This window comes from Streptomyces sp. NRRL B-1347 (genome assembly GCF_000720325.1).
GTDB lineage: Bacteria > Actinomycetota > Actinomycetes > Streptomycetales > Streptomycetaceae > Streptomyces.
In genome coordinates, this window is record NZ_JOJM01000069.1 from 1 (window position 1) to 41868 (window position 41868).

Here is a 41868-nt window from a genome sequence, read left to right on the forward strand (position 1 = left end):
CCCGCCCACCCGTACCACCCCGGTGACCCGGCCCGGCCCCGGCCTAGCGGCTTGCACGTCGTCGTCCGGCTGCTTCGCCGCTTCGCGGCGAAACCCGCCTGCCCGCCCCCAAAAGGGGGCGGGCAGGCGGGAAAACGGCGGGCGGGCGGTTGGCGACGGCGCCCGGCCGGAGCCGTTCAGCCCGTCCGGCGATTGAGGACAAGCGCGTCAGCGCGGTGTTTGGAGGGGCGGGGATCGGGAGAGGGCGCTGCCGTCAGGTGGTGTAGTGGTGGCGGAGGCGGGCGTACGACTCCGGTGGGGCGGTGGTGGCGTCGAGGGCGAGGAGCGCGGCGCCCAGGACGGGGCGTTCGGAGACCACGCGGGGGACGGCCTTGGGCGCCCGCTCGGCGAGGCGGCCGCGGACGCCGTCGTCGAGGCGGCGGTGGCGCGCGGCCAGGACGCTGCCGCCCAGGAGCACCGGAGCCTCCTCCTCCAGGAGGCCGAGGCGGTCGAGGGCCACCGTCGCCATGGCGACGACCTCCTCCGCCATCCGGTCCACAAGCGCCCCCGCGACCGCGTCGCCCGCGGCGGCCGTGGCGAAGAGGACGGGCGTCAGCTCGTGCTGGCGCGCCGCCTCGATGTGCCCCAGGTGCAGCGCCTCGATGAGCGCGTACATGGAGTCGAGCCCGAAGTGCGCGGGCAGGTCGCGCATCAGCGCGGTGGGCCCGCCGCGCCCGTCCTCGGCGCGGGCCGCGTGCCACAGCGCCTCCTGGGCGAGCCCGCCGCCCCCGCCCCAGTCGCCGGAGATCTTGCCGATGGCGGGGAAGCGGGCGGTGCGCCCGTCGGGCAGCATGCCCACGCAGTTGACGCCCGCGCCGCACACCACGGCGACGCCGCGCGGCTCCGCGTCCTCGACGAGGCCCGCCCGCAGCACCGCGAAGGTGTCGTTGCGCACGTCGACGCTCGCGCCCCAGGCGCGGCGGCGCAGCGCGTCGGCCAACTCCCGCTCCTCCACGGGCAGATCGGCGTTGGCGAGGCAGGCCGACACGTACCCGACGGACGTCAGGCCCGCTTCGTCGAGGGCCCGGCCCACCGCGTCCGCGAGGACGTCCACGGCCGGTTCGACGCCGACCTGCGGGGGCCGGAATCCGCCGCCGCGGGCCGTGCCGACGACGCTGCCGTCGGCCGCGACCACCGCGACGTCGGTCTTGCTGTTGCCCGCGTCGATGGCGAGCACGGAACTCAGGCCCACGCGAGGTGCTCCCGGTTGTGCGCGATCAGCTTGTCGGTGAGCTGCTCCGCGTATGCGTACTGGCCGATCAGCGGGTGTGCGAGGAGGGCCTTGAAGACGCGGTCGCGGCCGCCGTGCAGGGCCGCGTGCAGCGCCAGGTCCTCGTACGCGGTGACGTTGGCGATCAGGCCGGAGAAGAGCGGGTCGAGGGCGGGCACGGCGAGCGGAGTGGCGCCCTCCTTGCCGACGGACGCCTGGACCTCGATGACCGCGTCGTCGGGGAGGAAGGGGAGCGTGCCGTTGTTGTAGGTGTTGACCACCTGGTACGGGCTGCCGCCGCCACCGAGGAGGGACGCCGCGAGGTCCACGGCCGCCTCCGAGTAGAAGGCGCCGCCGCGCTTGGCGAGGAGCTCCGGCTTCTCGTCGAGCGTCGGGTCGCCGTACATCGTCAGCAACTGCCGTTCCATCTCGGCGACCTCGGCCGCCCGCGAGGGCTTCGTGGCCAGCTCCCGTACGACCTCGTCGTGCTGGTAGTAGTAGCGCAGGTAGTAGGAGGGGACGACGCCCAGGCGGTCCACCAGGGTCTGCGGCATGTGCAGGTCGGCGGCGATGGCCTCGCCGTGCTCGGCGAGGAGCCCGGGCAGGACGTTCTCGCCCTCGGGGCCGCCGAGCCGGGCGCCCAGCTCCCAGGTCAGGTGGTTCAGGCCCACGTGGTCCAGGTGCACTCGCGCCGGGTCCACGCCCAGGTGCGCGGCGAACTTCCGCTGGAAGCCGATCGCCACGTTGCACAGGCCGACGGCCTTGTGCCCGGCCTGGAGCAGCGCGCGGGTGACGATGCCGACGGGGTTGGTGAAGTCGATGATCCAGGCGTCGGGGTTGGTGCGGCGGACGCGTTCGGCGATGTCGAGGACGACGGGGACCGTGCGCAGCGCCTTGGCGAGGCCGCCCGCTCCCGTCGTCTCCTGGCCGACGCAGCCGCACTCCAGGGGCCACGTCTCGTCCTGCTGGCGGGCGGCCTGGCCGCCGACGCGCAGCTGGAGCAGGACCGCGTCGGCGTCGGCGACGCCCGCGTCCACGTCGGACGTGGTGACGATGCGTCCCGGGTGGCCCTGCTTGGCGAAGATGCGCCGGGCGAGGCCGCCGACGAGTTCGAGGCGCTCCGCCGCGGGGTCGACGAGGACGAGCTCCTCGATCGGCAGGGTGTCCCTCAACCGTGCGAAGCCGTCGATGAGTTCGGGTGTGTAGGTCGAGCCTCCGCCGACCACTGCGAGCTTCATTGCTGAATCAGCCCTTTACTCCGGTGAGGGTGACGCCTTCCACGAAGGCCTTTTGTGCGAAGAAGAAGATGACGATGACCGGAGCCATGACCAGGAGGGTCGCCGCCATGGTCATGTTCCAGTTCACCATGTGGGCGCTCTTGAAGGACTCGAGGCCGTAGGACAGGGTCCACGAGCCCGGGTCCTGCGCCGCGTAGATCTGCGGACCGAAGTAGTCGTTCCAGCAGTAGAAGAACTGGAAGAGGGCGATCGCCGCGATGCCGGGCTTGGCCATCGGCACGATGATCGTGAGGAGCGTCCTGAACTCGCCGCAGCCGTCGACGCGCGCCGACTCGATGTACTCCTTGGGGATGGTGAGGAGGAACTGCCGGAGCAGGAAGATCGAGTACGCGTCGCCGAACGCCATCGGGATGATCAGCGGCCACAGCGTGCCGGACAGGTGGAACTGCTGCGCCCACACCAGGTACATCGGGATCACGATGACCTGCGGCGGCAGCATCATCGTGGAGATGACGAGCAGCATCGCGGTGCGGCGGCCGCGGAAGCGGAACTTGGCGAGCGCGTAGGCGACGGGGATCGCCGAGCACACGGTGAAGAGGGTGCCGAGCCCCGCGTACATCAGGGAGTTGCGCCACCAGGTGAGGAAGCCGTCGGTCTCGAAGACGGCCTTGTAGTTCTCCCAGTGCCAGGAGGACGGCCACAGGTCGCCGCTCATCGCCTGCGAGTCGCTCATCACGGACGTCAGGAAGACGAAGACGAACGGGAGGACGAAGAGCAGCGCGACGGCGATCGCCACGCTGTGCACGGCTATCCAGTGGAGCGTCCGCTTGCGGCGGGCGCGGGCGGTCGCCGGGTCGCGCCGCCCCGCGGGCGCGGAGGCCTTCGAGGACGCGGGCGCGCTGAGTGTCGTGGAAGTCATGGGGATCAGTCCTCCGCCGAGAGCAGGCCCGAGCGCTTGCGCATGAGCAGCAGGGTCGCGGCCATGGCGATGGCGAAGAGCACGAGCGAGAGCACGCACGCCGCACCGGTGTTGAAGTTCTGGAAGCCCATCTGGTAGACGAGCTGGGGGACCGTGAGGGTCGAGTGGTCGGGATAGCCGGGCTGGACCACCGAGCCGGGCCCGATGTTGACGCCGGAGGCGACCTTTCCGGCGACCAGGGCCTGGGTGTAGTACTGCATGGTCTGCACGATCCCGGTGACCACGGCGAACATCACGATCGGCGTGATCGACGGCCAGGTGACGTACCGGAACTTCGCCCAGGCGCCCGCGCCGTCGAGCTCCGCCGCCTCGTACTGCTCCTTGGGCACGTCGAGCAGCGCCGCCATGAAGATCACCATCAGGTCGCCGATGCCCCACAGGGACAGCATCACGAGTGATGGTTTGGCCCAGTTCGGGTCGTTGAACCAGGTGGGCGCGTCGATGCCGACCTTGGCCAGGATCTCGTTGACCGGCCCCGAGCCCGGGTTCAGGAGGAAGACGAAGGCGACGGTGGCCGCCACCGGCGGGGCGAGGTAGGGGATGTAGAAGGCGGTGCGGAAGAAGCCGACGCCGCTCTTCAGCTTCGTCACGAGCAGCCCGAGCGAGAGCCCGAAGAGCACGCGCAGGGCCACCATCACCACGACCAGCCACAGCGTGTTCCACAGGGCCGGGCCGAAGAGCGGCATCTGCTCGAACACGTACCGCCAGTTCTTGAGGCCCACGAACGTGGGCTCCTTGATCTGGTTGTAGTGCATGAACGAGAAGTAGACGGTGGCGATCAGCGGGTACGCGAAGAAGACGCTGAAGCCGATCAGCCAGGGGGAGAGGAAGCCGAGCGTGCGCAGTCTGCGGCGCGTCGGGGGTGAGAGTGTTGCCATGGCGGGGCCCTCCTCAGTTCTCTGACTGGAGGTTGTCGGCGTCGATCTGGTCGTCGAGCTTCTTCAGGCCCTCGCGCAGGTTCTTCTCGTGGCCGGCCTCGACGGAGTACGCGAAGTCCCCGAACGAGACGATGTAGGCGCCGCCGTTGACGGACGGGGGCATGGCCTGGCTGTGCTCGCTCTGCAGGATCTTGAAGAAGGTGCGGAATTTCGGATCGGCGTCCAGCTTCGGTGACTTGAGGGCCGCGAAGGTCGACGGCACGTTGTGGATGGCGTTGGCGAAGTTCACGACCTGGTCGGTGTCGGCGGTCAGGAACCGCACCAGCTCCCACGCCGCGTTCTGGTGCTTGCTGCTGTGGGCGATGCCCGCGACGGTGCCGGTGATGAAGCCGCGGCCGTACGCCTCCGCCTGGTCGTCGGGCACCGGCAGCGGCGCCACGTCCCAGTCGAACTTGGCCTTGGCGTCCTTGAGCATCAGGCCGCGCCACTCGCCGTCGAGGAGCATGGCGACCTTCTGGGTGAGGAAGGCGTTCTGGCTGGACATCTCGTCGCCGAAGGTCGAGCGGAACTTCTCCAGGTCCTTGAAGCCGCCCTGCGCGTCGAGCAGTTCGTTCGTCGTCTTGAAGTAGTCGTACGAGGCGGGTTCCCGCGCGAGCCGGGACTTGCCGTCGGCGTCGAAGTACCGCGGGCCCCACTGCGCGAAGAGGCGGTCGGCGCTGCCCTGGTAGAGGCGGAAGTTGGGCATGTAGCCGACCCGCTCGTACGAGTCCTTGCCGCTGCGCACGGTCAGCTTCTTCGCCGCGGCCTTCAGCTCCGACACGGTGCGCGGCGGGCGCGGGATGCCCGCGTCGGCGAAGGCGTCCTTGTTGTAGTACATGCCGTACGCGTCCGCGAGGAGCGGAAGCGCGCACTGGGTGCCCTGGTAGCTCGTGTAGTCGAGCAGGGTCTTGGGGAACGTCTTCTTCTTGTTGAGTCCGGTCTTCTTCATGAACGGGTCGAGGTCGACCCACATCCCGGAGTCGCAGTACTGGCCGACGTTGTTGGTGGTGAAGGAGACCACCACGTCGGGGGCCTCGCCGCCGCCCGCCCTGAGGGCCTGGTTGATGGTGGAGTCGGGGACGTTGCCGGTCGCCTTCACATCGATGTTCGGGTGCAGCTTCTCGAACCGCTCGATGCTCTCGTTGATGGCCTTGACCTCGCCGGGCGCCGACCAGCCGTGCCAGAACTTCAGCGTCACGGGCTTGGTCGGGTCGTCGTCGGCGCTGCCCGTGCTCGGGTTGGCGCAGCCGGACAGGAGCAGTCCGGCGGCGGCGAGCGCGACCGGCACGCGCGTGCGTATTCGCCATCGCGGCATGGCGGACTTCCTTTGCGGGAGGGGAGGTGGGGAGGGAAGCGGTGGCCGGGCCCGGGGCGGGCCCCGAGGCGGGGGCCTCAGGCCGTGTCGAAGAGCGTGTCGCGGGCCTGGGTGAGGGCGGTGCGCAGGGCGCCGGTGAGGATCGGGTCGCCGTCGAGCTCGCTGACGCGCAGGAGCGGGCGCGGCAGGGCGAGGCCGGTCAGCTCCTCCTTGACGCGCAGCAGCAGCTCCTCGCCGCCGGCCTGCGGGACCTGGCCGGACAGCACGACGAGTTCGGGGTCGACCACCGCCACCACCGCGGCGAGGCCGGTGGCGATGTGCCGGGCGAGCTCGTCGCGCGCGTCGGTGTCGGCGAGCGCGTCGGTGAGCGACGCGCCGCCCGCGCGCTTGCGGATCGCGTAGGCGGAGACGAGGCTCTCGAACCCGCCCCGGTAGGACTCGGGCGTCGGCTCGGGGCCGCGCAGCAGCGGGGCGCCGGGCACCGGCATGTAGCCGATCTCGCCCGCGCCGCCGGTCGCGCCGCGCAGCAGGGTGCCGCCGAGCACGATCGCGGCGCCCACGCCCTCGTCGAGCCAGGCGAGCACGAAGTCGTCGTGGTCCTGCGCGGCGCCCTCGTACTGCTCGGCGATGGCGGCGAGGTTCACGTCGTTCTCGATGGTGACCGGGGTGCCGAGGACCTCGGCGAGCTCGGCGCGCAGGGTGCGCGAGTGCCAGCCGGGCAGGTGCGGGGCGTAGCGGAGCCGGCCGTCGTGCGGGTCGATGGCGCCGGGCGTGCCGATGACGGTGGCGCGCAGGTCGTCGTGGTCGAGCCCGGCCTGGGTGAGCGCGCCGTCCACGGCCTCGACGACGAGCTGGGCGGTGCGGTGGCGCACGTCCTCGGAGACGGCGTCGGCCTCGATGCGGAAGCGGCCCACCTCGCGCCCGGTGACGTCGGCGACCAGGGCGGTCAGTCCGGTGGGGTCGGCGGACAGGGCGGCGACGCCGCCGACGCCGGGGTCGATCTCGTACAGGACGGCGTTCGGTCCGGGCCGTCCGCTCTGCCGGCCCGTGGTGCGGACCAGGCCCGCGCTCTCCAGGCGGCTGAGCAGCTGTGAGGTGGTGGGCTTGGACAGGCCGGTGAGCTCGCCGATGCGGGTGCGGGTGAGCGGCCCGTGGGCGGCGAGCAGATCGAGCGCGGCGCGGTCGTTCATGGCGCGGAGCACGCGGGGCGTGCCCGGAACGCCGGGCGACCCGTTGGACGGGGTGGTTCCGGCCATTGCTGACGACACCTGCCCTTCGGCGGCCCGCCTCCCCACTTCACTGTTAGGAAGGCTTCCTATTGGTTGCGAGGAACGTAAGCCGCCGTGAAGAGCCCGTCAAGAGTGGGCGCCGCGGGGGCAACCAAGTCGTTATCTGTGGGTGATCCACGGGGGCGCCCGCGCGGCCCTGAGACGCCGATGGGGGCGCCCGGACGGTGCCGGGCGCCCCCACGGGCGGAGAAACGACGCTGCGGAAGGTGTCCGAAAACAGCCTGAGGGCTGCCCCCGAGGGCCGCCCCGACGGCTGCTTCGGCAGCTGCCCCGACGGCTACTTCGACAGGTTCGGCGGCGGTATCGGCGACGCCGTCAGGGACTGCGGGGACGTCGTCGACGCGTACGCGGACGGTGCCGCCATGCCCGCCGTCGGGTCCGCCGCGGGGCCCTCCTCCAGCGGCAGCGGCAGACCGCCCACGATGCGGATGCCCGCCGCGTCGAAGGCCCGCTTGATGCGCCAGCGCAGCTCGCGCTCCACACCGAGCGACTTGCCCGGCATCGTCTTCGCCGAGACCCGCACCACCATCTGGTCGAGCAGCACGCTGTCCAGGCCGAGCACCTCGACCGGGCCCCACAGCTGCTCGTTCCAGGGCTCGTCCTTGCCGATCCGCTCGCCGACCTCGCCGAGCACCCGCTTGACCTTGTCCAGGTCCTCGTCCGGGCGCACGGTCACGTCGACGCCCGCGGTCGACCAGCCCTGGGAGAGGTTGCCGATGCGCTTGACCTCGCCGTTGCGCACGTACCAGATCTCGCCGTCGTCGCCGCGCAGCTTGGTGACGCGCAGGCCCACCTCGATGACCTCGCCGGAGGCCACCCCGGCGTCGATGGAGTCACCCACGCCGTACTGGTCCTCCAGGATCATGAAGACGCCGGAGAGGAAGTCGGTGACCAGGTTGCGCGCGCCGAAGCCGATCGCGACGCCCGCGACACCGGCGGAGGCGAGCAGCGGCGCCAGATTGATCTCGAAGGTGCCGAGGATCATCAGCGCGGCCGTGCCCAGGATCAGGAACGACGCCACGGAGCGCAGCACGGAGCCGATGGCCTGCGAGCGCTGCCGCCGCCGCTCCACGTTCACCAGGAGGCCGCCGAGCGCGGTGCCGTCCACGGCCTGCGCCGTGCGGTTCATCCGGTCTATCAGCTTGGTGATGGCGCGCCGCACGAGCACTCTCAGGACCATCGCGATCACGACGATCAGCAGGATGCGCAGGCCGATGGCGAGCCAGGTGGACCAGTTCTCCTCGACCCAGCTCGCGGCGTTCTGAGCGCTCTCGTGCGCGTCGTCGAGCGTGGGCGCGACGGGCTTCGGCGTCTTCGTCGGGTCCGGGTCCGTCCCGGCGGCCGAGAGCACGGACAGGAACACGGCGGGTACCTCCAGGCATAGCGGTCTGCCCAGGAGATGCACCGGGCAGACCCACCACACTAACGGGGCATTGTGTGGGGATCGTTGTCATGTTCGAAGGCCATCGGGTGATCACCCGGTGACCAGCGGCTGGTCACGCCTGGGGAAACGTGTCATCAGTGCTTCCGGCGGGGTGTGGTTGAAAACACTTCAAGGCCGTTACCGGGACATGGTGGCGCTACGACCAGGCATGAGGGGAAACTGGTCCACAGATCGTCCCGGCGCGAGCCACGCGCCGCCGGCGTACAAGGAGGCCTCCGTGCCGCATGTCCTGGTCCTCAACGCGTCGTACGAGCCCCTTGGCGTCGTACCGCTCCGCCGCGCGCTCGTCCTCGTCCTGGAGAACAAGGCACTCTGCCTCGAGGAGTCCGGCGCCTTCATGCACAGCGCGACCCGCACCATCCCCGCACCCAGCGTGGTCCGGCTCAAGCGGTTCGTGCGGGTCCCCTACCGGGGGCCCGTTCCTCTGACGCGACGTGCTCTGTTCGCCCGTGACGGCGGCCGGTGCATGTACTGCGGTGGCGTCGCAACCAGCGTCGACCACGTCATTCCGCGCAGCCGCGGCGGCCAGCACGTCTGGGACAACGTGGTGGCGTCCTGCCGCCGCTGCAACCACGTGAAGGCCGACCGGCACCTGCTCGAGCTCGGCTGGCGCCTGCGCCACAAGCCCGCTCCACCGACGGGGCTCGCCTGGCGCATCATCGGCACCGGGCATAGGGACCCGCGCTGGCTGCCGTACCTGCAGCCGTTCGGCGCGGACGACGCGATGGCCCGGATCGACGGCATCTCCGCCTAGGAGATCGATCGGTTCGGGCCTTTGTCGTGGTCGTCGTGGCCCCGACCGTCGTGTCCGCGACGCCGCACGGCCAGGATGTGCGGCGTCGCGGATACGACAAGGAACAAGGCGCGAAGAAGTGACGAAGCAAGGCGCGAAGAAGCAAGGAGCGAGGCGTCACGGGCGGGGGCCCGGGGCCGCCGCCCCCTGCCCCGCCGCCGCTCCGGCCACGGCGTAGGCCTCCACCGACCACAGCGAGTAGCCGAAGCGCGTCGCCCGCCGGTCGCCCTGCACCCGGACGAAGCGCGTGCCCGGCGCGTCCATGCGCACCGACTCGCGCCCGCCGCGCCCGTCCCGCACGGTGGCGGCCGTGCGCCAGGTCCTGCCGTCCGCCGACGTCTGGATGCGGTACGCGGACGCGTACGCGTCCTGCCAGCGCAGCACCACCTGGCCGAGCCGCGCGGGCTCGGCCAGCTCCAGCTGCCACCAGGCGCCGTCCTCCGCCGGTGAGGACCAGCGGGTGGCGGCGTCGCCGTCGACGGCGGCCGCGGCCGGGAAGGCCGCCGTCTCGTCGCCCGACGACGAAGCCCGCGCGCCGCGCGCCAGGTCCGGGCCGCCGGTGCGGGGGTAGGCCCGCACGGCCACCGTCCGCGTCTCACCCGCGAAGGACACCGGGATCTCGTACGTCCCCGCGCGCGTGCCCGCGGGGACGGTCACGTCGAGCGGCACCGCGACCACCGTGCCGCGCGGCAGCGCCGTCGTCTCCGGGACGCGCACCCGGAGGGCCCCGGGCGCCCGTGCCTCAAGGCGCCCGTACACGGTGCCGGGGCGGCGCGGGAGCAGCCTCGCCGTCACCCGCGCGGGGGCGCCGCCGATCTCCGCGTCGGCCTCGGCGCGGGCCAGCGTCAGCCGGGTCGCGGGCCCGTCGGCGAACCAGGGCGCCAGGTGCCGGACCGTTCCGCCGGACGCGGTGACCCGTACGGCGTCCGCGCGCGGCTCCCGCTCCGGGCGGACCTCGGTGAACCCGGACGCGGAGAGCCCGGTGAGGCGGCGCCAGCCCGCGCCCGGCACGTGTGCCTCCACCGCGCCCCGGGCGCCGGGGTCCGTCAGGACCGTCACGGCGGCCAGCGGCCTGGCCCGCCCCCAGCGGGCGTCAGGACCGTCGGCCGCGTGCTCGCCGTCGAGCCCCGCCCACCGTCCGTACGCCCGCTCGGCGCGGTCGAGGAACGGGTCCAGGACGCCCTCGCCGACCGTCACGCCGCCGGTCCGCAGCGCGCCGCGGAGGCCGCGCAGCGCGCGGGCCGCGCGCCAGGCGGCGGCGCCGTCGCCGCGGGCGGCCGCGCCCAGCATGTCGACGACCGTCCCGCCCGCATCGCCGTAGCGCGCCAACTGGGCTGCCCAGGGCGCCACTTCGCGGCCCACGTCCGTCCCGGCGAGGTGTTCGGGCGCCGCCCGCATCACGTCGAAGGCGGACCGCAGCTCGCCGGCCGCGGCGTCGGCGCGGGCCGGGTCGGGCTCCGCGCGGGCCGCCCAGAAGGCGCGCAGCAGGGGCCGCAGATAGGCCGACTCCTCGGCGCCGAGGACCGACGAGGCGTCGTTGCCCGCGAGGGCCCGCAGCGCGCGGCGTGCCCGCGGGTCGCCGCCCGCCAGGTCGTCGATCGCGGCGAGCCAGGACGCGTGGGGCCGGTAGCCGCGCGGGTTCCAGGCGTAGTCGGCGGCCGTGAACAGCGGGATGCGGGACGCGACGGGCTGTTCCATGGCGTTGCCGAGCAGGCCCGCGGAGCCCTGTGCGACGGCGGGCTCGCGGCCCGTGTAGGGGCCGAGGAAGATGCGGTCCCGCGCGAAGTCGTTCACCGGGTAGTTGTCCATCGTGACGAGCGGGTGCGCGCCGAACGCCTCGCGCGCGCCCGCCAGTTCACGGCCCGTGATGGTGCGCGGCACGACACCCACGCCCGTCCACGCCACCTCCACCCCGCCGTCGAGACGCCGCGCGAGCGCGTCGCGGTACGCGGTCGAGCCGTCCTGGAAGTACTCGGTCGGCATCAGGGACAGCGGCCGCGCCCCGGGATGCCGGTCGGCGAGGTGCCGCGCCAGGGCGTTGGCGACCCGGGCCTGGGCCCGTGCCGCCGCCCGGGGGCCCGAGCCGAAGGCCTCCGCGTCCTGCTCGCAGTGCCACTCGCTGTAGCTCACGTCCTGGAACTGGAGCTGGAAGGCGCGGAAGCCGAGCGCCCACATGGCGTCCACCTTGCGGGCGAGGTCCCGCACGTCCTGCCCGGACGACAGGCACATGCCCTGGCCCGGGGCGACCGCCCAGGCGAGCGTCACGTGGTTGCGTGCGGCCCGCTCGGCGAGCGCGCGGAACTCGGCGCGCTGCGCCGCCGGGTACGGCTCGCGCCAGCGGGCCTGGCGGTACAGGTCGCCGCCCGGCGCGTACAGGTACCGGTTCTGCTTCGTGCGGCCCATGAAGTCCAGCTGGGCCAGGCGCTGTCGGTGCGTCCACGGCGTGCCGTAGAAGCCCTCCGTGAGGCCGCGCACCGGGGCCGCGGGCCAGTCCCGGACGCGCACGCCGGGGATCAGCCGGGTCCGGGGGTCCGTCAGCTGCCGCAGTGTCTGCGCCGCGTGGAAGAGGCCGTCCGGGCCGACGCCGTCGAGCGCCACCGTGTCGCGGCCCGCGACCTCGCCCACCGCGAGGCGGTAGCCGCCCGGCGGCAGGTCGGCGCGCGGCCGGGCGCCGAGGAGGCGCAGCGCGTCGGCCGCGCCGGTGCCTCCGGCGCGGACCACCAGGTGCGTGCCGGGCGGGGGCGGGGTGCCGTCGGGCACCTCGGTGATCTCCCGCGCGCCCGCGGCCCGCAGGAGCGCGCGCAGGGCGTCGAGGGCGTGCGGGTCCGCGTTCGCGCCGTTCTCTGTGTTCTCTGTGTTCCCGATGGTCCCTGTGTTCCCGATGGTCCCGGCGATCAGTACGACCGTGTCGCCGACGGTGATCGGGGCGGTGGCCGTGCGCTCCATGTGGTGGGGGCGGGGCCACACCTGGAGGGGCTCGGCGGTGGTCCGCTCGCTCTCCGTACGGGGGTCTCCCGGGGGTGTCGGGGTGGCGAGCGCGGGTTCCGTCAGGGCGGTGATGGTGCCCAGGGTGCCCGCGATGACGGCTGCGGCGATGGCGGCCGCGCCCTTTCTGCCCCGCAGTTGCACGGCCCCCTCCTCGTCACTGTCGACACACGCGCGGTCACGTAGCGCACTGAGCCCACCATTGGGGCGGGGTGGGTGTCAACGCCGGGCCCGGCCCTCGCGGGGCGCTCCTGACCCGCCCCTTCCCGATCCTGGGGGCTCCGCCCCCAGACCCCCGCTCCTCGAACGCCGGAGGGGCTGGATCCTTCAGCCCGCCCAGTCGGCGGGGTCGCTGTGACCAGCGTCACCTTCGCGGGTCGTTTGCGTCTGCGGTCCGCCGCAGTGGGTATGCCCCCGGGAACCGAAGCCCGCGAAATCCCTCGCGCATCCGCGCCCACCCGCGAAACAAGGAGCGTCCCGTGCCCCCTTCGGCGAATCTTCTCCCGTCCGGCTTCCCCCTGGAGGTCTCGCACCCGGACTCCGGCCTCGACGGCTCCTGCTCCTGCGGCTGCCTGGAGCCGCCCCTGACCAGCGAGCCCCCGCTCGCCGACGCCGCGCCGCTGACCAGTGAGCCGCCGCTCACCGACGCCGCGCCCCTGACCAGCGAGCCGACCTCCACGGGCACGGCCGCGGGCCTGGACCCGGCCGGGATCTAGGGCGCGGGGTGACCCTGGCCCGGCTCGCCGCCCTGCACGGCGTGGCCACCTCCTACTCCCCGTCCCCGGGCCGCACGGTCCAGGCCTCCGACGCGGCGGTCGTCGCCGCGCTCGCCGCCCTCGACGTCGACGCGAGTACGCCGGACGCGGTGGGAGCCGCCCTCGCGGAGCGCGAACGGGCCCTGCGGGAGCAACTGTTGCCCCCGACCGTGGTGCGCTGGCGCGAACCGGAGGGCGGACAGGGGGAGTTACCGGAGCGCGAGGCCGCCCCCGACCCGCTCCGCGCGCTGCCCGACCGCACCCGCCTCCACCTCCGCACCGAGCAGGGCGGGACGCTCACCTGGGACGCCCCGGCGCCGCCCCCGCAACTGCCGCTGGGCGCCCACCGGCTGCGCGCCACCACCCCGGACGGGGCCGTCGCCGAGGCCCACCTCCTGGTCGCCCCGAGCCGCGCGCCCGGGCCGCGCGCGCGGGCGTACGGGTTCCTCGTCCAGCTGTACTCGCTGCTGAGCCGCCGCTCCTGGGGCATGGGCGACCTGGGGGACCTGGCGGAGCTCGCGGCGTGGGCGGGGCGCTCGGCGGGCGCGGGGTTCGTCCAGGTGAACCCGTTGCACGCGGCGGTGCCCGCGCCGCCCGGCGGCAGCAGCGACCCCTCGCCGTACCGGCCGTCGTCGCGCCGCTTCCCCGACCCCGTGCACGTACGGGTGGAGGACGTACCGGAGTTCGCACGCCTTCGCGGCGCGGCGCGGCAGCGGGCGGGCGCCCTGCTCGAACGGGCCGACGGGCTGCGGAGGTCGGTGCTGCGGGACGGGCAGCTGATCGACCGCGACGCCGTGTGGGCGGCGAAGGCCGAGGCCCTCGAACTGGCCGCGCGGGTGCCGCTCGGCCCCGGCCGCTGCGCCGCGTACAGCGACTTCCTCGCCGAGCGCGGCGAGGCCCTGGAGGCGCACGCCACCTGGTACGCGCTCGCCGAGCGGCACGGACCCGACTGGCGCGCCTGGCCCGCGCCGCTGCGCGACCCGGACAGCCGCGAAACGGCCCGCGCCCGCTGCGAGTTGATGGACCGCGTCGACTTCTACGAACGGCTCGCCTGGTACGCCGACGAGCAACTGGCCGCGGCGCAGCGGGCCGCGCGGGACGCGGGCATGGGCATCGGGCTCGTCCACGACCTGGCGGTGGGCGTGCATCCGGACGGCGCCGACGCCTGGGCGCAGCGGCACCACTTCGCGACGGGCATGTCGGCGGGCGCGCCCCCCGACGCCTTCAACGCGCACGGCCAGGACTGGAACCTGCCCCCGTGGCGGCCCGACCGGCTCGCCGAGTCCGGGTACGCGCCGTTCCGCGAGGTCCTGCGCGCGACGCTGCGGCACGCGGGCGCGGTGCGCGTCGACCACGTGATGGGCCTGTTCCGCCTGTGGTGGGTGCCCGCGGGCCGCCCGCCCACGGAGGGCACGTACGTGCGGTACGACGCCGACGCGATGCTCGCCGCCCTCGTCCTGGAGGCGCACCGCGCGGACGCGCTCGTGATCGGCGAGGACCTCGGCACCGTCGAGCCGGGCGTGCGCGACGCGCTGCGCGAGCGGGGGGTGCTCGGCACGTCGGTGCTCTGGTTCGAGCGGGACTGGGCGACCGAAGGGCCCGGCCCCGGCGGGTCGGGACAGGTGCTGCCGCCCGCACGGTGGCGTGCCGACTGCCTCGCCACCGCCACCACCCACGACCTGCCGTCCACGGCCGCCCGCGTCACCGGCGAGCACGTCGCGCTCCGCCACGACCTCGGCCTGCTGACCCGGCCGCCGGCCGCCGAGCGCGCCGAGGCCGCCGCCGACGTGCGCGAGTGGCTGGCGCTCGCCTCCCGGCTCGGCCTGCTGCCCGGCGGCGCCGGGCACGAGGAGGACGAGGTGCGCGCGGTGCACCGGCTGCTGCTCGCCACCCCGGCCCGGCTCGTCGGGGTCTGGCTCCCGGACACGGTCGGCGACCGCCGCCCGCAGAACGTGCCGGGCACCCTGGACGCGTACCCGAACTGGCGGCTGCCCATCGCCGGTGCCGACGGCCGCCCGGTGTCCCTGGAGGACCTGACGGCGTCGCCGCGGCTGCACGCACTGCTCGACGTCTTCCGGGAGTTCCGCACCGGCCGGTCCCGCGGGGCCTGTCGCGGCCCCGGCACCGTCCCCTGATGGCACCCCGGGCGCGCGGCCCGCGGAGCCGTTCGCTAGTTTGGCATCGTGGACAAGAAGAACGCTCTGCGCGCCGGTGCCGTTGCCGCCGGTACGACGCTGATGATGCTGCTCATGTCGTCCCCCGCGCTCGCGCTCACCCGCGACGACGGCGACGACCCGGCTCCCAAGCTGAGCGTCGCCGAGACGCTCGGCCTGTATGTCGTGGCGCCGATCGTCCTCTTCCTGGTGATCGCGGGTCTGGTCATGGTGGGTGACAAGTCCCGCAAGCAGCAGAAGCAGGGCTGACCCGCCCCCTTTCAGTGACGCCGAGGGCGCCCCTCGGCGACGTACACGAAGAGATCCCTCTTTCTGTGTGTACGCCGCCGAGGGGCGCCCTCGCGCGTGTTCAGGCGGGTGCGGCGCCCGCGAGCAGCTTCCTGAGCAGATCGGCGAGCTGAGCGGTCTCCTTCTCGTCGAGACCGGAGGCGCCGAGCGCCGCGCGCTGCGCCTCGAGCCCGGCCACGACGGCCCGGTCGACGAGTTCGCGCCCCGCGTCGGTCAGCGTGACCTGGAGCCCGCGCCGGTCGTTCGGATCGGGCGAGCGGCGCAGCAGGCCCGCCCGCTCCAGCTTGTCGAGGCGCCCCGTCATGCCGCCGGTGGTCAGCATCAGGGTGGCGGAGAGCTGCCGGGGCGAGAGCGTGTACGGCTCGCCGTGCCGGCGCAGCGTGGCGATGACGTCGAACTCGCCCCGGGTGGTGCCGACTTCGCGGTAGGCCTTCTCGACGCGGTCCCCGACCGCGTGCGCCACGCGGTACACGCGGCCGTAGATCTCCATGGGGGTCGTCTCCAGTTCGGGCCTGACGGAGGCCCACTGCTCGATGATCGCGTCGACGGCGTCGGCGTGCGGAGTGTCCTGGGAGTGCATGGGGGAAGTATCGGCCCCGCTTCAGATGCTTGCAAGTAAGCAGATTCGGCCTAAGTGAATTTTCGCTAAGTGGGTTGACGTTAAGTAGCTTGCGGCTAAGCTAATCACCATCAAGCTTCCACTCCGGCCTGTCGGGCCGCCGAGAGAGGTGTGCCATGAACCGCGCCGCCACGATCCTGCTCACCGCCTACGCACCCATCACCTGGGGCTCCACCTACGCCGTCACCACGGAGTTCCTGCCGGCGGACCGGCCCCTGTTCACGGCCATGATGCGGGCGCTGCCCGCGGGTCTCCTGCTGCTGCTCCTGGCCAGACGGCTGCCGAAGGGAGTGTGGTGGGGCAAGGCCGCGGTCCTCGGCGCGCTGAACATCGGAGCCTTCTTCCCGCTCCTGTTCCTGTCCGCCTACCGGCTGCCCGGCGGCATGGCCGCCGTCGTCGGCTCCGTCGGGCCGCTGTTCGTCGCCGGGCTCTCGGCCCTCGTCCTGAGCGAGCGCCCGACCACCCGCACGCTGCTCACCGGGATCGCGGCCGCGCTCGGCGTCAGCCTCGTCGTCCTCAAGGCCACCGGGAGCCTGGACGCGATCGGCGTGCTCGCGGCCGTGGCGTCCACCGCGTCGATGTCCACGGGCACCGTGCTCACCAAGCGCTGGGGCCGCCCCGAAGGCGTGGGCCCGCTGGCCCTGACCGGTTGGCAGCTGACCATGGGCGGTCTGCTCATCGCGCCGATCGCCTTCCTGGTCGAGGGCGCCCCGCCGGCGCTCGACGGCCGGAACATCGCGGGCTACGTGTACCTGTCCATCGCCGGTACGGCCGTCGCCTACTGGCTCTGGTTCCGCGGCTTCGGCCGCCTCAGCGCCACCCAGGTCAGCCTGCTCGGACCGCTCTCACCGCTGACGGCGGCGGTCATCGGCTGGGCGGCGCTCGGCCAGTCGCTGACGGCGGTGCAGGTGGCGGGCATGGCGATCGCCTTCGGCGCGACGCTGTTCGGCCAGCTCAAGCCGCGGGAGAAGGCGGAGCGGGCGGGGACGCGGACGGTGGCGGGCGCGCCCGCGGCCACCGAATCGTTCAGCTCGGCTACAAAGAACGGTCGGAAAGTTTCGATGGACCTGAGCGGTGAGCCGGTGCGACGGTAGTCCGGCAAGCGAACGCACCCACCGCCCCGGACCCCGGGGAGAGAGCCGAGGGACACCCGTGGCGACCGCCCTGGACCGGACCACCGAGTCGAGCGCGAAGGGCGCGGGGGGCGGGAAGGAAGCGGAGAGCGGGAAGAGCGGGAAGAGTGTGGAGGACGCGGCGGCCGCCGCCCGGGACACCCGGGCGGCGGCCGCCGTCGGTGGTCCGGTCGTCGGGCTCGGCCTCGCGCTGCTCGCGACCGTCGTCTGGTCGGGCAGCTTCGTCACGTCCCGCGCCCTCGCCGACAGCGTGCCGCCCGTCCAGCACGCCTTCTGGCGCTGGCTGATCGCCATCGCGGCGGTCGCGCCCTTCGCGGTCCGCGCGACCTGGCGCGCGCGGGCGGTCCTGCGCCGCCACCTCGGCTACCTCCTCGCCGCCTCCTTCCTCGGCGTCACCCTCTACAACACCCTGGTGAACCAGGCGGGCGTGACCACCACCGCGGGCAACATGGGCATGATCATGGCCGCGTCGCCGGTCCTGATGGCCGGCTACGAACGCCTCGGCGGGGCCCGGCTCGGCGCCCGCCGCACCACCGGCATGCTGATCGCCTGCGCCGGAGTGCTGCTCCTGGTCAGCAAGGGCTCCCTCGCCCTCGACCTCGCCGCCGGCGACCTGTGGGTGATCGGCGGCGCGTTCGCCTTCGGCTCCTACAGCGCGCTGCTGCGGCGCAGGCCCCCGGAGCTCGGCGGACTGCCCTTCCTCTTCGCGACGTTCGTGCTCGGCGCGCTGATGCTGCTGCCCGCGTACGCCGTCAGCCTCACGGTCCAGGGCGGCTTCGCGCCCACGGCGGGCACCGTGACGCCGCTGCTCTACGTCGGCGTCGTCTCGTCGGCCGTCGCCTTCTTCGCCTGGAACAAGGCCATCGCCCTGATCGGCGCGGCCCGCGCCGGAGTCGTCTACTACCTCCAGCCCGTGTGCGTGGCGCTGCTGTCCTTCGCCCTGCTCGGTGAGGACATGAGCCGGCCGCGGGCGGCGTGCATGGGCCTGATCCTCGGCGGCGTCGTGCTCGGCTCGACGGCGGGCCGCGGGCGGGGTGCCGCGGCCGTGGCGGGGAGGGGCGCGCCCGCCTGACTGAACGGGCGCGCCCGGCCGACGGGACGGGGCCCGCCCGGTCGGCCTGCTCCGATCCTTCCGGGCGGCCGGGCCCGGGGCATCGGCCCCTGGGTCGGTACCGCCTCCGCCGCACGGGGGAGACCGGCGGGGACCGCAGGGGGCGCGGGTACGTTGGCGGCATGAGTGAGTGGGACATCAAGAAGCTGCGGATCCTGCGCGCGCTGCGGGACCACGGCACGGTGACGGCGGCCGCAGGGGCGCTCAGCATGACGCCGTCCGCCGTGTCCCAGCAGCTGTCCAACCTCGCCAGGCAGTTGGACGTCCCGCTGCTCGAAGCGCAGGGGCGGCGGGTGCGGCTCACCGACGCGGCGCACCTCGTGCTGCGGCACGCGGAGGCGGTCTTCGCGCAACTGGAGCGGGCCGACGCGGAGTTGGCCGCCCACGCGCGGGGCGACGAGGGGGAGGTGCGGGTCGGGGCGTTCTCCACGGCGGTGCCCGCGCTCGTGGTGCCCGCCGTACGGGCCCTGCGGACCACCAGGCCCGGGGTGTTCGTACGGGTGCGGGAGGCCGAGGCGGCGCAGGCGTACGAGCTGCTCGCGGCGGGCGAGGTGGACCTGGCCGTGTCGCTCGCCGCGCAGGCCCCGGCGCGGCGCGACCCCCGCTTCACCGGAGTGACCCTCTTCGCCGATCCGCTGGACGTCGCCCTGCCCGAAGGGCATCCGCTCGCCCGCAAGCGGGGGCTCAGGCTCGCCGACCTCGCCGACGAGCCGTGGATCTTCGGGGGGTCCGGGCCCTGGTCGGACATCACGCGGGCCGCGTGCGAGGCGGCGGGGTTCGTGCCGGAGCAGGCGCACAGTGCCGCCGGGTGGACGGCGATCCTGGCGATGGTGGAGGCGGGGATGGGGGTGGCGCTGGTGCCGCGGATGGCTGGTGCCGCGGGGCACGGGGGCGTGCTGATGCGGGGGCTCGGGGCGGGGCGGCCCCACCGTCATGTCCTGGCGGCGACCCGGCGCGGGGCGGGCCCCGCGGTGGCCCACGTCCTGGCGGCCCTCCGCGCGGCGGCGCCGGGGGCCTGAGCCCCAGCGCGAACGGCTGGGCGGCACCTGGGCGCTGTGCCCACCCCTCCCCAAGCTCTCGGCTTCGCTCGAGCAGGGGATGCCCCACTCGCCCTGCGGGACGATTGCCCACAGCAATGGTGGGTGGGCGGGTATCCGCCCACCCACCGGCAGGATCAGGCCCGGTCGGCCGTCTGGGCTCGGAGGGCCCGGTCGACTCCCGCGCGGGACTCCGTGATCAGGCGGCGCAGAGCCGGGGTCGGCTCCGCGGCGGAGAGCCACGCGTCGGTGGTGTCGAGGGTCGCCGCGGACACCTGGACCGACGGGTAGAGGCCCACCGCGACCTGCTGCGCCATCTCGTGCGAGCGGGACTCCCACACCGCCTTGACGGCATCGAAGTACTTCTCGGTGTACGGCGCGAGCAGCTCCCGCTGCTCGGTCTGCACGAAGCCGGAGATCACGGCCTCCTGCACGGCGTTGGGCAGCGCGTCGGACTCCACCACGGACGCCCACGCGGCCGCCTTGGCCTCGGGGGTCGGCCGCGCGGCCCGCGCGGCGGCGGCGTGCCGCTCGCCCGCCGCCGTCCGGTCGCGCTCGGCCTCGGCCGCGATGCCCGCCTCGTCGAGGCGGCCCATGGCCGCGAGCCGCCCCACGAACGCCCACCGCAGCTCGGTGTCCACGGCCAGGCCCTCGATGGTCTCGGAGCCGTCGAGCAGCCCTTCGAGCAGCGCGAGGTCGGACTCCGTGCGGGCGGTCGCCGCGAACGCCCGCGCCCAGGCGAGCTGGTGGTCACTGCCGGGCTCGGCCGCGCGCAGGTGCTCCAGGGCCGCCTCGGTCCACCGCGCGAGCAGGGCATCGCGCCCGGCCGGGTCGGCGTACAGGTCGAGGGCGAGCTTCACCTGCCGGTGCAGGGACTGCACCACGCCGATGTCGGACTCCTTGGCGATGCCGGAGAGCACGAGCGCCAGGTAGTCGCGCGTCGGCAGCTCCGCGTCGCGCGTCATGTCCCAGGCGGACGCCCAGCACAGCGCGCGCGGAAGCGAGGCCTCGAAGTCGCCGAGGTGCTCGGTGACGAAGGCGAGGGACTCGGTGTCCAGGCGGACCTTCGCGTACGACAGGTCGTCGTCGTTGAGCAGGACGACCGCCGGGCGGGCCCGGCCGACCAGGGCCTCCACGGCCGTCAGCTCGCCGTCGACGTCGAGCTCCACGCGGTCGGTGCGCACCAGCTTGCCCGACTCGTCGTCCAGGTCGTACAGGCCGATGGCGATGCGGTGCGGCCGCAGCGTCGGCTCGCCGGTGGCCCCCGCGGGCAGCGCGGGCGCCTCCTGCTTGACGGCGAAGGACGTGATGACGCCCGCGGAGTCCACGTCCACGACCGGGCGCAGCACGTTGATGCCCGCCGTCTCCAGCCATTTCTTCGACCAGGTCTTCAGATCGCGGCCGCTGGTCTCCTCCAGGGCGCCGAGCAGGTCGCTCAGGCGGGTGTTGCCGAACGCGTGGCGCTTGAAGTACGCCTGCACGCCCTGGAAGAACTCGTCCATGCCGACGTAGGCCACCAGCTGCTTGAGGACCGAGGCCCCCTTCGCGTAGGTGATCCCGTCGAAGTTGACGAGCACGTCGTCGAGGTCGCGGATGTCCGCCATGATCGGGTGCGTGGACGGCAGCTGGTCCTGCCGGTACGCCCAGGTCTTCATGGAGTTCGCGAACGTCGTCCACGAGTGCGGCCAGCGCGAGCCCGGCGCGTACGCCTGGCAGGCGATGGAGGTGTACGTGGCGAACGACTCGTTCAGCCACAGGTCGTTCCACCACTCCATGGTCACGAGGTCGCCGAACCACATGTGGGCCAGCTCGTGCAGGATGGTCTCGGCGCGCACCTCGTACGCGGCGTCCGTCACCTTGGAGCGGAAGACGTACTGGTCGCGGATCGTCACCGCGCCCGCGTTCTCCATCGCGCCCGCGTTGAACTCCGGCACGAAGAGCTGGTCGTACTTCTTGAAGGGGTACGCGTAGTCGAACTTCTCCTGGAACCAGTCGAAGCCCTGCCGCGTCACCTCGAAGATCGCGTCGGCGTCGAGGAACTCGGCGAGCGAGGGCCGGCAGTAGATGCCGAGCGGCACGCTCTGCCCGTCCTTCTCGTACGAGGAGTGCACCGCGTGGTACGGGCCGACGATCAGGGCCGTGATGTACGTGGAGATGCGGGGGGTCGGCTCGAAGGACCAGACGTCGTCCTTGGGCTCGGGCGTCGGCGAGTTGGAGATCACCGTCCAGCCGCTCGGCGCCTTCACGGTGAACTGGAAGGTGGCCTTCAGGTCCGGCTGCTCGAAGGAGGCGAACACGCGGCGCGCGTCCGGCACCTCGAACTGCGTGTACAGGTACGCCTGCTGGTCCACAGGGTCGACGAAGCGGTGCAGGCCCTCGCCGGTGTTCGTGTACTCGCAGTCGGCGACGACCCGCAGCTCGTTGCGCCCCTCGCGCAGGTGCCGCAGGGCGATGCGCGAGTCGCGGAAGACCGCGCCGACCTCCAGGGCGTGGTCGTTGAGCACCACCTCGTGGACGGCCGGGGCGATCAGGTCGATGAACGTCTCGGCGTTCGCCTCGGCGCTGTCGAAGCGCACGGTGGTCACCGACCGGTAGGTGCCGCCCTCCTGCGCTCCGGAGAGGTCGAGATCGATCTCGTACGAGTCAACGGTGAGCAGCTTCGCCCGCTGCTGCGCCTCTTCACGGGTCAGATTGGTGCCGGGCACGCGGTCATCTCCTCAGTGCGACATGCGAAGTTTCTGTGATGTTTCCGGCCATCCTTCCATGCGGCGCGGCGGCGTGCCCCGGCCCATTGTTCTCGGCTCGCCCTGCGGTTAGCATCCGCGCGTCGGCTCAGGCCCCGGAGGCCTCTGCGGGCCCCAGCGGTGGCGGACACGGGCGGAAGCAGGTGTATATGGCACGGGGAGTACGGGGCCGGTTACGCGGGACGTCACCGCGCGCGGTCCTGGCCCCGGCGGCGGCCCTGGCCCTGCTGCTCGCCACGGCGGGCTGCGGCGGCTCCGGAGGCGACGACGGCGGCGGCACGGCGGACGGCGACGGCCTGGAGAAGGCCACGATCACCGTCGGCACGATGCCCGTGGCGGACACCGCTCCGCTGCAGCTCGCGATGGCCAAGGGCTTCTTCAAGGCGGAGGGGCTCACGGTCCGCACGACCACGCTCCAAGGCGGCGCCGAGTCGGTCAGCAGGCTCCGCGCGGGCGCCCTCGACATCTCCTTCGGCAACTACGTCTCGTACTTCCTCGCACACGCCAACAAGGCCCTGGACGTGCGGATCGTCGCCGACGCCTTCGCCTCCGCGCCCAAGACCCACGCCGTGCTGGTGCGCAAGGGTTCGTCGGTCAAGAGCCTGAAGGACCTCGAAGGCAAGAAGATCGGCGTCAACACCAAGCGGAACATCAGCTCCCTGCTCGTCCAGAAGGCCGCCAAGGCCGAGGGCGCCGAGTTCGACGAGGACGCGGACTTCGCCGAGGTCGACATGCCGAACATGGAGACCGCCCTGAAGTCGGGCAGCGTCGACGCCGTGCAGGCCGCGGAGCCGTTCGTCAGCGCGATCGAGGAGTCCGGCACCGGCCGCGTCGTCGCCGACCTCGGCAGGCCGCCGACCGCGGGCTTCCCGATCGCGGGGTACGCGACCACCGCGCGGTTCGCCGCGAAGCACCCGAAGACCGTCGAGGCCTTCCAGCGGGCCATGGCCCGCGCCCAGAAGCAGGCCGCCAACCGCGCGACGGTCGTCCGCACGCTCCCCGGCTACACCAAGATCACGCCCGATCAGGCCGCCCAGCTCCACCTGGGCGGCTATCCGGTGGCCCTGGACCCGGCACGCCTTCGCCGGGTGGTGGAGCTGATGCGGGAGTTCGGCTATCTGCGGCGGACCATCGACGTCGAGCCGCTCCTCGTGCGCACGGGGCCGTGAGGGCGATGCGGTGAAGAGCGCGGCGCGCTTCGGTCCCGGGACAGGCCGGGGGACGCTCGTCTCCCGGCGGTGGGGGCGGGCCCTGCTCGGCGCGCTCGGCGCGGGCGGGGCCGTGCTCGTCCTCGAACTCCTCGCCCGTACCGGCGTCTTCGACGGCGAGGCGCTGCCGCCCGCCACCTCCGTGCTCGCCCGCGCCGCCGAGATGGCCGTCGACGACGGCTTCCTCGGCCATCTGGGCACCACCGTCTCCGCCTGGCTCGGCGGGCTCGCCCTCGCCGTCGCCCTCGCGGTGCCCGCCGGGCTGCTCCTCGGCTCGCTGCCCCGGCTGGACGCCGCGAGCCTCGCCGTCGTCGAGCTGGCCAGGCCCGTGCCGTCCGTCGCGCTCATCCCGCTCGCGATCCTCGTGTTCGCCGAGCCGGTACGGGTCGAGCGGTCCCTCGTGTGCTACGCCGCGCTGTGGCCCATCCTCCTCAACACCCTGTACGGGCTGCGGGACGTCGACCCCGTCGCCAAGGAGACCCTGCGGTCCTTCGGCTTCGGGCCGCTGTCCGTCCTCTTGCGGGTGTCCCTGCCCAGCGCGGGCCCCTTCGTGCTCACCGGGGTGCGGATCGCCGCGTCCGTGGGGCTGATCGTGGCGGTCAGCGCGGAGCTTCGGGCCGGGGGCGACTCGGGGCTCGGGGTGTATCTGCTCCAGTCGCAGTCCGGGGGCGGGCGGCCCGATCTGATGGTGGCGGGGGCGGTGTGGGCGGGGGCCCTGGGGGTGGTGACCAACGGGGTGCTCGTGGCTTTGGGGCAGCTGGCCTTTCCCCACAGTGCCTATGTGGCGCGCTCGTCCTCGAACGCCGGACGGGCTGAATGATGGCCGGCCGCCGCGTTCGGCGAACCGTGCGCTTCCTCGTGCTGCGCGGCTGGCTGCTCGTGCTGCTGGTGCTCGTCTGGGAAGTGGCCGCTCGGCGGGCCGAGGACCTCTACTTTCCGCCGCCCGGTCGCATCGTGCGGGTCATGGCGAGCGAACCGGGGCTCGGTGAGCTCGGGCGGAGCCTTGAGCTGTTGCTGCTGGGGTGGGCCGTCGCCGGGGTGGTGGGGGTGGCCTTGGGGGTGGGGGTCGGGCTCTCGCGGGTGGCGCGTCATCTGCTCGAACCCGTGCTCCAGTTCGGCCGGGCCGTGCCGCCGCCCACGCTCATCCCGCTCTTCATGGTCGTCTTCGGGCTCGGCACGTCCATGCAGCTGGCGACCGTCGTGTTCGGCGTCGTGTGGCCGGTGCTCCTCAACACCGTCGACGGCGTGCGGTCCGTGGAGCCGGTGCAGCTGGACTCGGCCCGGGTCTTCGGCCTGGGCCGGGCCGCGCGGCTGCGGTACGTGGTGCTGCCCGCCGCCGCGCCGAAGATCTTCGCGGGGCTGCGCGTCGCGCTCGGCTTCGCGCTGATCCTGATGGTCATCGCCGAGCTGATGGGATCGGGCGACGGGGTCGGCGCCCGGCTCAACGCGGCCGAGCGGGAGTTCCGCCCCGACCGGATGTGGGCGGTGATCCTGCAGCTCGGGGCCGTCGGCTGCGTACTGAACGGACTCTTCCTCCTGGTCGAGCGGAGAGCGCTCGCCTGGCACCGGGGCGCCAGGCGCGGGCACACCTAGGGCATGGGGGCGCCCGCCGTTCCCCGTGCAACCGGTTCACCCGGCGCGGAGGGAACGACCGAAGCACGTGAGCACTCAATTCACATAGACCACGCGGTAGTTGGCTCCACGGGCACAGGGGGACAGGGGATGTTGGACATCACGGGGCTCAGTCATCGCTACGACGACGGGCAGCAGGCGGTCGACGGCGTCGAACTCTTCGTGGACCGGGGCGAACTGGTGAGCATCGTCGGCCCCTCGGGGTGCGGCAAGTCCACGCTGCTGCGGTGCGTCGCGGGCCTCCAACGGCCGAGCGCGGGCCGGATCACGGTCGGCGGCCGGGCCGTCGAGGGCGCCGTACCGGACGACCTGGCGGTCGTCTTCCAGGACTACACGCGCTCGCTCTTCCCCTGGCTGACCGTCCGCGACAACGTGGCGCTTCCGCTGCGCCGCCGCGGCCTCGACCGCACGGCCCGCCGCGCCCGCGCGCGGGACGCGCTCGCCCAGGTCGGCCTCGCGGACACGGCGGCCAAGTACCCCTGGCAGCTGTCCGGCGGCATGCAGCAGCGCGTCGCCATCGCCCGGGCCCTGGCGTACCGGCCCGCGCTGCTGCTCATGGACGAGCCGTTCGGCTCGGTGGACGCGCAGACCAGGGAGGACCTGGAGGACCTGCTCCTCGCCGTGCGGGGCGGCCGGACGGAGGGCGGCGGGGCGGCACCCGGGCGCATGACCATCCTCCTGGTCACCCACGACATCGACGAGAGCGTGTACGTCGGCGACCGCGTCGTCGTCCTCACCGGCGCCCCGGGCCGCGTCCACAGCGAGCTGCGGGTCGAACTGCCCGCGCCGCGGGACCAGATCGGCACCCGCGGCCTGCCCGAGTTCGTGAAGCTGCGGGCCGAGGTCGGACGGGCGGTGCGGCGGCCATGACCGTGGACGTACTGATCGCGGGCGCGGGCATCGGCGGCCTCACCGCCGCGCTGAGCCTGCACGCGGCGGGCATCGACGTGCGCGTCGTCGAGCCGGTCGACGTGCTGCGGCCCGTCGGCGTCGGCATCAACCTCCTCCCGCACGCCGTACGGGAGCTGACCGAGCTGGGCCTCGGCGACATGCTCGCCGCGACCGGCGTGCAGACGGCCGAGATGGTCCACTACGACCGGCACGGCAACCGCATCTGGGGCGAGCCGCGCGGGCTCGCGGTCGGCTACCACTGGCCGCAGTACTCCATCCACCGCGGCTCCCTCCAGATGCTGCTGCTCGACGCGGTGCGGCAGCGGCTCGGCGACCGGGCCGTGGTCACCGGCACGGCGTTCGTCCGCTTCATGGAGGACGGGAACGCGCTGCGGGTCGTGCTGCGGGACGTGGCGCGCGGGCGCGAGCACGCGGTGCGGGTGCGGGCCCTCGTCGGCGCCGACGGCCTCTACTCGGCGGTCCGCTCCCGGCTGCACCCCGGCGAGGGCCCGCCGCGCTGGAACGGCATACGCATGTGGCGCGGCGTCACGGAGTGGCACCCGGTCCTCGGCGGCCGCACGGTCGCCGTCGCGGGCAGCAACGCCCAGGCGAAGCTGGTGGTCTACCCCATCGCGCGGGAGGCCGAGCTGCGCGGCCGGGCCCTGCTCAACTGGGTGGCGGAGGTCCGCTTCCCGCCGGAGCCCGGCGGCGGACCGGGATCGGCCGACTGGAACCGGGGCGGCCGCCTCTCCGACGTCCTGCCGCACTACGCGGGCTGGCGCATCGGCGACCTGGACGTGCCCGCCCTGTTCGCCGCGACCCGCCGCATCCTGGAGTACCCGATGGTCGACCGGGAGCCGCTGCCGTGGTGGGGCAAGGGGCCCGTCACGCTCCTCGGCGACGCCGCGCACCCCATGTACCCCGTCGGCTCCAACGGCGGCTCCCAGGCCATCCTGGACGCCCGCGTCCTGGCCCGCTGTCTGGCCCTGACGGGCCCCGACCGGGTCGCGGGCCTGAGGGCGTACGAGGAGATCCGCCGCGAGGCCACCGCCGCCCTGGTCCTCGCCAACCGCGAGATGCCCGCCGACCGCTTCCTCGCGGCGGTCGCCGAGCGCGCCCCCGACGGCTTCGAGCGGGTGGAGGACGTCCTGACCCCGGCGGAGCTCGGCGAACTGGAGGCCGCGTACCGCTGGACGACGGGCACGGACGTGGCGGAGCTCAACGGGAGGGGGTCGTGGGGTGTGGGCTAGGTCCTGCCCGGCGGGTCGACGCGGCCCTTGAGGTCGCGGATCAAGGCGGCCAACGCGGCCCGGCTCGTGGTGAGTTCGACGCCGGGCTCGTCGCTCTCCCGGATCCTGATCGCGCCGGGGGCGGCGGCCACCTCCACACAGGCGTCGCCGTCGCTGCCGTCGGAGAAGCCGGACTTCTGCCAGCTCGTCGCCTCGGTCATGTCGCTGCCTCACACTTCCTTCGCCACGCGGTGGATGAACTCCCGCGACTGCGTCGGGGCGAGCGACGCCGTCTCCACCATCCGGAGCAGGGTCCGCAGCCGCCGCAGCTGGGCGTCGGCGTCGATCTGCCGCTTGTTCACGGGTGCGTCGCGGATCGCGGTGTCCAGCTTGGGCACCGGACCGCCGCAGTACATCATCGAGGCCCCGGCACCGGCGAAGCCGTCCTGGTCGACCGGGATCACCCGCACGCTGACGCCGTGCAGCTCGGACAGGTCGAGCAGTTGCAGGAGCTGGGCGCGGGCGACCCGGCGGTCGGCCACCCGGACGCGCAGCGCGAACTCGTGGACCACGGCCTCGTACGGAGTGGGGGCGTCGCCCTCGACGGCCCCGCGCCGCCGCATCCGGTGCTCCACCCGCGGTTCGAGGGCGCTCACCGGCAGTTCGGGGTTCATGTACGAGAAGACCGCGCGGGCGTAGTCCGGGGTCTGGAACAGGCCCGGCACGTGGGTGATGACGACCTCGCGCAGGAACCTGGCGTGGTGCTCCAGCTCGGCGAGGTCAAGGAACGTCTGCGGCAGCACGCCCTGGTACTCCTCCCACCAGCCCTGGGTCCGGTCCGTGGCCATGGCGACGAGGGCTTCGACCAAACCGCCGTCCGTGCAGGCGTAGTTGGCCGCGAGGCGGCGGACCCGCTCCTCGCTCACACCCGCGACCCCGGCCTCGATCTGGCTCATCTGGACGGAGCTCACCCCCAGCAGGGCCGCGGCCTCGGTGGCCTTGAGCCCGGCCGCGTCCCGCATCCTGCGCAGCTCGACCCCCAGGCGCACCTGCCGCGCGGTGGGGTTACGCCTCGTCGCCATCATCGGCTCCTTGGTCCAACTCGCCCTGCGGGGTTCCTCGTTCGGGTGTCAGATTACGCGAACGGCTTGCGAGGTCATAATTTTCAGGCCTACCGTCAGTGATGTGTCGCTCACGCTGCGAGACGATGGGAGTTCCGGAGGCGGGTCGTCCCCTCACGCCACGACGGGGTGATCCGCAACCGCCCGGAGTCCGTTGCGTGATGCAACTCCTCAGACCCTAAAGGGAGTTCGCGTATGTCCGAGGACGGCAGCAAACCTGAACCCTTTCCCGGGGCCGAGCCCTGGGAGTACACCCTCCATATTCCGCGCGAGCTCTGCGCGGTCACTGTGTGTCGCCATACGCTCCGCGTGATCCTCTCCGTGCACGGCCTCGGCGGCGTCGTCGACGTGGCGGAACTCCTGGCGACCGAGCTGGTCTCCAACGCCGTGCGCCACACCAAGGGCCCCGTCTCCTTCCGCCTCCTGTGGGCCGACGGGGTCCTGCGCATCGGCGCCTGGGACGCCGACCCCACGCCGCCCGCCCCGACCCCGCGCCCGGCCCCCCTCGAACTCGAGGACGGCCGGGGCCTCGACCTGATCCGCTGCTGCTCCGACACCTGGGGCTGGCACCCGCTGCCGAAGGAGGGCGACGCCGGCAAATACGTGTGGTGCGAACTCGGCGCGGCCGCCTAGGTCCTGCTCCGCCCCGCCGTCGCCACCACCCCCAGGGCCAGCACCGCGAGGCCGCCGCCGAGCCACAGGACGTCCGTCGCGCCCAGGCCGTCGGCGACCCGGCCGCCGAGCAGGGCGCCCAGGGCGATCGCCACGTTGAAGATCCCGGCGAAGAGCGCGGACGCGGCCTCGCGGGCCTGGGGGGCGGCGGCCATCACCCAGTTCTGGGAGGAGACGGAGACACCGCCGTACGCGAGGCCCCAGGCGACGAGCAGGGCGACGGTCACCGGCAGGGACGAGCCCGCCGGGACCAGGAGCAGCACCACGGCCGCAAGGGCGGCGGAGATCAGCAGCAGCGCGCGGCGCGGGTCGCGGGCCGCGAACGTGCCGCCCAGGAAGTTGCCCGCGATGCCCGCGACGCCGTAGCACAGGAGCAGACCGCTGATCAGGCCCGCGCCCACGTCCGGCACCCGCTCCAGGACCGGACGGACGTACGTGTACGCGGCGAAGTGGCCGACGACCAGGAGCGCCACCGCGATCAGGCCGACGCGCAGCCGGGGCAGGCGCAGCAGGCCGGGGAAGACGCCGAGGCGCACCGGCTCGCTCGGCGGCAGCGCCGGGAGCACCACGGCCAGCAGCGCGGCCACGCCCAGGCCGAGCGCGGCCACCGCGCCGAACGCCCAGCGCCAGCTGGCGAGCTCCCCGAGGAAGGTGCCCGCGGGCACGCCGAGGACCGACGCCACGGCTATGCCGCTGAAGATCACGGCGGTGGCCCGGCCGACGGACTCGGCCCGCACCAGGCGCACCGCGAGCGAGGCGGCGACGGCCCACACCCCGCCGATGCAGAGGCCGACCACGATCCGCGCGGCGAGCAGCACCTCGAAGGACGGCGCCAGGGCCGACAGCAGGTTCGCGGCGCCCAGGAGGAGCATCAGGCCGCACAGCACGGCCCGGCGGTCCGCGCCGCGCACCGCGACCGGGAGCAGCAGCGCGGCGAGCGCCGCGACGACGCCGGGCAGGGTGACGGTCAGGCCCGCCGTGCCGTCGGAGACGCCGAGGCCCGCGCCGAGCGAGGTGAGCAGGCCAACGGGCAGCATCTCCGTCGTCACGACGGAGAAGGTGGCGGCCGCGACGGCGACGACGGACAGCGGCAGGGCCCGCCGCCGCGCGTCCAGGTGGGGGGTCTGGGTCGGGGTTTCAGTGGGCGTTTCCACGGGCGTTTCCATGGGCACCAGCCAACGCCCGGCCGACGGCCGGGAACAACGCCGAAGATCTCATCCTTGAATGAGCGGGACTGATCGATCCCGGGACGAACGAGCGTGGGCGGGAGCTGGCGGCGGTGGGCGGAGTGGAGATACGGGAACTCGAGTGCTTCCTCGTACTGGCCGACGAGCTGCACTTCGGGCGGGCGGGGGAACGGCTGTACGTCTCGCAGAGCCGGGTCAGCCAGCTGCTCGCCGCGCTGGAGCAGCGGATCGGGGCCCGGCTCGTGGAGCGTACTAGCCGCCGGGTGCGGCTGACCCCGCTCGGCGAGCGTTTCCGTGCGGAACTGCGTCCCGCCTACGGGGAGTTGGCCGCCGTCGTCGACCGGGCGAAGGAGGCCGCGCGGGGGGTGGAGGGGCGCCTTCGCATCGGCTTCCAGGGCACGGCGGACGCCCGGCTCATGGAGGCCATCACCACCTTCCAGAAGCGGCACCCGGCCTGTGTCACGGAGATCGCGGAGGTGCCCTTCGCGGACCCGTTCGGCGCGGTGCGCCAGGGCGAGGTGGACACGGCGATCGTGCTCCTGCCGGTGGCCGAGCCGGACCTCGTCCTCGGCCCGCTCTTCTCCCGGCAGCAGCAGACGGTCGCCGTGTCGGTACGGCATCCCTTCGCGGGGCGGGACCGGCTCGCCGCCGCCGAGCTGCGCGGCACGCCCCTCATCGCGGCCGGGCCGCCCGCCCCCGCCTACTGGCGCGAGGCCCACGCTCCCTCGGACCTGCCCGCGCCCGCCGTCCGGACCCTCCAGGAGGGCCTCACTCTGGTCGCCGCCGACCGGGGCGCGATGCTGCTGTGCCGGCCCACGGCCGCGTATCACGGCCGCGAGGACGTCGTCTTCGTGCCGGTGGACGGGGTGCCCGACTCGGTGCTCGGCATGGTCTGGCACCGGGACGGCGAGACGGAGCGGGTGCGGGCGTTCGCGCGGGCGGTGACCGAGGCCACCGCCCTGGTGCCCGCGGCGTGACCCCCGCGCCGCCTCGCGGTCACGCGGCTTCGGGGCGGTGCACCACGAACTGGAAGCAGCCGTACTCCACGGCACGGACGTGCACCTGGGTGACCTCCGGGTCGGCGAACGCCTCCTCGAAGGCCGCGTCGAAGCCCGCCGTCGAGTCCTCGGGAACCTCCAGGAGGCGGCCGCCGACGATGTGACCGCGGGCGTCGTAGCGGCGGAAGGCGCGCAGCGCTCCCGCGCGCGCGAACGGGTAGCGGCCGTCGGCCCCTCCCGCCGGGCCTTCGCACGGCTCCGCGTGGATGAACACGGGGCCCTGCTCGTCGTACGCGCCCGGCCGGGCACCGGTCCGGGCCGCCCAGCGGCGGAGGGGCGCGTAGGCGACGAGGGCGACGCGTTCGCCCGGGCGGATCGGGCGCAGGCAGCAGCGCAGGGGGCTGCCGCCCTCCTCGTCGACGTACGGCACGCAGGCGCGGCCCGCGTCGTCCCGCTCGCGCAGCTGCGCCAACGCCTCGGGCTGGATGGGCAGCGGTGTGTACAGGGTGCTCATGCACCCCACCCTGCCTCCCTGGGCACCCCCTGCGCTGGCGCCTTTCGGACACCGACTTCCCACCCGCCCGCGCACCCCGTCCAGCCCGTCCGGCGTTTGAGGACAAGCGTGACAGCGCGGTGCTCGGACCGGCGGGACGCCGACGGGCGGGTGGGGCCGGTTCAGCTGTCCGGTCAGGACCTCGCGACCAGCTCAGCGATCTGTACGGCGTTCAGCGCGGCGCCCTTGCGGAGGTTGTCGTCGGAGATGAAGAACGCGAGCCCGTTCTCGACGGTCTCGTCACGGCGGATACGGCCGACGAAGGACTCGTCGCGGCCCGCCGCGACCAGCGGGGTGGGAACGTCGGTCACGACGACGCCCTCCGCGCCGGAGAGGATCTCCAGGGCGCGCTCGGGGCTGATCGGCCGCTCGAAGCGGGCGTTGACCTGGAGGGAGTGGCCGGTGAAGACGGGCACGCGCACGCACGTGCCGGAGACCTTGAGGCCGGGGATCTCCAGGATCTTGCGGGACTCGTGGCGGAGCTTCTGCTCCTCGTCGGTCTCGTTCAGACCGTCGTCTACGACGGAGCCCGCCATCGGCAGGACGTTGTACGCGATGGGGGCCACGTACTTGTCGGGCGCGGGGAAGTCCACGGCCGAGCCGTCGTGGGCGAGCTTCGGGGCGTCGGCGCCGACCTTGGCGATCTGCCCGTACAGCTCCTCGACGCCCGCGACGCCGGAGCCGGAGACCGCCTGGTAGGTGGCGACGACCAGCGAGGTGAGCCCGGCCTCCACGTGCAGCGGCTTGAGGACGGGCATCGCGGCCATGGTGGTGCAGTTCGGGTTGGCGATGATGCCCTTGGGGCGGTCCGCGATCGCGTGCGGGTTCACCTCGGAGACGACCAGCGGCACCTCGGGGTGGCGGCGCCAGGCCGAGGAGTTGTCGATCACGACGGCGCCCTGCGCGGCGACCTTCTCGGCGAGGGCCTTGGACGTGGCGCCGCCCGCCGAGAACAGCACGATGTCGAGGCCGGTGTAGTCGGCGGTCGAGGCGTCCTCGACCGTCACGCCGTCGACGACGGTCCCGGCGGAGCGGGCCGAGGCGAACAGGCGCAGCTCGTCGACCGGGAAATTCCGCTCGATCAGGATCTTGCGCATGACCGTGCCGACCTGACCGGTGGCTCCGACGATTCCGACCTTCACGGCTACTCCCTAAAGTTCTGGCACGTGCCTCGGCTGGCTTTCAGCCTTCCCATCATGCGGGGGACCCCAGGGCGCCTGTCCAATTCATTGGGGTCCCAACCGTGCGGCGGGGCGGCGCCGACCAGCAGGTGAGACGGCCGGGCCGGCGCCGCCCGGTCCTCAGCCCCGGTGCTCGATGCCCCAGCGGCCGCTCGTCCTGATCTGCAAGTAGCCGCCGGGAAGCAGCTGGAGGCCCGCCGCGGTGCTGATCCGCCGCACCGGTTCGAGCCGCTCGTCGAGCTCCCAGACCACGAGGAGGTCGATCAGGCCCCGGCCCTCGTGCGTGAGCATCATCTCGGTTTCGGTGCCGGTGTGACGTACGACTCCATAGCCCTGCCCGTCGACGCGCTCGCCCTTGCCGACGGCGGGCGCGCTCGTGACCGGGACCGGCTCGATCCGCCACGCGGTGTGGTCGCCCGCGCTGACCAGGACGTACGCGTGGCCCGCGGGGGAGACCCACAGCGGCCCGGTGACGGGTCTGCGGCGCCCCGAGGTGTCGGCGGAGATCACCGTGCGGCCGTGCGCCTGGACGGTGCGGGTGCTCAGGGGGTCGTCGTCGGAGCCGGTGCGGGCGAGGCCGAGCAGCGCGGGCGGCCCGTCGTAGCGGAACACCGCGCTGCCCGTGCCCTCGGCGGGGCCGGTCAGCGGCGGCGCCTGCTCGACGGGCAGCAGCCGCAGGCTCCAGTCGCCCGCGCCCGCCAGCTTGAGGCGCAGCTGCGCGGCGCCGTCGCGGAAGACCAGGGTGCGGCCGCGCTCGCCGTTGTGCTGCGCGCTGAGGAACTGCTCCTCGTCGTCGTACTCGTCGAGCAGCTTCGCCTCGTAGCCGAGGAACGAGTCCTCGCCCGTGATCGCGTAGTCGAGCAGCGCCGGGCGGCCGGGGGCCGGGTTGACCAGCGTGACCGTGGCCTGTCCTCGCCCCGTGTACACCCCGCTCGCCTGCGCGACGGCCTGGTCGACGACCGGCAGCGGGCGCGCGCTCAGCTGCCAGGGGCCGTCGGCCTCCAGGGCGAGCAGCAGCGGCCCGTCGGTGAGCGGCACGGTCTGGCGCAGCCGGTCGGTGTCGTTGACGAGCAGGTCGTAGTCGTCGAGGTCGCGCAGCCTGGTGGCGTCGTAGCTCTTCAGGCCGATGTAGCCGCCGCCGTCCTCGTCGCCCGCGAAGTCCACGTCGAGGTCGGCGGCCGTGCCGAGGTACGCGAGCACCTCGGGGCCGTAGCCCTGGAGCGCGCCGGGGCCGAGCGGGCGCGCCGCCGACAGCGGCAGGACCCGTACGCCCCACTCGCCGTCGGCCTCCACGCGCAGGCGCAGCGGGCGGCCCTGCGGGACCTTGACGAGCATGCGGCCCCGGAAGTCGTCCAGGGTGCTGTTGAAGAGGTAGTCGTCGTCCTTGTTGCGGCGGTTGAGCGTGGTCACGCCGAAGTAGCCGTCGCCGCGCTGCCACGCCTCGACGAGCACGGTGGCGCCGGGCGGCAGCGGCGCGTCGACGCTGACGACGCCGTTGCCGTGGCCCTGCTGGGCGAAGGGGTGGAACTCGGGGCCGAGGGCCGGGGGCGCGGCCGGTGCCACAGGAGCAGGCGGCGGCGTCGGCGCGGGCGCCGCGGGCGGCCCCGGCTGCTCCACCGCGATGCCGAAGTCCGTCGCGAGGCCCGCGAGGCCGGACGCGTAGCCCTGCCCGACCGCCCGGAACTTCCAGCCCCCGTCGCGCCGGTAGAACTCGCCGAGCACGAACGCCGTCTCGGAGGCGGCGTCGGTGACGGCGTAGTGCGCGACGACGCCGCCGTCACCGGTCATGGCCTGCACGTACAGGCCGGGCACCGCGCCGAACGTGCCGCCGTCGCAGGACCCGGCCACGAGCACCCGCTGGACCTCCGGCTCGATCCGCGGCAGGTCTATCTCCAGCCACTCGGCGAGCTGCCCGCCGCCCTCGGCCGTGCCCGCGTGCCGCACCGCGCCCGAGGGGTGCGCGGGCTGGTTGTAGAAGACGAGGTCGGCATCGCCCCGGACCGTGCCGCGCGCGTCGAGGAGCAGCGCGGAGGCGTCGACGACGGGCGCCCCGGGGACCTGGAGGCGGCAGACCGCGACCCGCAACGGAGCCACCGGGACAGGGGTGTTGGCCCCCTTGGAGATGTGCGTCATGGGGCTCATCGTGTCAGTGAAGATGGTGTGAAGTCGATGAGGAGAAGTGGCGGAGGATGTTCCGGATGTGCCGCCCCTGCCAGGTCGTTGACCTGCGCAGACGCGTCCCGCTCCGGCAACTCCCCGATCCTCCGAACGAAACGGCCCGCTTCCGCGTCGTAGGGGAAACGGAGGAGGGGGAGGGGCATTGCTGCGCGGAAAACCGCGCCGTCAGGCGCGCGACGCGGCCGACCGCCCGGCGGAGGAGGCGGACCCGCTCGATCCGGCCCAGGAGGACCGGGTGCGGGCCGTCCTGTCGCTCGGCGGGGTGCCGTACGGCGAACTCCAGGACGGGGTGCAGCAGGTCAGGCTGCGGCTCCTGGAGCGGGCGGCGAAGGGGGACCGGGCCCCGCGCGACGTGTCGGCCTGGGCGGCGGTCGTCGCCTCGAACTGGGCCATGGACTGGCACCGGGCCCGGCGCCGCCAGGAGCGGCTCGGCGAGCGGCTCGCCGCGCTGCGCCCGGAGCGGCCCGAGGAGGACGGCGCCGAGTCGCGCGTCCTGTCGCTCGCCGTGGCGAAGGGCCTGGACGAACTGCCGGACGGCCAGCGGCAGGTCGTGGTGCTTCGCTTCTACGCGGACCTGCCGGTGCGGGACATCGCCGCCGAGCTCGGCATCCCGGAGGGCACGGTCAAGAGCAGGCTGCACACGGCCGTACGGATGCTGCGCACGCGGCTGCACGAGGAAGAGGTGGTGTGACCGTGGCGCACGGCGAGTACGACGAGCACGAGGGCCACGACGGCCGCACCGCGCGGGGCGAGGCCGCGGGCGGGCCGCACGACGGCGCCGACGCGCTGATGCTGGCGGTCACGGACGAGCCCGTGCCCGAGGCGGCGCGCGCCGACGAGGAGTTCCTGGCCGAGCACGCGGCGGCGGTCGCGGACGTGGCGGCGCTGCGGGAGCAGTTGCGGGCCCTGGGGGACACCCTGGCGCGCGGCCCGGAGGAGGCGCCGCCGCGGCCCCGGCCGGTGCGCGGCCCGCGCCCCGGCGGGTCCGGGCGGCGCCGCGGGATGCTCGCCCTCGCCGCCACGGCCGCCGCGGTCCTGCTCGGCGGCGTGGTGTGGCTGGGCGCGCAGGCCGACCTCGGCTCCGGGGGCGCCGACAACGCGAAGGCGTCCGACGCGGGGGCGGGGCCAGGGCGGCCGGAGTCCGGCGACGACTCGGCCCAGCGGGACGCGGACGGCAAGCCGTCGCGCGCGGGCTACGTCGCCTGCGCCCGGCTCATCGTCGAGGGCACCGTCCGAAGCGTGGACACGCTGCCGGGCGGCGTCCAGGACCGGATCACCCTCGACGTGTCCCGCTCCTACAAGCCCGCCGAGGCGCCGGACGAGGTGACGTTCGTGATGGACGTGAACGCGGACCCGCCCCTGCGGGCGGGCGACCGCGCCCTGATCGGCATTCCCAAGGGCGAGGCCTCGCCGGACATCTGGACGACGGGCAAGGACATCGCGGCGGAGCGCGGGTGGATCGTCGCCGCGCTGCCGAGGGCGACCGCGCTGGAATCGCGCGGACTGGAGTGCTGAGTTCCGGTGACAGTTGGGTGAAGGCGGTGTTGCGCCCCGCGATAAACCCTTTGAACTGCGGTTTTTCCGGGCTAACTTCCTTCCACCGCGATCACTGATGATCACCCGCGATCAGCAAGGGTCGCAACTGATCACCGAACCCCCCAGGAAGGACCCCCGTGCGCGCACCCCGCAGCCGGGCGACGGCCGCTCTCGTCTCCGCGGCCGTCGCCGTCCCCGTCCTCTTCGCCGCCGCACCCCAGGCCGGCGCGCAGGGCGACCACAAGCCGCACCCGACCACGCAGGAGCGGCAGGCGAAGAAGCTCGCCAAGAAGCTCGTCGAGAAGTCCTCCGGCAAGAGCGCCTACCGCCACCTGGAGAAGTTCCAGGAGATAGCGGACAAGAACGGCGGCAACCGGGCCGCGGGCACCAAGGGCCACAAGGCGTCCACCACGTACGTGCACGACCGCCTGAAGAAGGCCGGTTACAAGGTCTCGTACCAGGACTTCACGTTCTACGAGTCCGAGACCCTGCGCGAGGGCGCGGCCGTCCTGTCGCCCGAGGCGCGCAAGCTCAACGCCGTGGCCTTCGACTTCAGCAAGGCGACGCCCGAGGGCGGCATCCAGGCGCCGCTCGCGGCCGCCCGCGTCGACGACACCCCCGGCTGCGAGGCCGACGACTACGCGTCCGACACCTTCACCGGCAAGATCGCCCTGGTGAAGCGCGGCTCCTGCACCTTCGCCGAGAAGGAGGCCGCCGCGACCAAGGCGGGCGCCATCGGCCTGCTCCTGTACAACCACTCCGGCGACAAGCCCGTCAAGGGCAACCTGGAGACCCCGGACAACGCGCACATCCCGGCCGCGGGCATCACCCTGGCCGAGGGCGAGGCGCTCGCCAAGCAGGTCGCCCAGGGCGAGGTGAAGGTCTCCCTGGACGTCGCCACCAAGGCCGTCCCGCACAAGACCCGCAACGTCATCGCGGAGACCCGCGGCGGCCGCGCCGACCGCGTCGTCGGCCTCGGCGCCCACCTGGACTCCGTGACCGAGGGCCCGGGCATCAACGACAACGGCTCCGGCTCGGCCGGTCTGATCGAGGTCGCCGAGAAGCTCGCCAAGGCGACCAACGGCGGCAAGAAGCTGAACAACAAGGTCCGCTTCTCCTGGTGGTCCGCCGAGGAGCTCGGCCTGCTCGGCTCCGACCACTACGTGAAGACGCTGACGGCCAAGCAGAAGAAGAACATCAAGCTGTACCTGAACTTCGACATGATCGGCTCGCCGAACGGCGCCGAGCTGGTCTACGACGGGGACAACTCCGACAACGTCGGCTCCGGTCCAGGACCGAAGGGCTCCGCCCAGATCGAGAAGCTCATCAACGGCTTCCTCGACAAGAAGAAGGTCCCGCACTGGGGCACCGACTTCGACGGCCGCTCCGACTACGGCCCCTTCATCGCCGAGGGCATCCCCGCGGGCGGCACCTTCACCGGCGCCGAGGGCCTCAAGACCGCCGACCAGGCGGCGAAGGCGGGCGGCAAGGCCGGTCAGCCGTACGACCCGAACTACCACGGCAAGGGCGACACCCTGAAGAACATCGACCGCAAGATCTTCGACGTGAACGTCGACGTCATCGCCAACGCGGTCGGCACCTACGCGCAGGACCTCGGCTCGCTCAAGCGCTGACCCGGCGCGGCACTCCCGCACACCGGCGCGGCACTCCCGCACCCACGAGAACGGGGCGGGCACCTGGACCAGGTGCCCGCCCCTCTTCGTGTGTCCGCCCGACTACTCGGTGACCTTCGCGACGGTCACGGTGCCGGTGCCCGCGACGGTGCCGCGCGCGTTCAGGAGGTTCACCTCGCCGAAGAGCACCCGGCCGGAGGCGGCGGGCGCGCCCGCGACGAGCTCCGCCGCGACGGTGGCGGTCTCGCCGTTGGCGAGCTTCACCGGCTTGGCCTCGTCGACCTTGACCTGGCCGAGCGACGCGGAGAAGAACACGTCACGGTAGTCGTACGCGGTCTGGCCCGACGGGATGGAGTAGCCCGCGACCTCGATCGTGTACGTGCCCGGGGCGGGCTTGGCGATGCTCACCGATTCGTCCGAGTCGCCGTCCGCCGACTGCCCGACGACCCGGCCGTCCTTGAGGACCGCGAGGTCGAGGTCCGCGCGGGCGTCCGAGGTGCCGCCGATCGCGGCGTCCAGACGCTCGGCGCCCTCGGGCACCACGACCGTCGTGGTCTGCTTCTGGCCCTGCTTGATCGTGGGCCGCGCGGTGACGGCCGAGCCGAGCGAGCCGCCCTTCAGCTTGCCGTCCACCGCGGCGTAGTCGTTCGTCGCCTTCCAGGTGACCGGGGTCGTCGTGCCGACCTTGGCCTCGTCCACCCGCTGCGGCGCCGGGGCGAAGGACACGCCGAGCGCGGACACGTCCAGCGTGTACGGGTTGTCGAGCACCGGCGACGTACGGCGGGACTCGACCTCGATCTCCCAGACGCCCGGCGTCGGGTCCTTGTACGACCGCAGGTCGGGACGGCAGGTGTTGTCCGGGTTCGGGAAGTTCGGGTAGCAGACGAGCGAGGACGTCTCCTCCGACGGCAGGCCGTAGGGGTGCACGGAGATGAAGCGCGTCTGGCTCTTGTCCGCGAGCCCGCCGAGGGCGACCTCAAGGGTCTTGGTGCCCTTGGGGACCGTCACGAAGTGCGACGCGGTGCTGTTGCGCTGCACCGAACCCTTGGTCCGGTACGTGAACTTCGGCTTGGCGAGCTCCTTGGAGACCACCACGGTCGTCATGATCTGGTGGTCGATGCCGCGCGTGCGCTTGTCGTTCACGGTCAGGCGGGCGCTGGAGACACCGGCCGACTTCGGCTTGGCCTCCACCTTGACGGTGACGGGCTTGTCGCGGGCCAGCAGGATCTCGGACGGGCCGACGAGCCGGAACGTCTTCTCGTGGTTGTTCGCGAACTTCAGCTCGTGCCGCACCGGGCCGCGCGGTCCCGTGGTCCGGGTGACGGTGACCTTGTAGGTCTTCTTCTCGCCCGCCTTCAGGCCGCCCTCACGGTCGTACAGGCCGGTGCCGGGCTTCTTCAGCTCCTGCTCCAGGGCCGTGTCGACGGGCGCCTTCACGGTGTACTCGTGCGCCTTGGCGCCGCCCTTGATGGCGTCCCAGGCACCCACGACGTCGATCCGGCCGGTGCCCTGTGCATAGGCCTGGACGCCGGGGATGCGGTCGGCGGACGAGGTCAGCGCGGTGCGCAGCTTCGCCGGGGTGAGGTCGATCCGCTGCTGCTTGGCCGCGCTGAGCAGCAGCGCGGCGGAGCCCGCGGCCTGCGGCGACGACATCGAGGTGCCGTTCAGCATGGAGTAGCCGGCCGGGAGCTTGTAGCCCGCCTCGACGACCGGGCCGCCGGGCAGCCAGGTCTGCGTGGTGTTGATGGCCGAACCCGGCGCGGTGATCAGCGGCTGGAAGCCGCCGTCCTCACGCGGCCCGCGCGAGGAGAAGTTGAACATCGCATACTTCTTCGCGACCTCGGAGCCGTAGTTGGCGGCCCAGGTCTCCTTGGAGATGGCCGCGCCCACGGAGATCACGTGGTCGGCGAGGCCGGGGTCGCCGATGGTGTTGGCGCCGGGACCCTCGTTGCCCGCGGAGATGACCAGCTGCACGCCGTACGTGTCGATGAGCCGCTTGTACAGCTCGGCACGGGCGTTGTTGCCGTCGTTGAGCGCGGGCAGGCCGCCGATGGACATGTTGACGATGTCGACACCGCGCTTGGTGACGAGGTCGATCATGCCCTCGGTCAGGGCCACGTTGGTGCAGCCGCCGGACCAGGTGCAGGCGCGGGACGAGACGATCTTGGCGCCGGGCGCGGCGCCGTTCATCTTGCCGCCGAACAGCTTGTTGGCGGCCGTGATGCCCGCGACGTGCGTGCCGTGCTCGGACTCGATGAGGCCGATGTTCACGAAGTCGGCCTTCTTGCCGACCCAGTCGCCGCCGTACGGGTCCGTCGGGACGTCCTTGCGGATCTCCACGACGAACGGCACGCGCTCGGCGACGTCGGTGGCCGGGTCGTCCTTGCCGAAGTAGGCGACCTGGTGCTTGTCGCCGTAGGGCTTCATCGGCTTGTCGTCGGTGAAGTCCTTGTTGTCGTTCAGGTCGACGCGGACGGTGCCGGCGGCCGGGTCGTACAGGACGCCCCAGCTGTCGGTCGTGTCGCCGTCCCGGTTGAGGTCGCCCTTGGCGTCGCCGCCGGTGGTGACGGCCTCGCGGAACCGGCTGATCTGGAAGGACCCCGAAGGCGCCTTCCACGTGTCCCCGTCCCACGTGAAGGCCGGACCGCTGACCGGGTTCGTCATCCGCCGCCAGGTGCCGTCGCCGTCGACGATCGGGTCGGTGGCCGTCACCCAGTCGGTGATCTTGCGCTCGCCGGTGGTGGTCTTCTGCAGCGCCGGGTGCCCGAGGTCGACGCCCGAGTCCAGGACGCCGATCGTGATGCCGCGGCCGTCGGCCTTCGGGTGCTCCTTCACGAAGTCCACGGCACCGGTCTCGAAGGACGGGTTGTACGGGTTCTTCGCGGGCGTGCTCTTGCCGGGCGCGGGGTAGGCGTCGGCGCCCGCGACGGGCTCGGCCCCCTTCGCGCTCTGCGGCTTCGGGTCGTCCAGCTCGATCTCCTGCCGCAGATCGATGCCGTGCACGGTGCTGAGCTTGCTCGCCGCCTTGATCGCGGCGTCGGCCTTCGCGGTCGGCACGGAGGCGCGGACGTAGCCGAGCTTGTCGTACGTGCGGCCCACCGAGCCGCCCTCGACGGCGTCGAGCTGCTCCGCGACCTGCTCGGTCGCGCCCGGCTGGGTCGCGACCATCATCGTGACGGTCTTGTCGCCGTCCGCCTTCGCGTCCGCGAGCAGCTCCGCGTCGGCCGCGCCGAGCTTGGCGGCGGCGGACTTGGGGGCCGGGGCGGGGGTTTCGTCGGCGAAGGCCAGGGGGAGCGGGGCCGCCGCGGTCAGGGCGGCGGCCACGGCTATCGCGGTGGCGAGGCGGGCGGTGCGTCTCGCGCCCGGTCTGTCCTCGGTGGAGTGCTGTGCTTCGCGGGTCATCTACATCCCTGTACGTGAATTCGAAGTGGTCAGGTTCGAAGTGGCCAAAGCGGTCCGGAAATCGGGGCCGGATGACCGCTCAGCTTTACGTAAGGGGTGCCTTCTTGGGGAGGCCTGCCTGCCCCGGGGTTGCCCGGTGGCGTACTCCCGCCATACGCCACACGGAACAACCCGTCCCATACCGGGACTTGCCCCCACCGCCCCTCGCGGGGCGCCCCAGACCCGCCCCTTCCCACTCCGGGGGCTGCCGCCCCCGTCCCCCCGCTTTACGGCGCTCCGCGCCTCGTCCTCAAACGCCGGACGGGCTGAATCTGTCCGCCGAAGGACGGCGGGAAAGCCGCTAGGTCGGGGCCGGGCGGGGCAGCTGGGGTGGAAA

General features: G+C 73.2%; 34 protein-coding genes. 17 read left to right on the top strand and 17 right to left on the bottom strand.

What is annotated here, in order from left to right:
• Window positions 1–253 precede the first annotated feature (253 nt).
• From IG74_RS0137000 to IG74_RS0137030, 7 genes are all read right to left on the bottom strand, one after another.
• The gene (locus IG74_RS0137000) at window positions 254–1231 is read right to left on the bottom strand and encodes an N-acetylglucosamine kinase (protein WP_030686402.1); all 978 of its coding nucleotides are present in this window, start codon (window positions 1229–1231) and stop codon (window positions 254–256) included.
• A complete protein-coding gene (locus IG74_RS0137005) occupies window positions 1222–2487 on the bottom strand; it encodes a 6-phospho-beta-glucosidase (protein ID WP_030686404.1) in 1266 nt (421 codons plus the stop codon). The genes IG74_RS0137000 and IG74_RS0137005 overlap by 10 nt, the downstream gene beginning before the upstream one ends.
• A gap of 7 nt (window positions 2488–2494) precedes the next feature.
• On the bottom strand, window positions 2495–3406 hold the full coding sequence (locus IG74_RS0137010; protein ID WP_030686406.1) for a carbohydrate ABC transporter permease: 912 nt from the start codon (window positions 3404–3406) through the stop codon (window positions 2495–2497).
• A 5-nt stretch (window positions 3407–3411) separates the two neighbouring features.
• Window positions 3412–4344, bottom strand: a complete 933-nt coding sequence (locus IG74_RS0137015) for a carbohydrate ABC transporter permease (protein WP_030686408.1) — start codon at window positions 4342–4344, stop codon at window positions 3412–3414.
• Between the two features lie 13 nt (window positions 4345–4357).
• Entirely contained in the window at window positions 4358–5698 is a 1341-nt protein-coding gene (locus IG74_RS0137020; RefSeq protein WP_030686411.1) for an ABC transporter substrate-binding protein, read from the bottom strand.
• A gap of 77 nt (window positions 5699–5775) precedes the next feature.
• Window positions 5776–6954: an ROK family transcriptional regulator gene (locus tag IG74_RS0137025; protein WP_030686414.1), complete on the bottom strand. Its 1179-nt coding sequence runs from the start codon at window positions 6952–6954 to the stop codon at window positions 5776–5778.
• Between the two features lie 310 nt (window positions 6955–7264).
• A complete protein-coding gene (locus IG74_RS0137030; protein WP_030686416.1) occupies window positions 7265–8350 on the bottom strand; it encodes a mechanosensitive ion channel family protein in 1086 nt (361 codons plus the stop codon).
• 298 nt (window positions 8351–8648) lie between these two features.
• Between IG74_RS0137030 and IG74_RS0137035 the strand changes: the two genes are divergently transcribed.
• Window positions 8649–9185, top strand: coding sequence for an HNH endonuclease (locus IG74_RS0137035; protein ID WP_030686419.1), 537 nt, complete (start codon window positions 8649–8651; stop codon window positions 9183–9185).
• 156 nt (window positions 9186–9341) lie between these two features.
• Here the strand turns inward: IG74_RS0137035 and IG74_RS0137040 are convergent, their stop codons facing one another.
• Window positions 9342–12353, bottom strand: a complete 3012-nt coding sequence (locus IG74_RS0137040) for a beta-N-acetylglucosaminidase domain-containing protein (protein WP_030686420.1) — start codon at window positions 12351–12353, stop codon at window positions 9342–9344.
• A 335-nt stretch (window positions 12354–12688) separates the two neighbouring features.
• Here IG74_RS0137040 and IG74_RS0137045 point away from each other — a divergent pair, with 335 nt between their 5' ends.
• The 3 genes from IG74_RS0137045 to IG74_RS0137055 are packed head-to-tail and all read left to right on the top strand — an operon-like array spanning window position 12689 to window position 15387.
• Complete coding sequence (locus tag IG74_RS0137045; protein WP_030686422.1) at window positions 12689–12925, top strand: hypothetical protein; 237 nt, start codon at window positions 12689–12691, stop codon at window positions 12923–12925.
• A gap of 8 nt (window positions 12926–12933) precedes the next feature.
• Complete coding sequence (gene malQ, locus IG74_RS0137050; RefSeq protein WP_051856181.1) at window positions 12934–15099, top strand: 4-alpha-glucanotransferase; 2166 nt, start codon at window positions 12934–12936, stop codon at window positions 15097–15099.
• A gap of 48 nt (window positions 15100–15147) precedes the next feature.
• Complete coding sequence (locus tag IG74_RS0137055; RefSeq protein WP_030686424.1) at window positions 15148–15387, top strand: hypothetical protein; 240 nt, start codon at window positions 15148–15150, stop codon at window positions 15385–15387.
• 100 nt (window positions 15388–15487) lie between these two features.
• Here the strand turns inward: IG74_RS0137055 and IG74_RS0137060 are convergent, their stop codons facing one another.
• On the bottom strand, window positions 15488–16006 hold the full coding sequence (locus IG74_RS0137060; protein ID WP_030686426.1) for a MarR family winged helix-turn-helix transcriptional regulator: 519 nt from the start codon (window positions 16004–16006) through the stop codon (window positions 15488–15490).
• A gap of 155 nt (window positions 16007–16161) precedes the next feature.
• Between IG74_RS0137060 and IG74_RS0137065 the strand changes: the two genes are divergently transcribed.
• The 3 genes from IG74_RS0137065 to IG74_RS0137075 all read left to right on the top strand — a co-directional run bounded on the left by IG74_RS0137065 (window position 16162) and on the right by IG74_RS0137075 (window position 19308).
• Window positions 16162–17139: an EamA family transporter gene (locus tag IG74_RS0137065; protein ID WP_030686428.1), complete on the top strand. Its 978-nt coding sequence runs from the start codon at window positions 16162–16164 to the stop codon at window positions 17137–17139.
• A 148-nt stretch (window positions 17140–17287) separates the two neighbouring features.
• On the top strand, window positions 17288–18250 hold the full coding sequence (locus IG74_RS0137070) for a DMT family transporter (RefSeq protein ID WP_051856192.1): 963 nt from the start codon (window positions 17288–17290) through the stop codon (window positions 18248–18250).
• Between the two features lie 161 nt (window positions 18251–18411).
• Complete coding sequence (locus IG74_RS0137075) at window positions 18412–19308, top strand: LysR family transcriptional regulator (RefSeq protein WP_030686433.1); 897 nt, start codon at window positions 18412–18414, stop codon at window positions 19306–19308.
• 155 nt (window positions 19309–19463) lie between these two features.
• Here IG74_RS0137075 and pepN read toward each other — a convergent pair whose 3' ends face one another.
• Window positions 19464–22031 (bottom strand): aminopeptidase N, encoded by a 2568-nt coding sequence (gene pepN / locus IG74_RS0137080; protein WP_030686435.1) that lies wholly within the window; start codon window positions 22029–22031, stop codon window positions 19464–19466.
• A gap of 188 nt (window positions 22032–22219) precedes the next feature.
• Between pepN and IG74_RS0137085 the strand changes: the two genes are divergently transcribed.
• The 5 genes from IG74_RS0137085 to IG74_RS0137105 all read left to right on the top strand — a co-directional run bounded on the left by IG74_RS0137085 (window position 22220) and on the right by IG74_RS0137105 (window position 27051).
• Window positions 22220–23239, top strand: coding sequence for an ABC transporter substrate-binding protein (locus IG74_RS0137085; protein WP_030686438.1), 1020 nt, complete (start codon window positions 22220–22222; stop codon window positions 23237–23239).
• Window positions 23240–23249: 10 nt separating this feature from the next.
• Window positions 23250–24098 (top strand): ABC transporter permease, encoded by an 849-nt coding sequence (locus IG74_RS0137090; protein ID WP_078869383.1) that lies wholly within the window; start codon window positions 23250–23252, stop codon window positions 24096–24098.
• Between the two features lie 26 nt (window positions 24099–24124).
• A complete protein-coding gene (locus IG74_RS0137095; protein ID WP_037826704.1) occupies window positions 24125–24871 on the top strand; it encodes an ABC transporter permease in 747 nt (248 codons plus the stop codon).
• 129 nt (window positions 24872–25000) lie between these two features.
• The gene (locus IG74_RS0137100; protein ID WP_030686445.1) at window positions 25001–25780 is read left to right on the top strand and encodes an ABC transporter ATP-binding protein; all 780 of its coding nucleotides are present in this window, start codon (window positions 25001–25003) and stop codon (window positions 25778–25780) included.
• A complete protein-coding gene (locus IG74_RS0137105; RefSeq protein ID WP_030686446.1) occupies window positions 25777–27051 on the top strand; it encodes a flavin-dependent oxidoreductase in 1275 nt (424 codons plus the stop codon). Before IG74_RS0137100 ends, IG74_RS0137105 begins: the two co-directional genes overlap by 4 nt.
• Here the strand turns inward: IG74_RS0137105 and IG74_RS0137110 are convergent.
• Together IG74_RS0137110 and IG74_RS0137115 are read right to left on the bottom strand one after the other, a co-directional pair.
• Complete coding sequence (locus IG74_RS0137110) at window positions 27048–27251, bottom strand: DUF397 domain-containing protein (protein ID WP_030686448.1); 204 nt, start codon at window positions 27249–27251, stop codon at window positions 27048–27050. The genes IG74_RS0137105 and IG74_RS0137110 overlap by 4 nt on opposite strands.
• Window positions 27252–27260: 9 nt before the next feature.
• A complete protein-coding gene (locus IG74_RS0137115) occupies window positions 27261–28112 on the bottom strand; it encodes a helix-turn-helix domain-containing protein (RefSeq protein WP_030686449.1) in 852 nt (283 codons plus the stop codon).
• A 234-nt stretch (window positions 28113–28346) separates the two neighbouring features.
• On the opposite strand from IG74_RS0137115, the gene IG74_RS0137120 reads away from it, so the two are divergent.
• Complete coding sequence (locus tag IG74_RS0137120) at window positions 28347–28784, top strand: ATP-binding protein (RefSeq protein WP_030686450.1); 438 nt, start codon at window positions 28347–28349, stop codon at window positions 28782–28784.
• Here IG74_RS0137120 and IG74_RS0137125 read toward each other — a convergent pair.
• On the bottom strand, window positions 28781–29977 hold the full coding sequence (locus IG74_RS0137125; RefSeq protein WP_420710006.1) for an MFS transporter: 1197 nt from the start codon (window positions 29975–29977) through the stop codon (window positions 28781–28783). The two genes, IG74_RS0137120 and IG74_RS0137125, sit on opposite strands and share 4 nt — an antisense overlap.
• A gap of 125 nt (window positions 29978–30102) precedes the next feature.
• Between IG74_RS0137125 and IG74_RS0137130 the strand changes: the two genes are divergently transcribed.
• Window positions 30103–30987 (top strand): LysR family transcriptional regulator, encoded by an 885-nt coding sequence (locus IG74_RS0137130; RefSeq protein WP_030686452.1) that lies wholly within the window; start codon window positions 30103–30105, stop codon window positions 30985–30987.
• A 19-nt stretch (window positions 30988–31006) separates the two neighbouring features.
• On the opposite strand, the gene IG74_RS0137135 is transcribed toward IG74_RS0137130, so the two are convergent.
• From IG74_RS0137135 to IG74_RS54485, 3 genes are all read right to left on the bottom strand, one after another.
• Window positions 31007–31522, bottom strand: coding sequence for a DUF1203 domain-containing protein (locus IG74_RS0137135; protein ID WP_030686454.1), 516 nt, complete (start codon window positions 31520–31522; stop codon window positions 31007–31009).
• A gap of 173 nt (window positions 31523–31695) precedes the next feature.
• On the bottom strand, window positions 31696–32703 hold the full coding sequence (locus tag IG74_RS0137140) for an aspartate-semialdehyde dehydrogenase (protein ID WP_030686455.1): 1008 nt from the start codon (window positions 32701–32703) through the stop codon (window positions 31696–31698).
• Between the two features lie 159 nt (window positions 32704–32862).
• A complete protein-coding gene (locus IG74_RS54485) occupies window positions 32863–34875 on the bottom strand; it encodes a TerD family protein (protein WP_063761323.1) in 2013 nt (670 codons plus the stop codon).
• 187 nt (window positions 34876–35062) lie between these two features.
• Here IG74_RS54485 and IG74_RS0137150 point away from each other — a divergent pair, with 187 nt between their 5' ends.
• The 3 genes from IG74_RS0137150 (at window position 35063) to IG74_RS0137160 (ending at window position 38090) form a co-directional block, all read left to right on the top strand.
• Window positions 35063–35611: a sigma-70 family RNA polymerase sigma factor gene (locus IG74_RS0137150; RefSeq protein ID WP_030686457.1), complete on the top strand. Its 549-nt coding sequence runs from the start codon at window positions 35063–35065 to the stop codon at window positions 35609–35611.
• A complete protein-coding gene (locus IG74_RS0137155; protein WP_051856189.1) occupies window positions 35608–36435 on the top strand; it encodes a hypothetical protein in 828 nt (275 codons plus the stop codon). The genes IG74_RS0137150 and IG74_RS0137155 overlap by 4 nt, the downstream gene beginning before the upstream one ends.
• A 158-nt stretch (window positions 36436–36593) precedes the next feature.
• A complete protein-coding gene (locus IG74_RS0137160; protein ID WP_030686461.1) occupies window positions 36594–38090 on the top strand; it encodes a M28 family metallopeptidase in 1497 nt (498 codons plus the stop codon).
• Window positions 38091–38192: 102 nt separating this feature from the next.
• Here the strand turns inward: IG74_RS0137160 and IG74_RS0137165 are convergent, their stop codons facing one another.
• On the bottom strand, window positions 38193–41492 hold the full coding sequence (locus IG74_RS0137165) for a S8 family serine peptidase (protein WP_030686463.1): 3300 nt from the start codon (window positions 41490–41492) through the stop codon (window positions 38193–38195).
• Window positions 41493–41868 lie beyond the last annotated feature (376 nt).

What these genes read in the sequence shown, in the direction of transcription:
- IG74_RS0137005 (WP_030686404.1), bottom strand. Translation starts at nt 2,487, where the DNA reads ATGAAGCTCGCAGTGGTCGGCGGAGGCTCGACCTACACACCCGAACTC.
- IG74_RS0137010 (WP_030686406.1), bottom strand. Translation starts at nt 3,406, where the DNA reads ATGACTTCCACGACACTCAGCGCGCCCGCGTCCTCGAAGGCCTCCGCG.
- IG74_RS0137015 (WP_030686408.1), bottom strand. Translation starts at nt 4,344, where the DNA reads ATGGCAACACTCTCACCCCCGACGCGCCGCAGACTGCGCACGCTCGGC.
- IG74_RS0137020 (WP_030686411.1), bottom strand. Translation starts at nt 5,698, where the DNA reads ATGCCGCGATGGCGAATACGCACGCGCGTGCCGGTCGCGCTCGCCGCC.
- IG74_RS0137025 (WP_030686414.1), bottom strand. Translation starts at nt 6,954, where the DNA reads ATGGCCGGAACCACCCCGTCCAACGGGTCGCCCGGCGTTCCGGGCACG.
- IG74_RS0137060 (WP_030686426.1), bottom strand. Translation starts at nt 16,006, where the DNA reads ATGCACTCCCAGGACACTCCGCACGCCGACGCCGTCGACGCGATCATC.
- IG74_RS0137065 (WP_030686428.1), top strand. Translation starts at nt 16,162, where the DNA reads ATGAACCGCGCCGCCACGATCCTGCTCACCGCCTACGCACCCATCACC.
- IG74_RS0137075 (WP_030686433.1), top strand. Translation starts at nt 18,412, where the DNA reads ATGAGTGAGTGGGACATCAAGAAGCTGCGGATCCTGCGCGCGCTGCGG.
- IG74_RS0137085 (WP_030686438.1), top strand. Translation starts at nt 22,220, where the DNA reads ATGGCACGGGGAGTACGGGGCCGGTTACGCGGGACGTCACCGCGCGCG.
- IG74_RS0137100 (WP_030686445.1), top strand. Translation starts at nt 25,001, where the DNA reads ATGTTGGACATCACGGGGCTCAGTCATCGCTACGACGACGGGCAGCAG.
- IG74_RS0137105 (WP_030686446.1), top strand. Translation starts at nt 25,777, where the DNA reads ATGACCGTGGACGTACTGATCGCGGGCGCGGGCATCGGCGGCCTCACC.
- IG74_RS0137110 (WP_030686448.1), bottom strand. Translation starts at nt 27,251, where the DNA reads ATGACCGAGGCGACGAGCTGGCAGAAGTCCGGCTTCTCCGACGGCAGC.
- IG74_RS0137115 (WP_030686449.1), bottom strand. Translation starts at nt 28,112, where the DNA reads ATGGCGACGAGGCGTAACCCCACCGCGCGGCAGGTGCGCCTGGGGGTC.
- IG74_RS0137120 (WP_030686450.1), top strand. Translation starts at nt 28,347, where the DNA reads ATGTCCGAGGACGGCAGCAAACCTGAACCCTTTCCCGGGGCCGAGCCC.
- IG74_RS0137135 (WP_030686454.1), bottom strand. Translation starts at nt 31,522, where the DNA reads ATGAGCACCCTGTACACACCGCTGCCCATCCAGCCCGAGGCGTTGGCG.
- IG74_RS54485 (WP_063761323.1), bottom strand. Translation starts at nt 34,875, where the DNA reads ATGACGCACATCTCCAAGGGGGCCAACACCCCTGTCCCGGTGGCTCCG.
- IG74_RS0137165 (WP_030686463.1), bottom strand. Translation starts at nt 41,492, where the DNA reads ATGACCCGCGAAGCACAGCACTCCACCGAGGACAGACCGGGCGCGAGA.